Origin of the sequence: Bacillus sp. LLTC93, assembly GCF_002993125.1 — a bacterium.
In the GTDB taxonomy this organism is placed as follows: Bacteria; Bacillota; Bacilli; order Bacillales; family Bacillaceae; genus Bacillus; species Bacillus zhangzhouensis.
The window spans coordinates 1-57671 of sequence record NZ_PVME01000010.1; the positions used below are offsets into that span (position 1 = coordinate 1).

Sequence of the window (57671 nt, forward strand, 5' to 3'; positions counted from 1 at the left end):
CGTATCAAAATAGTGAAATCTACAAGGCGAAAAGCGATATTGAGAAGCAAACTTCTGAATATCTTAACATTAAAAAAGAACAAGAAGAAGCCCGCGAGATTGCGAAGGAACAAGAAGCACTCGCCAACCGCTCTTGGTATGAAAAAGCACTCGATTATGGCGGAAATATTGTCAATGAACTGACAGGTGTGAACGATGCAAAACGCGCCGCAACGGGCATTGATCCGATCACAGGCGAAGAGCTCACCGCAGGCCAGCGAGTCGCCGCAGGCGGTATGGCCGCAGCAGGCTACATCCCAATTGTCGGCTGGGCAGGTCGCATTTTCAAAGGCGGAAAAGCCGTCTATAAAACCACCCAAGCGACATCAGCCGCAGTCAGGGCAGTCGACATTTACAAGACGTCGCAAAAGTCCTTTGATGCCTTAAAAACATCGCAAAAAGGCTTATATGGTCTCACCGCCACCAACGGCTTCAGCGAAGCGATTACGGGTCGTGACATGTTTGGAAACAAAGTCTCGAAAGAACAGCAGGAAGCGAGTATGAACGCGGCGCTGGGAATGCTTTTGCCGTTTGGGGCGAAAGGGTTTCATGGGAAGATGGGAATTAAAAAAACAAGTGGTTTAAGTAAAATACCTGAAAATAGCATTAAACATTCTAATAAAGGAGATTTCACAACAAACCCTAAAACAGGGGATATTTCAAAAATGAAGGGTGGAGGACACGGACAACACAATATAAAATTCTTACAAGAAAATAATATAGAATATAATATAAATAAAGTATATGAGAACGGTGTTAGGATAGGGAATGTGCCTGGTCATAAGGTGAAAGCAAAACGAACAGGTTCTAACCAATCATGGTTCCCAGAAAACTGGACAGAATCTGATATTGCGGCAGCAGGTGCCAAAATTGTTGAGTCACCTGATTTTTCTAAAGTGGAAAATGGAGTGACTATCTTTGGTGAATATAAAGGAGTAAGGGTTGGAGTTATTAAAACCAATGGAGAAGTAGGAACTATTTTTCCGGATGCTACAAAACAACCTTAATGTGGAGGATCAAGATGGACATTGAAAATACATTAAATAGAGTATTAGATAAAAGAAAAAAATTAGATTTAAATGATGATTACGGTATACAGAAGAGTTGGGATGAAATAATAGAAATTCTCGGAGAAAACGAAGAGAGAACGTTGGAATATTTAGATCGTTGCAGTAAAGAAGATTTATATTGGATAAGTGAAGTGTTTGAAGACATATCAGAAGTTTTACAAAGTAAGGAATTAATTAAATGTTTGCGTAGGTTGGATAAAAAATATCCTGAATTAGAGATGAAACAAGATATTGATCTAGCAGAAAGCTATATTGAAGATTAAATTTTATGATCTATTTAACTAATAATAATATGTTAATCTAATCCAATCACCACAAAAAAGGAGAATCAGCCATGCTATGGATTTTCACACAAAACCAGCAAAGTCTGGTCCACGTCAATGAAGTCACAGTACAGGGTAAAAAAATTGAAGGGATCATGGGAAATGATTCTTGGACAAAAACTCTCGGCAAGTACGACTCAAGCGATCGAGCAGCAGAGATTCTGCAAGACATTGTGAAGACGGTTGAAGAAAATCAAGGTGCATCTATTACATACCGAATGCCTCATCAATAAAAAAGAAACCACCTTTTCCTAATGGAAAGGTGGTTTTTGTTTATGATGGTGTTTTTGTAAAGGCCAAGAATAAAGGAATGCCTGTGCCGACAAGTGTTGTGGCAAAAAGGAACATACCGCAAATGAATAGAAAATGACTGGCTGAAAAGACGAGTGCCAGAATCAGAAAAACGATGCTGAGTCCGACCATGCTATATGATGGGACAAAACGGCGTTTGTATGTGGCTTTCTTTGTTAAAAATGAGAAGAAAATGCCAAATAATAATGGGACAATCCATAAGTAAAATAAAATAATAAGAGACATACATCATACCTCGATTTTTCCTTCTATTTTATCAGATGCCGATCACAACGGATACCATAAAACTTCACTTTGTAAAATAATTCATGTAATTGACACAATTAAGTGGACTGATTGATCGAATGCGTTTTTTGTGTCATATATTCAGGCTGTAAAAGTGCGTACACACAATGATCGGTAAAGCGGTCGCCCAGCCATTCACATTGTCTTAAAATGCCTTCAAGAGAAAAGGATAATCGCTCTGCGATGCGTCTGCTTTTCTGGTTATCGACAGCGGCCCTGATTTCAATGCGGTGCAGTCCGCACTCTTCAAATAAATATTGAATGACGGCTTTACACGCTTTTGTCATGATGCCTTTTCCTTGGTAGCCTTCTCCGAGCCAATAGCCAATTGAAACGGTTCGGTTGATCCAATGAATCTGGTGGGTGCCAATGATGCCGACGAGTTCTCCATGTGACCATATGCCCGCTTGAAAGCCGTTGTTCTGCAAGGCTTGCTGCATTGCGCCTTGAATGAACGCCATGCTGTCTTCTTCTGTTTGCGTTGTATCCACCCAAAGCATCCATTCACGTAAGTGCTCTCTTGACCGCTGGATGAGCAGGTACAGACTTCGTGCGTCTCTTGGCTCAAGCAGTCGCATGGATAGATCTTGATCCTGATAAAAAAACATGTGACCACATCCTCTCAGGGAAAATTCTACCATAACCAAATGAAAAGAAAAAGACAGCATCATGACTGTCTTTTACATAAACGTATTCACAATTAAAAAGAGATTAAGTGCTACAACAAGAGCTGCTATCACCCAAGATATTCCTGTCACCCAGCGAGCATTCGTCAATTCGCCCATAATTCGTTTTTTACTTGTAAACAAAATGAGCGGAATTAAAGCAAAGGCTATACCAAAAGATAATACCACCTGACTCATCACAAGCGCAGATGTTGGATTCACCCCAGATGCGATAATCACAATAGGGGGAATGATGGTAATCAGCCGGCGTACATACAGCGGGATCCGGTATTGAATAAATCCCTGCATAATAATATCGCCTGACAGTGTACCGACAGAAGAGCTGGAAAGCCCGGCTACAAGCAGACCTACACCAAATAAGATGGCTGACACAGGACCTGCGAGTGTACCAAAATGCTGAAACGCGACATCCAGATCCTCAACAAAGAGACCATTTTTATAAAATAAAGCGGCTGCTACAATCAACATGCTGGCATTGATGGCCCCAGCGACTAGCATGGCAATAAGGATGTCTAAAAATTCAAAGCGAAAAATCAGTTTTTTCTCTTTTTCCGTTCGGCCGACGACTCTTCTTTGCGTTAAAGCTGAATGTAAATAAATCGCGTGTGGCATCACAGTGGCACCTAAAATTCCAGCTGCAAGCAGCACACTATCTGTTCCATCAAACCTCGGAATGAAAAGTCCGCCTGCAACACTTGCGATATCTGGCTTTGCGACAAAGGTTTGCACTGCAAAAGCGATCACTACAACGAACAGCATACCAGTGATGCCTGCTTCTAATGCTCGATATCCCCGTCTTTGCAGCTCTAAAATCGCAAATGATCCGATGGCTGCAATAATTGATGCTTCAAGCAGCGGGATACGAAAGAGCAAGTATAAACCAAGTGCAGCCCCGATAAACTCGGCTAAATCTGTGGCAATTATCACGAGCTCGCCCTGAATCCATAAGCCGATGGAGACGGGCTTTGGAAACTCTTCACGTGCGATTTCGGGTAAATTTTTACCCGTCGCTATTCCAAGCTTTGCAGACAGAGACTGGATGAGTAAAGCCATCAGATTCGATATGAGAATGACCCATAAGAGAAGATACCCGTATTTTGAGCCAGCGGCAATGTTGGTGGCAAAATTCCCTGGATCAATATAAGCAATGGCTGCGATAAAAGCAGGGCCGAGAAAAGGAAGGAGCCTTCTAAACCCTTTGACCTTTCCTTCAAGTGCACGCTCAGCAGCTGCTGACATGTGTGCCTGTGCCTCGATGTATTTGTTTGTCATATGTCATCACCTAGATTCTACAAAGTTTTGCTTGGGCACAAAAAGTTTCCTCGATGCAATTTTTAATCATCATATGCCCATCTTCATGAAAAGTCAACTATCTGAACTAATAGGTTTGTTTATCATATGTAAGTGAAAAAATTAGATGCGATGTCAATCAACACATAAAAAAACACCGCCTCTTAGGCGGTGCCCCTCTGCTTCCTCTGTTTTCAATTTTTAAGAAACCCTTGATCCAACACTACGGAAGATCAGGCTTAAAATAATAACAAAAATAGCTGCCCCTAGGATCGCTGGAATGATCGCAAAGCCTGCAAGACTAGGACCCCACGTTCCAAGTAATCCATGACCAATCCAAGCGCCTGCAAGCCCTGCAATCATTGAACCGATCCATCCTCCTGGTACACTACCTCCAGCGAGTGCACTGCCGATAAGGCCAATGACAATCGCAACAACTAATGAAATCAGAAATCCTAACATGTTGATCACTCCTCTTTTGATTGTTTATTAAGCAATAACCGTTTTGAAAGAGTTTAAAACCTCTCGGAACCGCTTCGATGTTTGAAACGTAGGATGGACAAGGATTGTGTATAATAACAGACAAATACTTCAACGGCATCTAAGGAGGAAATGGCATGGAGGAAAGAGAGTGGCTAAAAGCACAATTAAAAGAGATTGAAAAATGGGAGAAAGAACAGCAAAAGGTGTGGTTTTGGGAGAAACTCAGCCGTCTGCCATTTCAAATGCTGGACAAGCTGACTCCAGCTTTTATTCAGAAAAAAATCGGTTTGCTACTAGATGAAATGGGGAATTATATTCAATCAGGCGGTGTCTATTTGACATCAGAAAAAGGCATCATTCATCAATTTCAAAAGAAATGTGCCGACGAATCCATTCAGCGCATAGAGGATATTGAAAACGCCCCTATTGAAGTCATGGATGCCATTAGTGAACACATGGGGAAAAACAGAACGAATCTTGCCACGGTGCAAGGTGCGACAACAGGTGTCGGCGGCATGTTTACACTAGCGGCAGATATTCCTGCGGTGCTGGGTCTTTCTTTAAAAACATTACAGGATATTGCTGTCACCTATGGCTATGATCCTAAAAACAAGGAAGAACGGGTGTTTATCATTAAATGTTTGCAGCTAAACTCTGCTGATGTCGTTGGGAAAAAGTCGATACTAAAAGAGCTGAAGAGCTACCATGCATCCGAAGGAAAGCACGAAAACATGATCTCCCAAATTCAAGGATGGCGTGAAGTGGTCTATAATTACCGAGATTCGTTTGGCTGGAAGAAGCTATTTCAGCTTGTCCCAATTGCAGGGATTTTGTTTGGAGCAGTCTCCAATCGCTCGCAGTTAAAAGGAATTGCCGAGACTGGCATGATGCAATATCGTAAGCGCAGAATTTTAACAAGATTAGAAGAGCTCACGCAGCAAGAACAGAGTGAGTCTGGTGCATAAAGAAAGGGCTAAAATGATCATTATTCCCTTTGTCTGCTTTTTTCAGCGTGATAGAAAACGGAAGGACGAGTATCGGCGCGGAGCGAATTTGAGATTCGTGAGCACCGGCACGCAGGACTGACACCGAATGCGAGGGTTTGTCTACACGCTGAAATCCCTTTTCACAAAGGGATTTTTTATTTGGTCTCATCATCTTCTTGAAAAGCATGAATAGGAGAATGTTCATAACGTGCCCGCAGCTCGCGGATCTGTTTGATCAGGGTGTAACCGATTGTTTTTTCGGCTTGATCGTACAAAGGATCAAGGGCTTTCACCCATTTTAGCCTCTCTTCTGGCGTCAATTCATGAATCGCAATCGGAGATTCCCGTTTAATGTCCTCCAGCTGATCTTTATTCATCTGTTCTGCATGTTTTTCATTCCAAGCCGTTGTTTCTTCCATTGCTTCAAGCAAAATTCGCTTCGTTTCAGGTGTCTGGCGATCAAAGAAGGCTTGATCTGTTAAGACAACATACCCTAAATACCCGTGATTACTGATCGTCATATAGTCTTGTATATGATAGAATTTTTTTGAATAAATATTTGAAATTGTATTTTCTTCACCGTCTACTTTTTTTGTTTCTAACAGCTGAAACGTCGAATTAAACGATTCCTGATAGGGCTTTGCACCAAGAAGTTTGAATTGTTTTTCAATCATGTCGCTTTGCATAATACGGAGAGATTGATTGTTTAAATCACCAGGCTGTTTGATTGGTCCTTTATTAGAGGTAATTTGCTTAAAGCCATTTGTCCAGTAGGCCATTCCTTTTAGACCATCTTTTTGCAGCGTGCCGAACAATCTCTGTCCAATCGCACCGTGTAAGCCTTCTTGAACAGCATCATAATTCGAAAAGGCAAAGGGAAGATCAAGTGCCAGCCATTCAGGGGACAGCATGCCGAGCTTAGAGGTAGATGGGGCAATAAATTGAACTTGATTCTCTTTGAGTGCATTAATCTCTTCAATATCAGAATAAAGGCTCCCGTTTGAGAAAATTTGAATGTTGATTTTCCCATCGGATTTCTCATGCACGAGCTCAGCAAATTTCTTTGCAGCAAGTCCTTTTGGTGTATTGTCTGCCACGACATGGCTAAATTTGAACACAAGCTGGTCCTTCAGTCCTGTCTGTTCATCATCGAATATAGACGCTGATTTTGGCATCATATGATAAAAACCAAAGTATAAAGCGGTTACAAAACCGATTATGAGCAATAACGTATAAGCGAGTAAATTCTTCATGCGTTAGATCCCCCTTATGTCAAGCATACTTGACAGAGGAAGAATTCGTAAAGATACAGGTGAAAAAATGATGAGAAATCGATTGAAATTACAACAATTATCTATTAGGTGGAAGCTCACCATCCTCACATATTTCGTTGTCATTTTCGCCCTTTTAATCGGAGGAATTGTCCTTGTCGGGGGAATCCAGCAAACGGAGGAACGCGAGCTTCGAAAAAGACTCATGAATACAGCGAGAACAGTGGCAGAAATGAATGAGGTGAAGCAGGCGTTAGCTGGTCAGACAAAAGAACGTTCTCGATTACAGCATGCGATTGAAGAGATTCGGATTATTCAAGACGCTGACTACATTGTCGTCATGGATATGGATCATGTGAGATTAACGCATCCAGTGAAAACAAGAATTGGCCAGCGCTCAGAGGGGACAGATGAAGAGCCGGCTTTTGCAGAGCATATTTATTTTTCAGAAGCAGAAGGAGAGCTGGGGACAGCCATTAGAGCTTTTTATCCAGTGAAGGATGAAAAGTTTAACCAGACAGGAGTTGTCCTTGTAGGAAGAACGCTACCAAGTATGGCGGATATATTAGGAGAAATGAAGCAGGATATCCTCATGATCCTGCTGCTGACGCTCAGCTTTGGGCTTGTGGGTTCTTTTTTGCTCGCCCGTCATATAAAACAGCAAATGTTTAAGCTGGAGCCGCATGAGATTGTCAGAATGCTAGAGGAACGCACCGCCACCTTCCACTCCATCAATGAAGGGGTCATTGCCATCGACAATCAGCATATGATCACCATTTTTAATGAGAAGGCGAAGCAAATTTTTGGAGTGACTGGTGATGTAGTAGGCCGGAATATTTGGGGTGTGCTGGCCGACACAAGACTTCCTGAGATCATTGATCGCGCAGAACCAGTCTACAATGAAGAGATTCATATGAGCGGAAAGCGGATTATGAGCAGCCGTATTCCGATTGTGATGAAAAAGAAGATCATCGGAGCAGTCGCCATTTTTCAGGACCGGACAGAGGCGGCTAAATTGGCAGAGGAACTAACTGGGGTCAAGAACTTCGTTGACGGCCTTCGGGTGCAGAATCACGAGCATATGAATAAGCTTCATACGATTGCGGGATTGATTCAGCTTGGCAAAGCTGAACAGGCGCTCGACCTTGCGTTTCAAACGACAGAAGAACAGGAACATGTGACGGACTTTCTTCACCGCGTCATTCAGCACGATGCCGTCGCAGGTTTATTGATGAGCAAGATCAGAAGGGGCAAGGAGCTTGGCATAAAAGTCGAAGTGGATGAAAATAGCTGTCTGCGCGATTTTCCAGAGCGGCTAGATCAGCATGATATCACGAAGCTGCTTGGCAATCTCATCGAGAATGCCTTTGCCTCGTATGATTCTATAGAAAGAGAAACAAAACTCATTTCGATTAGTATTGATCAAACGGAGGATGTTCTCGCGATTTTGATTGAAGACAATGGCTCCGGGATAGAAGAGAAAATGATTCCTTATATTTTCGATAAAGGCTTCACATACGGCAAAGAAGGCGGAACAGGCTATGGCCTGTATATTGTAAAAACGATTATCGACAAAGGGATGGGGAACGTAGAAGTCACATCAAGCATCGGCATTGGTACCACCTTCTCAATCGAATTCCCAATGACAATAGAGGAGAGAGACAGATGACTCAGATTAAGGTGCTATTAATTGAAGATGACCCGATGGTGCAAGAAGTGAATAAAGAGTTCATTATGAGTGTTCCAGGCTTTCAAGTGGCGGCTGTAGCAGGAAATGGGGAGCAGGGCATTCAGCTGATCAAAGAGATTCGTCCAGATCTCGTGGTACTTGATGTCTATATGCCGAAGAAAGATGGCGTCAAAACGCTGCAAGACATCAGAAAGCAAAAGATACAGGTGGATGTGATTGTGATTTCTGCAGCGAAGGACAAAGAGACAATTGGCGTCATGCTTCAAAATGGTGCGCGGGATTATATTATTAAACCGTTCAAATTTGAACGAATGAAAGAATCGCTTGAAAGCTATAAAGCATTTAAATCGAAAATTCGCACCGCAGCAGAATTTTCTCAGGAGATGCTGGATGATATCATACGAAAGCCTGCCGTGAAGCAGGAAAATACATGGCTCCCTAAGGGGCTGAATGTGCATACGATGAACGAAATTAAAGCCTATATGCGTTTGCAAGAAGGCGCGCTATCCGCTGAGGAAGTCGCTAATGCGCTTGGCATTGCCCGTGTCACGGCACGCCGGTATTTAGACTTCCTTGTCAAAGAAGGTGAGCTGAAATTAGATATGCAATATGGCGGGATAGGTCGGCCTGTGAACAAATATATCGTACATTCCGACTAAGAGACCAAAAAGACCAAAATGTACGATATGTCCATAAGCTTCACAGCCTTTGATGAAATCGCTATCATTTACCTACAGATAACAGTTAAGCGTTTACATCAAAGGGTGAGGGAGTTGATTTTTTATGAAAAGGCTTTTTAAGAACCTGACATTTCAGGTCATTGCAGCTGTCATTATCGGGATCATTGTCGGAATGGTTTGGCCAAACGTCGGGAAAGAAATGAAGCCGCTTGGTGACACATTTATCAATGCAGTCAAAATGGTGATCGCACCAATTATTTTCTTAACCATCGTTCTTGGTATTGCCAAGATGGGGGATATGAAAAAGGTTGGAAAAGTTGGGGGAAAAGCATTTATTTATTTTGAAGTCGTGACAACGCTTGCTCTGGTCATCGGTCTTTTTGTTGTTAATATCATGAAGCCGGGAGCAGGTCTTGACTATAGTAAGCTTGAAAAAGGGGATGTTTCGCAGTATACCCAAAATGGGGGACAGGGTATCGACTGGATGGAATTTGTGACACACATTGTGCCATCTAACATGGTAGATGCCTTTGCGAAGGGAGATATTTTACAGGTCTTATTCTTCTCTATTTTATTCGGTGTTGCTCTTGCGGCACTCGGCGAGAAGGGGAAAGGAATCATCGAATGGCTTGATAAGCTGTCACTCGTCTTCTTCAAAATCATTGGATATATCATGCGTGCAGCGCCACTCGGTGCATTTGGGGCAATGGCCTATACGATCGGACACTTTGGTTTGGCTTCGATTAAACCGCTGGCGAGTCTGATGCTCTCCGTTTATATGACCATGTTCCTGTTCATCTTCGTTGTGCTGAACATCATTTGTAAAATGTATGGTTTCAGCCTGTTCGGTTATCTACGATTTATCAAGGATGAAATTTTAATTGTCCTTGGCACAAGTTCTTCAGAATCAGTGCTGCCAAGAATGATGGATAAAATGGAACGCTATGGCTGTTCTAAGTCGGTTGTTGGACTTGTCATTCCAACAGGTTATTCTTTTAACTTAGACGGAACTTCAATATACTTATCGATGGCCGTAGTCTTCTTAGCACAAGTTTTTGGTGTGGATCTGTCTATCGGTCAGCAGATCACCATTATCCTTGTTCTCATGCTCACATCAAAGGGAGCGGCAGGGGTCACAGGAAGTGGATTTATCGTGCTGGCATCTACACTTGCTGCACTTCAGGTCATTCCGCTTGAGGGCCTTGCACTGCTGCTTGGGGTTGACCGATTCATGAGTGAAGGAAGAGCCATTACAAACCTGATTGGAAATGGAATCGCAACCATTGTTGTAGCTAAAAGTGAAGGTGAATTTGACGAAGCGAAGAGTAAAACAGCGCTTCAAGAAATGCGGAATATCAAGCAAGCCGTTTAGTATAAAAACAACCAAAAACCGAAACCTTATGTTCTACATGGGGTTCGGTTTTTTTGTGATGAAAAGAAAAAACATAAAAGCTTGATAAAATTAGGGCGAATCGTAAGACCTCTTTGACCTTTTGTTATATAATTTACAGAAAGGTCCGATATAATATATATCAGATCCGATGAAAAATAGACTTTAGTCCTGGCAGGTGTGGAACGTAATGGCGGCATTTTTAAAATTGTTCGAAAAACCCGGTGTTAAACGGTTTTCAGTATTTGTAGTATTAGCCACAGTATTATATCTATTAAGAGGAATGATGAATTTAATTCTCCTGACCTTCATATTCACCTTTTTGATGAATCGGTTAGAAGAGGTCATTAGAGGCTTTTTAAATCACTTCCTAAAAATAGGACAGAAATCGGTCATTACCCTTTTGTATATTCTCCTGGCTGGTGGATTGACGTTTGGCGGCTTCGTTTTTGTGCCAATCATCGCCAAACAGGTAGAGCAGTTATTTCATTTAGGAAAGAAAATTGCAGATCATCCACAAGATTTACCCTTCTTTGACGTCATCACCAACGTATTCGGAGATATCAAAATATCATCTTATTTTGAGAAAGGGTTTAATTTCCTCTATACATACTTAACAGATTTCAGCACGTTCAGTATCCAGGTCATTATGTCCTTAATATTAAGCATGTTCTTCCTGTTCGAAAAGGAACGTCTCATCCAATTCATGAACAAGTTCAAAACGAGTAAAATCTCCGTGTTCTATCATGAAATTGCTTTCTTTGGACGTAAATTCTCCAGAACGTTTGGGAAGGTACTTGAAGCACAGTTTATCATTGCCACCGTTAACTGTGTCTTAACGACAATTGCGCTTGGCATTATGGGCTTTCCGCAGTTGTTTGGATTAGCGGTCATGGTCTTTTTGCTAGGCTTAATTCCTGTAGCGGGTGTGGTCATCTCTCTCATTCCATTGAGCATCATTGCATATACACTTGGAGGCGGAATGTATGTCCTTTATATTGTGCTGGTCATCGTTATCATCCATGCAATTGAAGCCTATTTCTTAAATCCAAAGCTCATGTCAGCTAAAACAGAACTCCCTATTTTCTTCACATTTATTGTGCTGATTTTCTCTGAACACTATATTGGCATTTGGGGACTCATTATCGGTATCCCAATCTTTGTGTTTATTTTAGACATTTTGGAGGTCACAAATAAGGAAGAAAGTAATTAAAAAGTTCATATGAACCTGTTTACAATTTTCTAAAAATAAGGTATAAATGGTATGAAAATATCATATTACCACACGCTTAATCCTTCTAAAGGAATGGGGGACCCATTATTTTGGGGTGAATTTTTCTTTGATGAGAAAAAAGGACATCTCTTCGTCCTAACCCGTCAGCTAACCTCATCAGCGTGAAGAGAGTGAACGGTGGTACATGTATGGACACGCAGGCCCACGAGAAAACTCTCTTGTGGGCCTTTTTGACGAGGAAGGGGAGATTTTATTGAAGCTAGCGACGAAAATTATCATTGCCCTAATTATTGGTGCAATCACAGGACTTCTGCTCAACATTTTTGCTCCAAATGTATTCAAAGTGTTAGATCCCTATCTATTCACACCTCTAGGTCAAATCTTCTTAAACCTGATTAAAATGTTAGTTGTGCCGATTGTATTCTTTTCCATCACACTTGGAGTGGCAGGCCTGGGTGATCCGAAAAAGCTTGGCAGAATCGGAGCAAAAACCATTACTTACTTTCTACTCACTACCACATTTGCCCTTGTCATTGGCATTTCACTGGCCTTACTCATCAAGCCGGGATCATTCGGCAATTTTGATACGAAATCGGCTGATTATACCGCAGAGGAAGCGCCATCAATGGCAGAGACACTTCTCAACATTATTCCAACCAATCCAGTCCAATCTTTAGTCGAAGGTAACATGCTTCAAATTATTGTTTTCTGTATATTTTTGGGTCTTGGTATTGCCATGCTCGGTAAAAAAACGGAAGGCTTGCTGAAGCTGTTTGAACAAGGAAATGAATTAATGATGTATCTTGTCGGTGTTGTGATGAAGTTCGCACCGTACGGGACATTCGGTTTGATCGCAACGGCCATTGGCAGTCAGGGGCTAGATGCTATGAAAGCCATGGGGCTCTATTTCTCGGTCGTTTTCATTGCGCTCGTGCTGCATTTCTTCCTGACCTATGGATCAACTGTCGCCATTTTAGCTAAACGAAATCCGATGGCATTTTTCAAAGGATTTTCTCCAGCGATGGTTGTTGCATTTAGTACATCAAGCAGTAACGCAGTCCTGCCGGTGTCAATGGAAACAGCGCAGAAACGTTTGAAGGTGCCAGAGCCGATTTCAAGTTTTGTTCAGCCTCTTGGTGCAACCATTAATATGGATGGTACGGCGATTATGCAAGGGGTCGCGACCATTTTTATCGCTCAAGTATATGGGGTGGAGCTGACGCTTGTTCAATTGATTACCGTTGTCTTAACAGCCGTTTTGGCCAGTATCGGCACAGCGGGTGTTCCAGGAGTAGGTCTCATCATGCTGGCCATGGTATTGAATTCTGTGGGGCTACCTGTTGAAGGCATTGCGCTCATCCTTGGTATTGACCGCTTATTAGATATGGCAAGAACCGTAGTTAATATTACAGGTGACGCAGCATGTGCGGTGATTGTGACAGAAACTGAGAAAAAACATGAGCAAGACTCATCACCTAACTTATCGATGTAATATGAATGAAGGGCTGACTGGATCAGCCCTCAGCGTGAAGACAAACCCTCGCATTCGGTGTCAGTTCTGCGTGCTGGTGCTCACGAATATCAAATTCGCTCCGCTCCAGTACTCGGCCTTCCTAGACTTCAAGGGTTTTCATATCACGCTGAAAAAAAAGACAAAGAGCTAAAATAAAGATCATTTTAGCCCTTTGTCATCAATCTGAGGGCTGACTGGATCAGCCCTTTTTTTCATGGAGCTTCTTGTTTTGCGTGATATACTTTTAACAGAATGAGCGGTCTAACATGCCGCCATAGGCTTTACATCAGAAGGAGGAACCACTTTGCAGTCTGCTGTTCTAAAAGTAGAGAAAGTCGATAAACAAATTGGCCGACATATGATTTTGCAAGATATTTCTATGGAGATTGGGCAGGGAGAGATTGTCGGTTTACTTGGACCAAATGGGTCTGGAAAAACGACCTTGATTAGGCTGATCGTGGGCTTGATGAAAAAAAACAATGGCCGAATCATGATCAATGGATATTCTCAGGATCATGAATTTCTAAAGGCGATGTCATCTGTTGGTGCCATCATAGAAAATCCTGAGTTTTATTCGTATTTAACAGGCTTTGAAAACCTTGAACTGTATGCGGCGATGTACGATGGAGTTTCCGAGGACCGCATTCATGAAGTGGTGAAAAGAGTTCGTCTGGAGCACGCCATTCATCAGAAGGTCAAGACGTATTCATTGGGGATGAAACAAAGGCTTGGAATTGCACAAGCCATATTGCATCAGCCCAATTTGCTGATTTTAGACGAACCGACAAATGGGCTTGATCCCGCAGGAATGAAGGAATTTCGCGAGCACTTGCAAACGCTCGTACAAGAAGAAGGAACCTCCGTGTTATTTGCCACGCATTTATTGCATGAGGTAGAAGAGTTATGTGACCGTATGATCATCATTCAAAAAGGACAGATCAGAGCGAGTGCAAATCTCCGGGACATGGAAGGCAAAGAGCAGGTGCTGATGAATATTCAGCCAGTAGAAAAGGCCGCTTCATGGCTCGACAGAAATGGATATACATATGAACGAAATGGAGACCAGGTACTGCTTCAACTGAACAAAGAGCGTGTGTCAGAGCTTAACAGACAACTCGTGTTGGCAGGGTTTGATGTACTAGAAATGACGCCTCAAAAACAATCCATTGAAGAGGCCTTTATGAAATGGACGGAAGGCGGGACAGCAGATGCTTCAACTGATCAAAAATGAGCATAAAAAAATCATGAGGCAAAAGATCACATTCATTGCACTCGGATTGATCGTTGTCTTTCAGATGGCGATGGCTTTAACCTTGAAACGAGTCATATCCAGCATTGGTGGACAAGACACGGCCGCGAACTATTTTGCCTATTCCACAAACGTCGTGTTTATTTTACAAGTGCTCGCTGTCGTCATTGGCGCGACACTGATCTCAACAGAGTTTCAAAAAAGGACGATCAAGTTCTTATTCATCCGTCCAAAGACAAGGCTGCATATTTTTCTGTCAAAATATATGACACTTGTGCTAGCGGTCATCTACCTGTTTGTTTTTTATTACGTGCTAGCTTTTCTATTTGGCCTTATTTTCTTTGGTACTGGATTTGATGAAAGTACGGGACGGTTATTTCAGCATACGTTTGCAGTCATCGGATCACAGTGGGTGGAAGTGGTCATGATGGCAAGCTTTGCTTTTATGTGTTCCAGTTTATTTAGGAACAGCCTGATTGCGCTTGTCACCTCATTCTTTGTTTTATATGCGGCAAAATCACTTGTGCCCATCATGTCTCTCTTTGAAAATCAGTGGGGGAAAATCCTGCTTTTTGCCAATACGGACTTTACCCAATACAGCTTTCAAGGACCGCCGCCTTTTGATGGAATGAGTCCTTTGTTTTCTTTATTCATTGTAGGGGCGCATTTTGTTTTCTTTGTTGGAACGGCTTGGTTCCTTTTTTGGAAGCGTGATGTAAATGTGTAAAAATTGTGTCAAATAACAAGAAAAATTCGTGACATCTTTGTGAAAACGAGTCTGTATTTCACGATAACCGACTGATTTTGTCTTATAATAAAGAGGAGTCATGGAGGTGGCACTATCGTGAAAAATTTCATTACGGCTTTACCCATTTTGTTGCTGCTGTCGTTTTCGTTTGTGTCTTTTGCCTTCCAGTTTGATCATCTTGTTTATTTCAGACTAGCGCTAGGGATCTTTTCATTAGCCGGTCTTTTCTTTCTGTATACACTTAAAAGAAACATGAAGTGGTTCATGGTTTATTTATATGCGAGCTGGATCATTCTTGCTGCCGTCACGACATTTGAGGAACCTGTATTTTCTCAATTCTTTTTCGGTGGTTTAACGATGACAATGGGCTATCTCACGTATATGCTCATTTACTTAGGAATGAAGCAGGACCGTGTAGTGAAATCACATTAAAACAAAAGCCGATAAAATCTGTTATTCGATTTTATCGGCTTTTTTATTTCTATTGAGGCAAACAAAAGAGCAGCCAGCTTTTGACTGCTCATTTTGTATTCATGATTCACGTCCAGCAGCTGCAAGCTGCTTCTGATGCTTTTTGTCGATGGTTTCGTATATACTTTCCATCATCTTAGGATCGCGCATGATCGCTTTCTTGTTCTCTTCAATCAATTGCTGGTATGTTTTGATCTTTTTCTTAGACATGTGACTCATCGCTCCTTTATAAGAATGGGTATTTATAAGATTTCACATAGATGAAATTGATAATCATTTTCAATTAGCTAGCAATTTCATTATACAAAGTCAAATGTCAGAAGTAAAGATTCAATTCAGAAAATTCACGTAACCGACATATTCCCAGCCCTATCGACTTTGAATTCTTTCCCAGGAAATAATTCGCTGTCAATTCTTGTCGTGGCATCATAGAAAACATTCTTTTCTTCGTTGAAACGTTTTGGCCATACTTCTCGTCTTATGTAGGGATTTGATAAAAGAGGATAGAGAAGAAATGAAAAAGACACCAGCAAGAGTTTGCTGATGTCTTTCATTATTATCAATTATGAAACGTGTTCTTGAAGAAACTCTGTCACTTCTTCGGGTGATTTTGCGTTTGCACTGTGTAAATGACCTGTTTTTTCACCATTTTTGAAAATTAACAGGCTGGGAATACCCATGACCTGATAGGTTTCCGCTAATTCAGGGAAGTCATCTTTGTTTATTTCAAACCATTCATGGTGAGCATAAGCCTCTAAAATGTCTGGAATGAACATGTCCATTCTTGTGCAATCAGGACACCATGTCGCAAAGAATTTAACGATGACTTCTTTGTCTGATTGAATGATTTCATTGAATTGTTCAGTACTTGTGATTTTTTTCAATTTGTCACAACTCCTTTTCAATGTCATTTTAATATAAAATAAAGGCGAATGACATACAAATGCTTGGGGGGCGCTTACAACCTTTACAAATCATTTCAATTCCGTAACAAGAAAAATAAATTAGAGCATTTTCGCTTGAAAGTGATAAGATAGTAAAGATGAATTTTAGTGGGGGGAGTATCCATTGAAAATAAGTTTAGGATTGGTTTACGGCGGAAAGTCAGCCGAACATAATGTATCACTGCAAACAGCCCTTGCAGTAACAAAAGCACTTAACACTGAGAAGTTCGATATACATCCAATTTATATTACAGAAGAGGGCGAATGGCTAAGAGGAGAAAAACTCACTGAACCAGTATCAAACGTCAAAATGCTTCAATTTGAACAAAACGCAAAGACGTTTTTACCAACTTCTTTAAATGAGAGCATGTTTCCACAGCCTACATCAGCTGATGAGAAGATTGATGTCGTCTTCCCATTGCTGCACGGACCAAATGGTGAAGATGGAACGATGCAAGGTTTACTTGAACTGTTAAATATCCCGTATGTCGGTAACGGCGTTCTCGCTTCTGCTGCGGGTATGGATAAAGTCATGATGAAAGATGTTTTTGCGCAAGCAGGACTTGCACAAGCAAAGCACCTTTCCTTCAATAAAAAAGACTATGAGAAAACAACATCAGACAGCTTAGAACAGGTGGAGCAAGTACTAGGCTATCCATGCTTTGTGAAACCTGCCAACATGGGATCAAGTGTTGGAATTAGTAAATGTCGCAGCAAAGAAGAGCTTCAAGCAGCATTTGATTTGGCTTTCCAATATGATCGTCGTGTTGTCGTAGAAGAAGGCGTCATTGGAAGAGAAATCGAAATTGGTGTATTAGGAAATGACGAGCCGAAATGTTCTGTTGTTGGTGAAATTGCACCTAAAACAGATTTTTATGACTACAAAGCAAAATATGAAGATGGCGATACAGACTTGATCATTCCTGCTAGTGTTTCAGAGGATGAATACAAGACGATTCACGATATGGCGATTAATGCATTTAAAGCCATTGATGGAGCTGGCCTCGTGCGTGCAGACTTCTTCCTAACAGAGGAAGGCAAAGTGCTGATCAATGAAGTGAATACAATGCCTGGATTCACACCATTCAGTATGTTCCCGCTGCTTTGGAAACATACTGGTGTAGAGTATCCTGAGTTGATTGAAAAGCTGGTGTCACTTGCAATTGAACGCCATCAAGAAAAACAAACCATTAAAACAACTTTTTAATGTGGGCAACAAGCAGACACTATCCTATAGGTAGTGTCTCTTTTCCTTCAAACGTGAAATGAGAAAGAGAGGCGAAAAAACATGATCAAACGTACAGTGAAACAAGTCGCCCAAATGGCTGGTGGAACACTATCTAATCAATCTTTTGGCGAAGAGCAGATTCACGGAGTGACAACAGATACACGAAAAGTATCGAAAGGTGCACTGTTTATCCCGCTTATTGGAGAACATTTTAACGGTCACACATTTGCTTCAAAAGCAGTGGAGCTTGGAGCTGCAGCTGTTCTTTGGGATCAAAAAGAAGCCAATCCGCCAGAAGGCGTTCCAGTCATTCTTGTAGAGGATACACTGGCTGCACTGCAACAGCTGGCGAAAGCATACTTGAAAGAAGAAAACCCTCGTGTTGTCGGTATTACTGGAAGTAATGGAAAAACAACAACGAAAGACATGATTCATTCAGTATTACAAACGGCGTATCAAGTCCATAAAACAGATGGCAACTTTAATAATCATATCGGCCTTCCGCTCACCATTCTTGCGATGCCAAAAGGAACAGAGATCGCTGTTTTGGAGATGGGCATGAGTGCAAAAGGTGAAATTGAGTTTTTGTCAAGCCTTGCTGAGCCTGATGCAGCAGTCATCACCAATGTCGGAGAATCTCATATGCAAGATTTAGGATCAAGAGAAGCAATTGCCGATGCAAAATGTGAGATCACAAAAGGGTTAAAAGAGGATGGCGTTTTTTATTACTTAGGAGATGAGCCCTTGCTTCGCGAAAGAGCGAATGCACTAACTCACAACGTGAAAACCTTTGGAGAAGCAGAGGACTGTGATATCAGAGTGAATCACATCAATCAGCTTGCAGAAGGAACTGAATTTCAAGTCGAAGGGTACGCTCAGGCGTTTCTCATTCCTGTATTAGGGAAACATAATGTGAAGAATGCGCTTGCTGCTATTGCCATTGGCCAGCATTTTGGGCTGAATGAAAGACAAATAACCCAAGGGTTGATGCAAACGAAATTGACAGGGATGCGTCTTGAGCTGTTTACAACAGAGAAAGGAATCACGGTCATAAACGATGCGTATAATGCGAGTCCTACTTCCATGAAAGCGGCGATTGATCTTGTAGGAGATATGGACGGTTTCGCCAATCGCATTCTAGTACTTGGTGATATGCTTGAGATGGGAAGCGAAGAAGAAACGTATCATTATGAACTAGGTCGATACATCAAGCCTGAGTTTATTGATCATGTCATGACGTATGGACGTCTTGGTGCATTCATTGCTGAAGGAGCGAAGAAAGCATTTGGAGACGCGCGCGTGTTCTCATGTATGGACAAAGAGGAACTGAAGAAAAAACTAGCTGAAGTGGCAGGACCTGACGATGTTGTTCTTGTCAAAGCCTCACGCGGCATGAGATTGGAAGAAGTCATTACTGCACTATAAAAGTTAGCGGCAAAGAAGGTGACAGAATGATTGGCTGTCTATGTATACACGGTTTTACTGGAGCCCCTTATGAGGTAGAACCGCTGGCACAGTATTTAAAGCAGACGACAGATTGGAACGTGCAGTCTGTCACGCTTCCGGGTCATGGGAAGGAACTTCAGTTAAAAGGCATTCTTTATCAAGAGTGGATTGCGACAGCTGAACTAGAACTTTTATCCCTCTACCGAACTTGTGACACCATTTATTTGGTCGGCTTTTCAATGGGCGGGATGATTGCTTCTTACTTAGCTGCGAAGTATCCGGTTGCCCGCCTTGTCCTTTTAAGTGCTGCGGCAAAATATGTGAACCCAAAACAGATGATCCAAGACACAAGGCAGATGGTGAAGGAATCTTTGTCTGGGTTGATTGATACGAACCCCTTGTATGATCGGTATCGTCATAAGCTAACGAGCACGCCGCTATCAGCTGCTGTAGAATTTATGAAGCTGGTCAAACAAACGAAGAGCTCCCTGGAGAAACTTCATCTGCCCGTCTTAATTGTTCAAGGGGAAAGCGACGGGATTGTTCCCGCTTCTAGCGCAGAATTTATTTATCATAAAATCCCATCTCGCCAGAAAGAAATGTTTTATTTACCTGACTGTAAACATCATGTTTGTCACGAGCCATGTGCACAGCAATTGTTTGAGAAAGTAGAACAATTTCTAAAAAAAGCAATTTAATATATAGAAAAGCGAAAATGTGGCTAAACTAATATAAATTGAATCCCACTTGTTAAAATCTGCAACATTTTTGTCGAATCAGTGACAGGCCTATGTTACAATAGGAAAGAAAAGGTGGTCGATTCGGTTGCTTCAATATGACGGAAAAACCTTTATCCCGCAGTCTAATTCGAGTAATGGGGAAGTATCAGAAGGAACCATATTTCAATATCGTCAGGACGGGAATATATTAACGGGGACATATCAGGGCGGCAGTATTGTATCTGGCGTACTTGTAGGAACAGTGAAAGAGGATGGAACACTTCATTTTAGATACCACCATGTGGGCAAGGACGGTAGCATGAGGAGCGGGTCCTGTCATTCCACACCTAAGCAGCTGGATAACGGAAAAATTCAACTGTTAGAAAGGTGGAAATGGATGGACGGAGATCAAAGTGAAGGTGAATCTGTCATTGTGGAGCAGTAGATATATCCATTTCTGTCTTGTTGAAAAACAAATAGTGTAATGGTAAGATATAATGTAGGGTAATTCGGGCTTTGTATATAATGGACCTGTCCTTTCAGAAAAGGGCAGTTTTTAATGATCATTCACGAGATTACTGAAACAGCAATTAGAAGGAGTTTGAATAATTTGACTATAACGTTTCAAGATTTTCAATTAAGCGAAAGTCTCATGAAAGCTATTAACCGCATGGGATTTGAAGAAGCAACACCAATTCAAGCAGAAACGATTCCTCTCGGTCTTCAGAATAAAGATGTCATCGGACAAGCACAAACAGGAACAGGAAAAACAGCAGCATTTGGTATTCCTCTGGTTGAAAAAATCGACCCAGCGTCTCCTAATATCCAAGCGATTATTATTGCGCCAACAAGAGAATTAGCGATTCAAGTATCTGAAGAGCTATACAAAATCGGCCAAGACAAGCGTGCACGCGTTCTTCCGATTTACGGTGGACAAGATATCAGCCGCCAAATCCGTTCGCTCAAGAAGAATCCTCATATCATCGTAGGGACTCCAGGACGTTTACTCGATCACATTAACCGTCGTACAATGCGTCTTCAAAATGTTGAAACAGTTGTGCTTGATGAAGCAGATGAAATGCTAAACATGGGTTTCATTGAAGACATTGAATCGATCCTTTCAAATGTACCAAGTGAACACCAAACACTTTTATTCTCTGCGACAATGCCTGCACCAATTAAGCGCATTGCAGAACGTTTCATGACAAACCCAGAGCATGTAAAAGTAAAAGCAAAAGAAATGACAGTATCTAACATCCAACAGTTCTACTTGGATATTCACGAACGTAAGAAGTTTGATACATTGACACGTCTTCTTGACATTCAATCGCCTGAGCTTTCAATTGTCTTCGGTCGTACGAAACGCCGTGTTGACGAATTGACAGAAGCGCTTAACCTTAGAGGTTATACAGCTGAAGGAATTCATGGTGACCTAACTCAAGCGAAACGTATGGTTGCGCTTCGTAAATTCAAAGAAGGTTCAATCGATGTGCTTGTGGCAACAGACGTTGCAGCACGTGGACTTGATATCTCTGGCGTGACACACGTGTATAACTTCGACGTGCCACAAGATCCAGAAAGCTATGTACACCGTATTGGACGTACAGGCCGTGCTGGACGTACAGGTATGGCTGTGACATTTATCACACCACGTGAAAAAGATATGCTTCGTGCGATTGAGCAAACGACAAATCGTAAAATGGATCGTATGAAAGAGCCAACTCTAGATGAAGCAATTGAAGGACAACAGCAAGTAACAGTTGACCGTCTACGCACGATCATCAGTGAAAACAACTTAAACTTCTACATGACAGCTGCTGCTGAATTGCTAGAAGATCATGATTCTGTCACAGTGGTTGCGGCTGCCATCAAAATGATGACAAAAGAGCCAGATGCAACGCCAGTTCGTTTGACAGATGAAGCACCAATGATTTCAAAACGCAATCGTAACAACCGCAGCTCTTCTAAACGTAGAGACGGTGGCGGCGGTGGCGGCTATCGCGGGAAAAGCCGTTCATCTTACGGTGATAAAAAACGTTCATCAAATGATCGCAATCGTTCTTCTAGCGATCGTCGTCAAAAGAAATCTTATAACAATTAACATACAAGAGCGAATCCTTTGCAGGGTTCGCTTTTTTTAACAGGCTTATTGAAACTTTTTAGGTTCTGTTTCGTAATATATTGATAGAAAAGTAAGAGAATGGGGGAAGAATGTGAGAAAACAGCCGCAACGTCAAATTAGTTTAAATGGATTAAAAGTATGGCGTCTTCAAAATGGAATTATCTCATTGATTTTCTTACTCATCATCATTGGGGTATTTATTGCTAGTTATTATTTTCAATGGCCATATTGGATTGGGGCCATCCTCATCGGATTGTGGATCTTACAGGTCATTTTCGGAATTTGGCTCATACCGAAAATCCGTCATCACATTTGGCGCTACGAAGTATTTGAAAATGAAATTGAAATACAGCATGGGCTGATTCGCGTTACACGCGTGATTGTGCCGATGGTGCGTGTCCAGCATGTCGATACATCCCAGGGACCGCTTTTAAGGCGCTATCGCTTGGCATCTGTTCAAATTTCGACTGCTGCCACGGTTCATGATATTCCAGCGTTAGAATTAGAAGAGGCAGATGAGCTTCGTGATTACATATCTCGTTTAGCAAGGGTGACGGAAGATGATGTCTGAACCAAAACGTGTACATCCAATCTCGATGTTCATTGATTTTATATCAGATGCCGTATCCATGATCAAAAACTTCATTATCCCTTTTTTCGTGCTTATTTTTGTGAACTCGAATTCAAGTATTCGCTTTTATGCGTTTATCATTCTTGGTGTGCTTCTTTTATGGAAAGCTGTTTCAACCGTTTTAGAATGGAGACGATTCACTTACCGGATGGAAGACGATGAATTTCGTGTGGAATCAGGTGTAATTACGAAAAAGAAAAAATATATATCGTTAGAACGAATTCAAACGGTCAATACAAGTGAAGGCATCTTCCAGCGGATTTTCGGTTTGGTGCGAGTTCAAATCGAAACGGCAGGCGGGACGGATGGCCCAGAAGTGAGCCTGACGGCGATTACGAAAGCAGAAGCAGAACAATTGAAACAGTCGATTTTCAACCGGAAGAAAAGCTTGCAACAAGATGAAATGGCGGGTGAAACAGGGGATGGACCGCATGATCATCTAACTGCGCAAAAACCTGTGGAGAAAGAAATCAACGTCTCCTATCGTATGGGTGTACCAGAGCTACTTTTGGCGGCTACGACTTCAAGCGGGATCGGTGTGATTATATCTGGTTGCCTAGCCATTTACACACAAATAGATGAAATTCTTCCTTTAGACGGGTTCGTCAAGCAGTTCTCCTTCTTAAGTCATGCGAGTGTTGAAATCTACGCGATTCTAATTTTTCTAGCCGTATTGATTGCTTGGATACTCAGTGTTGGGGTGACAGCACTCCAATATGCTAATTTTGCTGCCAAACGAAAAGGGAACGACATCATCATTACAAGAGGACTCATTGAGAGACATCAAATGACCATTCCGCTTGCGAGAATTCAAGCAGTGAAAATCAAAGAAAACATTCTCCGTGAGCCATTTGGATTTGCTACGGTGATGCTCGTTAGTGCAGGAGGTTCTATTACAGAAAAAGAAACCTCTTCTGTCTTATTTCCACTAATCCGGAAGAAAAAAATCAATGAATTGTTGTCTCGATTTACAGATCAATATCACCTGACACCAGAAGCTGAGCTGAAAAAGGTACCAAAGCGTTCACTCAAACGCTACCTGATCTCTTTCGGATTTGTTCCATTGCTCGTTGGTATGATCCTTTCAGTCCGTTTTCCGCCGTGGGGGTATTTGGCACTGATTCCATTACCAATTGCTTTATTCTTTGGCTATTTAGCCTATAAGCAATCAGGTTATACGATCAAAGATCCATTGATTCAGTTGACAACAAGAGGTATCGGCAAAACCACCGGAATTGTTTTGAGAAAACGAATGCAAAACTATACGGTGACTCAATCTTATTTCCAAAAGAAAGGCCGAGTGGCGAGTATTCACACCTTTGTGAAATCCTCTGCACTGCTTGATTCCTTTGGTGTGCATCACCTTGAAGAGAAAGATGCTGCACGTGTATTTGATTGGTATTCCTATGAAAAAAAACAATCATCTTAAACTAAAAAATGTCGATCAGCTCCTTGTCAAAAGGGATGATCGACATTTTTTATGAGATTAATAGCGTCTTTTTTTGGAGTGGAAGAATAGGGTGATAGGTGCTATAATCATGCCGCCTATCAATCCAAATAAGTGAGCCATAATATTGATATTCGAGTTGACGAACGTCATGACGACAGAGACACCAAGAATCGTTAAGATTACCTGAGAATTCCCGCGGTCCATCATGTGCGGTTTAAATAGGACAAGGTAGAGATAAACGCCAAACAAACCGAAGATGGCACCAGAAGCGCCGACATGTACATACTCTAAAGGCTCCACCCAATAGGTTCCGATATTGCCAATGAACCCTGCACCAAGATAAATGATGAGAAACCGAACCTTACCAAGCAAAGACTCAAGCGCTGGAGCGAATAGGAACAAAGACATAGAATTGAACAAAATGTGTGTCAGACTTCCGTGGAGAAAAATAGGGGTAACGAGCCGCCACCATTCTCCTGCTGCTACACCATAATTGAAACCGACGAGATGGTCCTGCCCAAGCTGTATAATAGGGATAGGAATAGCAAATAAAAGCCACAGACCTATTTGCAATGCAAGGATCGCTGTTACGATTGGATACGATCTAATAAATTGTTGAAAGCTCTCCGTTCGAATAAACATAACAAACCCCTTTTGACTAGATAATGGTAAGTTTATAGTAACACGTTTATGAAGCGAACATCCAAATTAGTACGAGTATCATAGGAGGTACCCCATGATCAAAGGAATTGGCATTGATATTGTAGAAATCGACCGGCTGTCACGGGTGCTCAGCAGACAGCCCCGTTTACCAGAACGAATTTTGACTTTAAATGAACAGGACATCTTTTACGCGCTACGTGAAAAGAGACAGCTGGAGTTTTTGGCAGGACGCTTCGCGGCAAAGGAAGCTTTTGCTAAAGCATATGGTACGGGAATCGGTCAGCATTTAAGCTTTCATGACATCGAGATACAAAAAGACGATAATGGAAAACCTTTCATCAAAAGCGCGAAAACGAAGGGAGACCAGGTTCATGTGTCTATTACACACACAAAAGAATATGCTGCTGCGCAAGTTTTAATCGAAAGGTTGTCAAGCTAGTCTGCATATTGTTTGTCCCCCCTTCATATATTGGGTAGTGCGATAAGGAAGGGCGAGTTGCTAACAGGCTTTGATGGTTCGCGGTACGCAGTTAACTCTTTAGGCGTACTGTTAAAGTCAAACAAGCGGTTTCTTCCTTTTAACACAATTAACGAAGGGGTTGAAAAGGGTGAGAAAAAGCTTTGTTTTGCTTGTAACGGGGATCCTTTTTGTACTGATTCTCTCCGCATGCGGTCAAAAATCTCAGCAGGATATTGTTGGAGATTTAAACAAAAAGGCAGAGGAAATGACATCATACAAAGCCAAAGCAAAAATGACCATCGAGACAGGAAATGATCCGCAGGAGTATCAGGTGGAAATTTGGTACAAGAAGCCGGAGCTTTACCGTGTCTATTTAGAAAATCCGAAAAAGGATCAGAGTCAAGTCATTTTAAGAAATGGCAATGGTGTGTTTGTGCTGACACCTTCACTGAACAAAAGCTTCCGTTTCCATAGTGATTGGCCGAATAATAGCAGTCAGGTCTATTTATTTGAATCACTCGTGAAAGACATTAAAAATGACAGTGCAGCTCAGTTCAAAGCGAAAGAGTCAAAGTATATTTTCGAAACAAAAACCAATTATCAGCACAACCAAATGCTGCCTACCCAAGAGATTACCTTTCATAAAAAAACAATGGCGCCTGCCAGTGTGAAAGTGCTGGATAGCGACAAAAAGCCAATGGTGAAAGTAGAATTCTCTCACTTTGAATTCAATAAATCCTTTGACAAAGATGCATTTGATGAGAAGAAAAATATGACACTCTCCCAAATGGATGTCGCCACAAGTGCAGACCCATCTGACAGCTTCGCAGTGAAAACACCAGTTGATATGCCAGAGGGCGTGAAGAAGATGGAAGAGAAAGAAATGACAACAGATGCTGGGAAACGTTATGTGATTACGTATGGCGGGAAGAAATCCTTCACACTCATTCAGGAAAAAGCGAGAGTGGCAGAAGCGTCTACGCCTGTCACGATGAACGGCGAGCCAGTCGATCTTGGCATGACAGTGGGCGTTCTAACGGATCAATCTCTTTCTTGGACATCAGACGGAGTCGACTACTTAATTTCCTCAAGTGATTTATCGAAGGAAGAGCTCTTAATGGTCGCAAAAAGTGTAGAAGGCCAGTCAGCCAAATAAATGAATATCTCAGGTGAGAGCCTTGAAAATGATACATCAGCCCTGGTCAAGGGCTGATTTTCTTTGATTTGTTTCACATTATTCTTGATTTTTAGTATCATAATGAAGTATTGAATCATTCAATAGGGAAGTGTGACTGATGGACACAAATGCCTTTTATAGAGACACATGGGCAGAAATTGATTTAACAGCAATCAAACATAATGTTTCACATATGAAAGATCATATTGGTCAAAACGTTCAATTAATGGCTGTTGTCAAAGCCAATGCATATGGACATGGAGATATAGAAGTGGCAAGAGCTGCACTCAAAGCAGGAGCAGACTTGTTAGCGGTAGCCTTTTTAGATGAGGCCATTTCTTTAAGAAATAAAGGCATCAAAGCACCAATTCTTGTACTCGGCGCAGTACCGCCAGAGTATGTCAAAGTCGCCGTTAGATACAATGTTATCATGACCGCTTACTCAATCGAGTGGCTGAGAGATGTAGTCAAAGTAGTGAAAGGACAGATTGGACAACCCATTCGTTTTCATTTGAAAATTGACAGCGGAATGAATCGTTTAGGTGTTAAAACATTAGCGCAAGTGAACGAAGTAAAAGAGCTTGCCCGCGATCATTCCTATTTACATCTTGAAGGAGTATTTACTCACTTTGCGACAGCTGATGAAAAGGACGAGGACTACTTTGATATGCAGGTGGACACCTTTCAAACATTGCTTCAACCACTTCATACGGACAAACTGCTCGTTCATTGCGCCAACAGTGCAGCAGGTTTAAGGTTTAAAGAAGTTTTGTTTAATATGGTTCGCTTAGGTATCAGTATGTATGGGCTGTCACCGTCAGAGGAAATCAAAGATGAATTGCCTTTCAAGCTGGAAGAAGCAATGTCTCTTCATACAAAGCTTGCACATGTGAAGCTCATTCGAAAGGGCGAGAGTGTCAGCTACGGAGCGACCTATACAGCCAATCAAGATACATGGATTGGCACAGTTCCAGTTGGCTATGCAGATGGCTGGATCAGGAAGCTGGCAGGAACGGAAGTGATCGTTGGCGGAAAACGCAGAAAAATTGCTGGAAGGGTATGTATGGATCAATTCATGGTCGAATTGAAAGAGGACATTCCAGCAGGCGAACCAGTCGTTTTGATTGGTTCACAAGGCGAAGAAAAGGTATCAGTCGATGAAATTGCAAAAAGGCTTGAAACCATTAACTATGAAGTCACTTGCTCGATTGGCCACCGGGTCCCAAGAGTATATAAAGAGGACGGCAAAAGGGTTTATGTGCGTAATCCGCTGCTTCAAGGTGGGCCAAGCTTTTTATAAGCAGCTTTTACGGGAACGATGTCCAAACCGACATCGTTCTCTTTTATTCTACAGAGAAGGAATAAATATTCTCCCTTTTTTAGAGATTTTGGAAATACCGTATGATTTTCGGAAAAAAGCGTATAATGGGAAAGAGGAACTCCATTATCATCATGATTTACGGGTGGCCGACTGCTTCATGATCTAATAAGAAACATGAAAAACAGCTTTGCTTGTGCATTGAATAATGGTATGATTAGTCTTGGAATGGATCGATACGGTATCCGTAAGTTTTGTGGAGGTGTATGTTTTTTGTCTGAATCCAGCGCAACAAACGAAATGAAGATTCGACTGCCCGAGGCTTTGATGTCTGAAATCGAACGAGTAGCAGAGCAGGATAAGGTAACAAGAAATGAATTGATCTACCGAGCGACAAAAACGTATATTCGTGAACGTAATATTCGACAAAATCGTGAATCGATGAGACGCGGCTACATGGAGATGGCGAAAATTAATCTGAATATCTCTTCAGAGGCACAATACGCAGAGTTTGAGGCTGAGAATACAGTTGAGCGATTAGTCAGCGGGGGTTAAACATTTGATTGTTAAACGCGGTGATGTTTACTTTGCTGATTTATCTCCTGTTGTTGGCTCCGAGCAGGGCGGGGTTCGCCCGGTATTGGTCATCCAAAATGACATTGGAAATCGCTTCAGCCCGACTGCTATCGTTGCAGCCATAACAGCCCAAATACAAAAAGCGAAATTACCGACTCACGTCGAAATCAATGCAAAGCGCTACGGCTTTGAACGAGATTCTGTCATTCTTTTAGAGCAGATTCGTACGATCGATAAACAAAGATTGACAGATAAAATCACACATCTTGATGATGAGATGATGGAGAAGGTTGATGAAGCCTTACAAGTTAGTTTGGCTCTTATTGATTTTTAATATGGTGATATTTGGTTGCTCTCCTGTGAGCAACTTTTTTTTGTGTTCATTTTTTATTAAGGCTATAATGGAGAGAGAATGAAAGTTATTGTTTTTTATGTACGTAGGGGGTAAATTATGTCGAATCATATCGTGTTAGCTTTTGCGAGAGCGCACCAAAAGGAATTAGAAAAAGAATGGACTGACATCTTCAAACGACTCGGAGAAGAAGAAACGGACATGATGCTAAACGACAAAATGTATGAAACGATTTGTTCCGAATATGTTCAGCTTATTCTGGCATCCCTTTCAGAGGCGAATGCTGAGGATTTTGAAGAAAAAGTGCAATCTTTTGCTTTAAAAATTGTACAAATGGGTATATCACTTAAGTTACTGGCAAAAGGGCTAACGGAAATTCGTTCACACTTATATCAAAAAATGAACAGTGACAAAAACACTGAACAAGGAAGTAATGAGCTCATATGGGAAATTGATCGGTTCATCTCACCAGTTCATAACGAAATATTGAATCACTATTCTATCTCATGGGAGAAAACCGTCAACCTTCAAAAGATTGCGTTACAGGAACTATCTGCTCCACTGATTCCAGTGTTTGAGCACATCACTGTCATGCCTCTTGTAGGAACAATTGATACAGATCGTGCGAAGAAGATCATGGAGAATCTGTTAAATGGCGTCGTGAAGCATCGATCACAGGTGGTCTTAATCGACATTACCGGTGTACCTGTCGTCGATACAATGGTGGCACACCATATCATTCAAGCGTCAGAGGCTGTGAGATTAGTAGGTGCAAAGTGCTTATTGGTCGGTATTCGTCCAGAAATCGCCCAAACCATCGTCACCCTTGGAATTGATTTATCGCAAGTTACAACAAAGAATACCCTTCAAAAAGGAATTCAAACTGCTTTAGAAATGACAAATCGAAAAATTGTTTCATTGGAGGGATAACCCAGTGAGAAATCACCCGAAGATTCCAATCTTAAAATTATATAATTGTCTTCTTATTTCTATACAATGGGAGCTTGATGACCAAACGGCTCTTCATTTTCAAGAAGATTTACTCAATAAGATTCATGAAACAGGAGCGAACGGTGTTGTCATTGACCTAACATCTGTTGATATGATTGATTCATTTATTGCAAAAGTATTAGGCGATGTCATCACGATGTCAAAGCTCATGGGGGCAAAAGTTGTATTAACAGGAATACAGCCGGCAGTCGCTGTGACACTCATTGAACTTGGTATATCACTGGAAGAAATTCAGACAGCATTAGATCTTGAACAAGGGCTTGAGACACTGAAGCGGGAATTGGGGGAATAGATATGAAAGACCAATCCTGTGTGAAAATTTTGACGGAATGGGACATAGTCGCGGCAAGACAACTGGGACGAAATGTTGCAAAAGAACTGGGCTTTGGAACAGTTGACCAAGCAAGAATTACGACGGCCATTTCAGAATTAGCTCGAAACATCTATTTATACGCTGGTAAAGGTCAGATTTGTATAGAAGAAGTGATGGAGCGCGGAAAGCGTGGACTCAAAGTCATCGCAGCCGATGAGGGGCCTGGTATCATGGATATACGCAAAGTGATGGAAGACGGATTTTCTACATCAGGCGGACTCGGAGCAGGTCTTCCGGGCGTGAGAAGACTGATGGATGATTTTAAATTAGATTCTACACCAGAAGAAGGAACGGAGATACAAGCTGTCAAGTGGCTTCGCTAGGAGGGAAACCATGGATTTTAAGGAGGTAATGGAGCAGCGGTATCATCAGCTGCTCAGTCGTTATATCAGTGATTTAACTGAAACATCGCTTTATCAAGCTCAAAAATTTAGCCGAAAAACCATTGAGCACCAAATACCTCCTGAAGAAATAGTGAGTGTTCACCGAAAAGTAATTCAGGAGCTATACCCTGATTTGCCGGAAGATGTCTTTCATTCACTAGACTTCTTAATTGAAGTCATGATTGGGTACGGACTTGCCTACCAGGAACATTTAACACTCAGAGGCATCCAGCAAGAAATTAAATCAGAAATCGAAATTGCGGCAAATGTCCAACAAACCCTGCTGGAAACGAAAATTCCAGAGGGTGACACCTTTGATATTGGTGCCATTAGTGTGCCGGCAAAACAGATGAGTGGAGATTATTACCATTTTGTCACTGATCACGATACAATCAATATCGCGATCGCAGATGTCATTGGGAAAGGCATCCCAGCTGCGCTCTGTATGTCTATGATTAAATATGCGATGGATTCCCTGCCAGAGTCAGGAAGCGGTCCAACAAAGGTGTTAAAAACCCTTAATCGTGTTGTCGAACAGAACGTAGACCCAAGCATGTTTATCACCATGTTCTATGGCAGCTATAATAAAGAAACGCATGAATTTAAATATGCATCGGCTGGTCATGAGCCGGGCTTTTTCTATTGCAATAAAGAGAATCAATTTTACGATTTAGATGCGAGAGGACTTGTCCTTGGCATCGCACCAGACTTTGACTACAGACAGTATGAGAAGCACTTGGACGTAGGAGATATGGTGATCTTATTCTCTGATGGTGTAACAGAATCCAAGTCAGAGGACGGTTTCTTAGAGCGGGAGGATATCAAAGCGCTTATAGCAGAGCACCTATCCTACTCAGCTCAGGAAATGGTCGATGCCATCTATGCCAGCTTACTCAAGCTGCAAGATTTTCAGCTTCACGATGACTTCACTTTACTTGTGCTCAAAAGAAAGGTTTAGAAAGTGAATATGCGGGTATATAAAATTCTATGAAACAAGAATTTCGAGGTGAATGCATAATGAATATGACAGTGAAAGAGCATCAAATAGATCATAAAACGAAAATTAGTGTCGGTGGAGAAATCGATGTGTACTCCGCACCTGAGCTAAGAGAAACGCTTATGCCTAAAGCGGAGCAAGGGGAGCATCTTGAAATCTGCTTGAAGGATGTTTCTTATATGGATAGTACTGGTTTAGGTGTATTTGTTGGGCTGTTCAAAGCGGCTCAAAAAGCAGGTGGAACATTAAAGCTTGAGAACTTGTCGGATCGGCTTGTAAGGTTGTTTGAAATTACTGGACTAAAGGACATCATTGACATTTCTGCAAAGACAGAGGGTGGGGTACAATGAACGAATCAGTAGATCTAATCGAGATGAAAATCCCGGCGAAACCAGAATATGTAGGCATCATTCGTCTAACTCTTTCAGGCGTAGCAAGTCGAATGGGTTATGCCTATGAAGAGATTGAGGACTTGAAAATTGCCGTTAGTGAGGCGTGTACAAATGCAGTTCAGCATGCCTACAAAGGTGAACATGGCGAAGATGGAGAGGTAGCAGTTCGCTTTCTTGTCTATGAGGATCGTCTAGAAATCATTGTCGCTGACAAAGGCGGTAGCTTTGACTTTAAGCAAAAGCAGGAAGGATTAGGGCCTTACACATCTGCTCATACGGTAGATCAATTGGCAGAAGGAGGTCTTGGTTTATATTTGATGCAAACATTGATGGATGAAGTCGAGGTGCAAGCAAACTCCGGAGTTACCGTGGCGATGACAAAGTTTTTAAACAGGGAGCGAGTTGACCATGACACAACCATCCAAAACTATGAAACTAACTAAAGATGAAGTGGATCGCCTTGTCCAAAGCTATCAAACCAATCAAGACGAGCAGGCGCAGCTCACGCTTGTTGAATGCTATACAAACTTGGTCGATATGCTGGCGAAAAAATATTCCAAAGGCAAAAGCTTTCATGAGGATCTAAGACAGGTTGGAATGATTGGTTTACTTGGTGCAATAAAGCGTTATGACCCACTTGTCGGTAAATCATTTGAAGCCTTTGCGATTCCAACCATTATCGGGGAAATCAAACGCTTTTTACGTGATAAGACATGGAGTGTCCATGTACCAAGGCGGATTAAAGAGCTTGGCCCAAGAATCAAGATGGCGGTTGATCATCTGACAACGGAGACGCAAAAGTCACCTAAAGTCCAAGAAATTGCAGAATATCTAGATGTGACAGAAGAAGAAGTACTTGAAACAATGGAGATGGGCAAAAGCTATCAAGCGCTGTCTGTAGACCAAGGCGTAGAGGCTGATTCTGAAGGAAGCACTGTCACCATTTTAGACGTCGTCGGCTCTCAGGAAGAAGGCTACGAACGCGTGAACCAAAAAATGATGCTTGAGAGTGTGCTTCATGTTCTGACTGAAAGAGAAAAAGAGATTATCAATCTCACTTACTTGCAAAATAAGAGTCAGAAAGAAACAGGCGATTTACTCGGCATATCCCAAATGCATGTATCTAGACTGCAGCGGAAGGCAGTTAAAAAGCTACGAGATGCATTATCAGAAGATGCGTCTATGGAGCTAGGGTAATGAAGCAGATCGAACAGCATGACCATGTGAACGCCATTATCTATCAATCGAATAAAGAAGGAAAATCATGCTGTGGGGACAGTTTTTTTATTAAAGCAGATGATGAAGAACTAATCTGTTCTGTAGCAGACGGATTAGGCAGCGGCCAGTTCGCCAATGAATCATCTTCTTTAGTTAGTGAAATTGTCGAAGAATATGGACATGAGGATGTGACGACCCTCATAGACAGATGCAATCAGGCCATGAAAAATAAACGCGGGGCCACGGTTGGCATATTAAAGGTGAATTTTTCCCAGCAGCAATTTACCTATTGTTCGGTTGGTAATATCCGATTTATTTTGAATGCACCTTCTGGCGACTATATTTATCCACTTCCGACATCAGGATACTTATCAGGGAAACCTAGAAAATATAAAACATACACCTATTCCTACGAAAAAGGATCGACATTCATTATGTATTCAGATGGGCTGAATGTGCCAAACATGCGAATGTGTTTAAAGCATAGCCATTCAGTTGCAGATATTGCAAAACAACTTGAAACATACACACAAGACAAAAAGGACGATCTCACCTATGTACTTGGTCAGCTCATGTGAAAATAGCTGACCTTTTTTCTGTTTTGCCGGTTTTTTTGATACACTAAAAGAGAAGACACAGTGAGAGGATGCAAAGTATGAAGACATCTGACGTTTTATTGAAACAAATTGCAACAGAATTAAAGCTTTCAACGAAACAAATTGAAAGTGTGATCCAGCTATTAGAGGATGGCAACACCGTCCCGTTTATTGCTCGTTACCGGAAAGAGCAGACAGGCTCACTGGACGAGGTGCAAATTCAAACCATTTCCGAGCGCTATACATATATTCAAAATGTCACGAACCGAAAAGAAGAAGTCATTCGTTTAATTGCTGAACAAGACAAACTGACCGATGAATTAAAACAGAAGATCGAACAGGCTCATAAGCTGCAAGAGGTCGAAGATTTATATAGACCATTCAAACAAAAGCGTAAAACAAAGGCAAGTGTGGCAAAGGCAAAAGGGCTGGAACCGCTAGCAGAATATTTGCTCAAGCTACCGCATGATGATATCCAAAAGCAGGCTTCTGCCTTTATGAGCGAAGAAAAAGAAGTGACAAGTGTAGAAGAAGCACTTGAGGGCGCGCAACATATTATTGCTGAACAGCTGGCAGATGACCCTGATATGCGCAAATGGATTCGCAGTGAAACCTACCAAAAGGGAAGTCTTGTCACATCAGGAAAAGACGTTGAAAGCGATGAGAAAAACGTCTATGAAATGTATTACGATTATCAAGAGCCGATCAAAAAGATTGTGCCCCATCGTGTACTTGCGGTCAATCGAGGAGAAAAAGAAGGCATCTTGAAAGCAGCCATCGAACCACCTGCTGAAAATATTCGTTTCTATCTCGACAAACAAGTCATAAAGAGCAAGCAAACGACAGCGAGACCTTATATTGAAGCGGCTATTGACGATGCTTACAAACGCCTCATTCAGCCTTCGATTGAACGCGAAATACGAAAAGAGCTGACAGAAAAAGCAGAAGAGCAAGCCATCCATATTTTCGCTGAAAACTTAAGAAATCTGCTGCTTCAGCCGCCGATGAAAGGGAAACGTGTACTAGGAGTGGACCCCGCATTTCGTACAGGCTGTAAATTAGCGGTCGTTGATGATACGGGCAAAGTTCATCATATTGGGGTCATTTACCCGCATCCACCCGTCCAGAAAAATGCGGAAGCCAAACAAAAAGTAAAAGAGATCATTCAATCATCAAACATTGAAGTCATTGCGATTGGAAACGGAACAGCATCAAGAGAAACAGAACAATTCATCGCAGACTTGATTCAAGAGCTGGATCAGCCAGTGTCATATTTGATCGTGAATGAAGCAGGGGCAAGTGTTTACTCCGCGTCCGCTCTCGCGAGAGAAGAGTTTCCAGACCTGCAAGTGGAAGAAAGAAGTGCCATTTCAATCGCGAGAAGATTACAGGACCCTTTAGCAGAGCTCGTGAAAATTGATCCAAAATCTGTCGGGGTGGGCCAATACCAGCACGATGTTAGTCAAAAGCAATTAAACAGCTCGCTAACTTTCGTTGTAGAGACGGTCGTAAACCAAGTCGGTGTAAACGTCAATACAGCCTCACAGGCGCTGCTGCAATATGTGTCAGGCCTTTCAAAAGCCGTCGCTGGGAATATCGTCAAGCGTCGCGAAGAGATTGGGAGATTCACTAGCAGAAAAGAACTGAAGGATATCCCAAGACTTGGTGCCAAGACATATGAGCAGTGTATCGGCTTCCTGCGCATTGCAGACGGACAAGATCCACTTGATCGTACAGGCATTCACCCTGAAAGCTATAAAGAAACAAAACAATTCTTACGCATGATCAAGATGACGCCAGATGATCTTGGAACAGAGCAATTAAAAGAGAAAATCGCTGAGGTGAAGCTGGACGAAGCAGCGGAGCAGCTTGAAATTGGTCCAATTACACTTCAGGATATCATCGATCAGCTGACAAGACCTGAGCGTGATCCGCGGGATGAAGTACCAAAACCACTATTAAAAACAGATGTATTGAAATTGGAGGACTTGAAGCAAGGTATGGAGCTTCAAGGAACGGTGAGAAATGTCGTGGACTTCGGCGCATTTGTCGATATTGGTGTGAAGCAGGATGGGCTTGTCCATATTTCAAAGCTAAGCAACCGTTTTGTGAAGCATCCGCTTGACGTTGTGTCCGTCGGTGACATTGTGACCGTGTGGGTAGACTCCGTTGACCAGGCAAAAGGCCGCGTTGCCCTCTCCATGCTGAAACCAGAATAAACAAAAAACGAGGCGCACCTTAGGATGGGGTGTGCCTTGATGTGACTGAATGTTTTTTTCTATAGAAGTACCAGCATTGATTCAGCAATTTGATTTGGTAATGATTTTTTTCATAAAATGCCTTCTGCATCTGATTTTTCAGCCAGTTGGGCATCGCCCATTCCTCCTTTGATCGAAACAGTGGATGTACCTTCAATGTATGCAAAGGGGAAATTGTCCTGTTCGAGATTTTTATAGAAAGGAACGATCTTGTTTGAACCAGCCGCAATTACAACAGTTAACAGAGCAAATTTCTCAGCAGTTCTTTGGTAAGGAATTTCGTCACAAGGCTGTTTTTAATGACCGCTTAAAAACAACAGGCGGGAGATATTTACTTGGTACACATGATATCGAATTGAATCGTCGATATTTAGAGGAGCATGGAAGAGATGAATTGATCGGTATCATCAAGCATGAGTTATGTCACTATCACCTCCATCTCGAAGGGAAGGGCTATCAGCATCGTGATCGTGAGTTTAAAGAGTTATTGAAACAGGTAGGAGCCCCGCGCTTTTGTACACCGTTAAGGGCTGTGCAAAACAGGCGAGGTCCACAGAAACGCCATGACTACGTTTGTACAGGATGCGGCAAGCATTTTATAAGAAAGAGACGGTTTGATACCTCTCGCTATGTCTGCGGCGTCTGCAAAGGAAAATTGACTTGGCACCGTACGATAGATTCAGTATGAAAAGCATTCCTAGAGGGATGCTTTTTTATGTCCAATTCTTATATGCAAGAGAAAAAGTAGACATATTGAGACAAATAGAGATACAAGTCTCATTTTGTCTCTTTTTTTAGGCGGCTTGAATTGTCTAAAGCCTATGTTTCAACATGTCATGATGTTGGCACGCTTTTTGCTTGTATATAAGTGCAAGTAAAAAAGATAGGAGGTTTTACAACATGGAAGTCGCACTGACAAAAGAAAAAGCGGTATGGATGTATCAAAAAATGCTGGAGATCCGCCAGTTTGAAGATCGAGTACACACACTTTTTACAAAAGGAATCCTGCCAGGCTTTGTCCACCTTTATGCTGGGGAAGAAGCTGTCGCTGTAGGAGCCTGTGCCCACCTGAATGAAAAAGACAGCATCACAAGTACACATCGTGGACATGGACATTGTATAGCTAAAGGCTGCGATCTAAAAGGAATGATGGCGGAAATTTATGGGAAAGCCACAGGTCTGTGTAAAGGAAAGGGAGGGTCAATGCACATCGCAGATTTTGATAAAGGAATGCTTGGTGCCAATGGAATTGTTGGAGGCGGATTTCCGCTGGCGTGTGGAGCAGCCCTAACAGCTAAATATAAGAAGACAAAAAATGTAAGCGTTTGCTTTTTTGGGGATGGTGCAAACAATCAAGGAACATTTCACGAAGGAATTAATCTCGCAGCTATCTGGAAATTGCCTGTCATTTTCATTGCAGAAAACAATGGCTATGGGGAAGCGACACCGTTTTCCTATGCTTCAAGCTGCAAATCAATCGTGGATCGAGCCGCTGGTTATGACATTCCTGGGATTCAAGTAGACGGAAAAGATGTGATGGCGGTTTATCAAGCCGTAGAACAAGCAATTGAACGAGCAAAAAATGGAGAAGGTCCGACATTGATTGAATGCATGACATATCGGAATTATGGTCATTTTGAAGGAGATGCCCAGCGTTACAAAACAAATCAAGAAAGAACAGAACATCAAGAAGAGAGAGATGCCATTGCTCTTTTTAAAAATGAATTGATCAAAAAGCAGCTGCTTACGGATAAAGAGATATCAAATATCGAAGCGGCTGTAACAGAAACGATAGATGAAGCCGTTAGGTTCAGTGAAGAAAGTAAATATCCAGATCATACTGAATTATTGACCGATGTGTATGTTTCGTATCAATAAATCAGAAAGGGGAAAGGAAAATGACAAGAGAAATCAGCATGTCTAGTGCATTGAACGAAGCGATTAAACTTGTGATGAGAAGAGACGAGGATGTCATTTTAATGGGGGAAGATGTTGCAGGAGGCGCTCATGTGGATCACTTGCAGGATGATGAAGCATGGGGCGGTGTTCTTGGTGTCACAAAAGGAATCGTTCAGGAGTTTGGGCGTGAGCGAGTCCTTGACACGCCGATCAGTGAAGCTGGCTATGTCGGTGCTGCCATGGCAGCTGCGTCAACAGGGCTAAGACCCATTGCGGAACTCATGTTTAATGATTTTATCGGCACCTGTCTGGACCAAGTGCTGAATCAAGGGGCAAAATTTCGATATATGTTTGGCGGAAAAGCGGAGGTGCCCGTCACAATTAGAACAACACATGGGGCGGGTTTTAGAGCAGCCGCTCAGCATTCTCAAAGTTTATATGCGCTATTTACGAGCATTCCTGGATTGAAAGTGGTTGTGCCTTCCACGCCATACGATGCCAAAGGTTTACTACTGGCATCAATTGAGGACCAGGACCCTGTCATCTTTTTTGAAGACAAGACGCTGTACAATATCACAGGAGACGTTCCAAAGAGATATTACACTCTGCCGCTTGGCAAAGCAGATGTGAAGAGAGAAGGCTCAGATGTGACCATCTTCGCAGTAGGTAAACAAGTTCATACAGCACTCGAAGCGGCAGAACAGTTAGCTGCTCAAGGAATTGAGGCTGAGGTCATTGATCCAAGAAGCCTGTCGCCACTTGATGAAGAGGCGATTCTGGCTTCGGTAGAAAAAACAAATCGGCTTGTTATTGTGGATGAAGCAAATCCAAGATGCGGAATTGCCGCAGATATCGCTTCTTTGGTTGCTGATAAAGGATTCGATTTACTTGACGCCCCAATCAAAAAAGTGACGGCTCCTCATACACCGGTTCCGTTTTCACCACCTCTTGAAGATATCTATTTGCCGACACCTGATAAGGTTGTGAGCACCGTATTAGAAATGATTGGTGAGAATCAAGACAAGATATTGAACTAAAGAAAGGAGAGAGAAAGATGGCTGTCGAGGTTGTGATGCCAAAATTGGGCATGTCGATGAAAGAAGGCACTGTATCTGTCTGGAACAAGCAAGTCGGAGAGACCGTAAATAAAGGGGAAAGCATTGCAAGCATCAATTCTGAAAAAATTGAGATGGAGATCGAATCACCTGCTGAAGGCACCGTATTGGAAATCAAAGTCCCTGAGGGGGAAGGTGTCCCGCCTGGCACGGTCATTTGCTATATCGGTGCAGGAAATGAACAGGGTGAAGAAAAGAAAGAAGGAAGAGGTTTGCCGACAAAACCAAAGAAAGAGAGAAAGAAAATCTCCCCTGTTGCTCGTAAAATGGCTAACAATGCAAATCTGGACATTGACACGCTGGTGGGAACCGGACCAGACGGGAGAATTACAAAAGCGGATGTGCTTCAGGCACTTCCTGATCAGAAAGAGAAACAAACACAAACACAATTACAAAACAATAAGACAGACCATCAACCTGTCAACATGATGCGGAAAACAATTGCCTCACGGATGATGAAAAGTCTGCAAACAAGTGCACAACTCACAATTACGATGAAAGCGGACGTGACAAAACTGACAAAATTACAGCCCCAATTGAACGAAACAGCCATAGCACGTCACGATACAAAATTGACCATGACCGATTTTGTAGCCAAAGCAGCGATCCTTTCATTACTAGAACATCCTGCGATGAACAGTCAATATCAAAATGAAAGAGTGGAAACTTTTGAATATGTTCATCTTGGGATAGCTGCTGCTTTAGAAAACGGCTTAGCTGTGCCGGTTATTCGACATGCGGAGCGACTATCGCTCATTGAGCTAGCGAAGACCATCAAATTGTATGGCAAAAAAGCACGTGAAGGCAAACTTCTTCACGATGAAATCGAAGGCTCTACCTTTACGATCACCAACCTTGGTGCCTATGGTGTAGAGCATTTCACTCCGATTTTGAATCCGCCGGAAGCCGGTATCCTTGGCGTCGGAAAAATGTATGAAACCCCTGTTTATCAAGGTGGTGAATTGTGCAAAGGCCATATCCTTCCACTCAGTCTGACGTTTGACCACCGCGTGCTGGACGGGGCGCCAGCTTCCGCATTTTTATCAACTGTTAAAGCATATTTAGAAAAGCCAGTATCCATTCTTTTATAGGAAGAAGGAAAATACGATGACACTAGTTATTATAGGAGGCGGACCTGCAGGGTATGTGGCGGCGATCACAGCCGCTCGTTTTGGAAGGGAGGTTGTGTTAATTGATCAAGGCCAGTTGGGAGGAACCTGTCTCAATGAAGGCTGTATTCCAACCAAATCGCTTTTGCAAAGTGCTGATATGTACGAGCGTGTGAAGTCAGCTGCACATTTTGGAATTGAACTTCCAGGGGAAAAGCCCATCATCCAATGGGATGTCGTTCAAAAACGGAAACAGTCAGTCGTCAAGCAACTAACTGATGGCGTTCGCTACTTGATGAATAAAAATAAAATCAAGGTGATAAATGGGAAGGCATCATTTCTTGCTGCACATGAGATGTTGATTGAAAGTGAAGGGGCGTGTGAAATCATTCAAGCAACACAAATCATCATTGCATCAGGGGCAGCACCCGCTGCTTTACCTTTTGCACCATTTGATGGGAAATGGGTGATTGACAGCAAGGATGCAATGTCGCTCTCTTCGATACCAGATTCGCTTTGTATCATTGGTGGTGGGGTGATCGGGTGTGAGTTCGCAAGTATCTTTAGCAGAATGGGGACAAAGGTTGTTATGATTGAACAGTCAGTACGCATTTTACCAGAAGAAGATGACGATATTGCACAATGCCTTCACGATCAACTTGAAGAAGCAGGTGTGGACATTTTGACATCGGCTGCAGTCAACCAGCTTGATTCAACCTCAAAGAAAGTGGTGATTGAGAGAAAGCATGGTGAGCGGTGTGAAATCCAGTCTGATCTTTGTTTAGTGGCAATTGGCAGAAAGCCGCGGCTTGATGAGTTGAATCTTGACCAGATTGGCATTGAATATGACTGGAACGGGATCAATGTCAATGAGCATATGCAAACCAATCTCTCCCATATATATGCGTGCGGGGATGTCACAGGAGGAGTACAGCTTGCTCACGTTGCTTTTCATGAAGGCACGATTGCGGCCTCACATGCATCAGGCGAACATGTAAAGGTCAATGAACAAGTAATTCCAAGGTGTATCTATACATCCCCAGAAATCGCCAGTGTTGGCTTAAATGAAGAGAAAGCTAGAAATCAATATAAAGATATTCGGATAGGGAAATTTTCATTTTGTGCAAATGGAAAAGCACTGATTCTAAATCAACCGGTCGGTCAGGTGAAAATCATTGTAGAACCGCAATACCAAGAGATTTTAGGCGTATCAATCATCGGGCCAAATGCAACAGAGCTGATTGGACAAGCAGCAGTCATGATGCATTCAGAGTTGACCGTTGATACATTAGAGCAATATATTGCGGCACATCCGACTCTTTCAGAGGCGATTCACGAAGCCTTGCTGCAAACAAGTGGACGAGCGGTGCACTGCTGAAAGAGAAACAAACTTCTCGACATCTATCTTGATGTGTTCTTGGGGTAGCTAATGTAATTGAAAGCGCTTTTATAATTATCTATAATGAATAAAAAGCCCCTAGAGGAGAGGATGGAATGAATCCGACACCTTGTTATTTAAATACGTGGAAACGTTTTGTTCGTGAAGGTTTGTTTGATAAGTCTCGTCTGGATAAAAGAGTGATGGAGTCATGGCACAGATGTAAACAAGCAAATGTTAATCCGTATTTAGATAAAGGACAGTCGTTGTTAGAAAAGGAATTATTCAGTGCTCAAAAAAAGAAATACTCATTATTCCTCAATACCGCTCTTCCTTACTTAAATAAAATCAGTCAGCAATTAAAAGAATCTGACATGTTGGCCTTACTCATCGATGCAGACGGGTATGTGCTAAGTCTGACAGGAAGCCAAAGGACGATGGTGGAAGCAAGAAAAATTAATTTTATGGAGGGGGCGCGCTGGACCGAAACAGATGTAGGGACAAACGCGATCGGAACGGCACTCGTCATCGGAGAAGCTGTGATGATTAACGGAACTGAGCATTTTTCTATCGCCTCTCATCATTGGAGCTGTTCAGCCGCCCCTATTCGTGATGTAGACGGTACGATCTTAGGGGTGATCGATATCTCCTGTATGGCGGATAACAAGCACCCTTTTATGCTTGGAATGGCTTCAACGGTTGCTTATGCCATAGAGAGAGAAATTCAAGTCCAGCAAAAAAGGAGAGAGATGGAGCTCATCACTCATTGTCTCCAGCAGGTGGAAGCGGACGAACCGTATGTTGTCTGTAATGAAAAAAAGCAAATTGTTTCTGCAAGCAGGTTGATTAGAGAACGATTTTCAGACTGGTACGGAATGGATGTCGAGCGGCTTATGGCTCATCCATTTGTTATCCGGGGAAAGCAAATCATTCAATCAGAGCAAGATGGAAAGATGCTAGGCATGTCCCTTTCTCTTGAAGAAGCAACGAAAAGCAACATAACCGTTTCTTTTCCTCAATTTCCCGGGGAATCCGGAACAAGTAAGGTGTTTCAACAGACGCTCAGCGAGATGAAGAGAGCGGCACAAACAAATGCTCATGCATATATTTGGGGAGAAACAGGTACAGGGAAGGAACTGGCCGCTAGGGCCATTCACTCAGCCAGTGAAAGGCATAGAGGACCGTTTATTGCTGTTAATTGCGGAGCCATTCCTGAAAGCCTGTTAGAAAGCGAATTATTTGGCTATGCTGAAGGGGCTTTTACAGGGGCAAAACGTCATGGAGCTAAAGGGAAATTTGAACAAGCTCATAAAGGAACACTCTTTTTAGACGAAATTGGCGAAATCCCATATGCGATGCAAGTAGCGCTCCTTAGGGTGATAGAAGAAAGAAAAGTCGTACCGCTCGGCGGGACACACGAAATCCCTTTGGATATTAGAATTATTACAGCGACGCACCGGAACATGAATGAACTGGTGAAGGAAGGAAAAATACGAGAAGACTTGTATTACCGTCTTCATGTCTATCCAATCAACATCCCGCCACTCAGGGACAGAAAGGAAGACATCCCTGATTTATACCGTTATTATCAAAAGAAACACCAATGGAATGCGAAGTTTCCTGAATCTTTTTTTCAGAGATTGCAGGAGTATCATTGGCCGGGAAACATACGCGAGCTTTTTAATCTGTTTGAACATATAAGGGTGTTGTTTCCTGAAGGAGGAAGGATTGGGCCGTCTCAATATGATGAGGTATTAGAGGCAATTGACCAGAAAAAAAAGAAGTTGTATCCAGCAGAGGGTCACGATATTTCAAAAGAACTAACATATAGGGAACATATTCGAAAGCAAATGGTGATAGAGGCACTGCACAAAACGAAAGGTCATGTGTCAGAAGCAGCAAGGTTAGCGGGGGTGCCAAGAAGCACTTTTTACAAGTGGATGCGAAAGTTTAAGCTGTCGTAAATCTTAGGTATGGCAGCATCAAGGAGGCTCTGGTCTCCCTTTGAGAGGTCGGGGTCTTTCTGCGATGGATCAACAGAAAACAAAAAGGAAGGGAAAAAGGCTTGACTGTTATATTAGTATATGTTAAATTGTAAAAGCCGTCGCAAATGAGACAGGGATGAAACGCTTAAAAATTCTTGACACATTTTTCTGGCATAGATATAATGAAACATGTCTTATTATTCCGCAGTAGCTCAGTGGTAGAGCTATCGGCTGTTAACCGATCGGTCGTAGGTTCGAGTCCTACCTGCGGAGCCAAAATGGAGAAGTACTCAAGTGGCTGAAGAGGCGCCCCTGCTAAGGGTGTAGGTCGCGCAAGCGGCGCGAGGGTTCAAATCCCTCCTTCTCCGCCATTTATCTGGCCCGTTGGTCAAGCGGTTAAGACACCGCCCTTTCACGGCGGTAACACGGGTTCGAATCCCGTACGGGTCATGTTTTGTTTAATTGATTGATTCGTTGGGCTATAGCCAAGCGGTAAGGCAACGGACTTTGACTCCGTCATGCGTTGGTTCGAATCCAGCTAGCCCAGCCATTTTTATATATGTTTTTCTGCATAGCAGATGAGCCATTAGCTCAGTCGGTAGAGCATCTGACTTTTAATCAGAGGGTCGAAGGTTCGAGTCCTTCATGGCTCACCATTGTCACGCGGGTGTGGCGGAATTGGCAGACGCGCTAGACTTAGGATCTAGTGTCTTTATGACGTGGGGGTTCAAGTCCCTTCACCCGCATTGTTTTTTCAAACAGTGCACTTATTGATATATGAGCACATCATACACGCGGTCGTGGCGGAATGGCAGACGCGCTAGGTTGAGGGCCTAGTGGGTGAATAACCCGTGGAGGTTCAAGTCCTCTCGGCCGCATCAATGATACCAAGGGTTGTAGACCTTTGGTTTTTTTATTTTTTACAACTTCTAAATGAATTCTGCCCACCTATTTTATATAAGTGGGTTTTTTGTTGTATTTTTATTTCAAATAAAGAAAATATAGTTCAAAAACACTCACTGATTAGGTGAGTGTTTTAAATATAAATACATCAGGCTACAATAGCTAGTTTAATTCAAGTGCTCTTTTTTATATTTTTCATTATCTAAAATTTTATAACCGATAAAGTTAGTGTAATCTTCATTCTCAAAAAGAAATTCAATTCCTAAAAATATGGATGAGCTTTTTACAGGTTTATCAACCAATAAAAAATAATATGAACCATCTATTTGTTTATACATTTGAGAAATTTCATTATTTTTAATATAAATAGCTTCTTCCCCAAAAACTTCTAAACCGACTATCTTATTTTCTCTATCAATATCTAAAGCTATTAACTCATTAGCTTCTAACTCTTCTGTTTCCTTAATTTGATATTTATATTTTTTATTAAAGACATATATATATCCAAAGTTAGCTGCTTTATCAAAAGTTATCCTATTCTTCATTTTCTTCATTATTTCCACCTCTTTTTAACTCCACTTTTATATGTTGTAGTCAAAGTATCGCCCTGTTTAGCTACAGCTACACCCTTATGATGATATACTGTAGATTTATACTTTGGAACATAATACTTTTTACCGTATTTCACTGCATCAAAGACTTGTTTAGGAGTAACACCACGTTGAATCATGCTTAAACCTACATGCCAACTGACAGTTAAAACCCTAATGCCTTCTTTTCTTAATAAGAATACTGTTGCTGATATAGCACCTTTAATAAGTAAAATTTAATCATGATAAATCAGATTGCTGATAATCCTTTTCTTCTTAACTATATTTGTGAGGGGAGAGAAGAACAAAATCATGGACTTTTAAATCCTAAATTGCAATTATTTCCGCTTCATGCTATAATAAGATTAATTATTTTTGTTCCGCGTAAAGGATAGTATGAAGATTGATTTTTCGTCTTGAGGATACTTTGGGCAAGGATAGTATAATACATTGTGTGATAACGCACTAGGAGGCAACAAACATGGAACAAGGTACAGTAAAATGGTTTAACGCAGAAAAAGGTTTTGGATTTATCGAACGTGAAGAAGGAGACGATGTATTCGTACATTTCTCTGCTATCCAAGGTGACGGATTCAAATCCCTAGACGAAGGTCAAAAAGTAACATTTGACGTTGAGCAAGGTTCTCGTGGAGCTCAAGCTGCTAACGTTCAAAAAGCTTAATCTTCATTTTCTAAAAACAGGTCCTCTCTAGAGGGCCTGTTTTTTTATGCTTTCTCTTATTTCTTCAATAAAAAACCCTACTCAGCGTGCAAGTAGGGAGATGTTACAAGGTAATCGTAAAAAAATTCATGCTTCAAAGGTTTATCAACAGTATAGCATAATAGATTGACAAAATGCGGAATTTGCCTAAATAATTTCTTTTTCTTTACTGAGTTCAAAGAGAGGGGATTTGTTCGTAGAGAAAATGTATTTGAAAAGGGGGAAGAAGGTAGAGAATCTTAACAGAAACTGTTTATTTGTTTTTCAGTAATTCCTTCGATGACTTCAAGCTCACTAAGCAAATACCCATAAGCATCGTCGAGCATTTTCTTTTCGCTTGCATTCAGTTTTTTTTCTTTTTTCATTCGCATGAGGTCACGTACAACTTCAACGCCTTCTTGTATGTCGCCCGTTTTTATTTTGTTCGTGTTGATTTTATATCTTTCTTTCCACGGCAATAATTTATCGGATGTACCATTCTGAAAAATGTGTATAATGTTCTTTAATGCAAGTATATCTGTAACCGGTCTTATACTTGAACCCGACATTTTCCTCGTTGGAATCATCACTTTCATATGGCTAACGGACATCTTAATGACATAATACTGTTGTTTTTCATCAGAGAATTCCTTTTCTTCTATGGCTTCAATTATACCTGCTCCATGCATTGGATACACAATGTTATCACCAATTTGAAACATATCATCCACCTCCATATTAAGTACCTACTATAAGGGTACCACAAATCGAGACAAAATAATCAAATTTTTAATAATAACACGATTATTTATTTCATGTCAACATTTTCGGGTTGGATTTTGAGAGAATTATTTATTTATTTCGCCACTTCTTATGTGTGGCTTTTTAACGTGACCATGATCAGATAACAGATACAGCTTAAACCCATCACTACGTTTTTGATATAAGTCCGTTTGACACGACTTCTTTTTTATATCTCGTATGAAAAGCAAACCGTAACATCACGAAAACGGAGATAATCAATAAACGTTTAAACAGGATATCGTATCTTCATCTCTAACATTTCATTTATCCATCTTCCATTCCATCACATGTCAATAGCTGTGTCATGAGGACATCGTGATTAATGGTTGAAACATCAAAAGACTAGCCAATGAGGCTAGTCTTTTAAAATGAATATGATCATAAGGTTGAAATATCAATGACAAAGCGGTAGCGGACATCACTTTTGAGTACGCGTTCGTAGGCTTCATCGACTTGGTTTGCGTTGATCACTTCGATTTGTGGCGCGATGTTGTGAGCAGCTGCGAAATCAAGCATTTCTTGAGTCTCCTGAATGCCGCCAACGAGTGATCCGGCAATGCTGCGACGGCCAGTGATTAATGAAAAGACGTGGAATTGATCTGGCTTAGGTGGTGCACCGACGTTCACCAAGGTTCCATCCACACGAAGTAAGGACAAATAGGCGTCCACGTTGATATTGGCAGAGACTGTATTCAGAATAACATCATATTGACCGGCTAGTGTTTTAAATGTATCGGGATCACTTGTGGCAAAATAGTCCTTTGCGCCAAACGACAGTGCCTCTTCTTTTTTATTCAAAGAGCGGCTTAAAACAGTCACCTCAGCGCCAAGTGCGCGTGCGAATTGAATCGCCACATGACCTAGTCCGCCCATCCCTACAATTGCGACCTTTTTGCCAGGTCCTACATTCCAGTGCTTTAATGGCGAATATGTTGTGATTCCAGCACAGAGAAGAGGACTTGCCACATCAAGAGATAGTTGGTCAGGAATGCTGACGACAAATCGTTCTGTCACGACAATCTTTTGACTGTAGCCGCCATAAGTCGGTTCTCCATCATAATCAAGGTTATTATAGGTTTGAACGACCCCTTTCATGCAATATTGCTCATCTCCATTCTGGCAATATTCACATGAGCCGCAGGAATCTACAAAACAACCGACTCCTACACGATCTCCAATCTTAAACCTCGTGACAGCATCACCTACAGCTTCAATGATCCCAGTGATCTCATGACCTGGAACCATTGGGAAAATGCCGCCGCCCCATTCATCGAATGCACTGTGGATATCTGAATGACATATCCCGCTAAATTGAATATCAATTAAAATATCATGTGGACGAAGGGCTCTTCGTTCAATGGTTGTCCGTTCAAAGTTCGCTTTTGCATGTGAAACACTTAAAACGTGTGATTGGTGCGTCTGACACAATTTTGATCATCCTTTCAAAAGTGAAATTCGTTTCTTCCCCTATACTGTACGTCTTAAAGTGAACTCTAAGTCAAGATGGAATCCTCCGGTGTAACGAATTCATCCTTCATAAGAATTGAGCCAAAAGTATCTTGTTTTCTCAAGCAAAATGGAGATGATGAGGAAAGTGAGATCGCTATCGAAAAGATTGACTTTATATTCAATTGAGGGGTGAAAACAATGAAAATAGCACAAGCCGCAAAACAGCTTGAATTGTCCACTGCGACGCTCAGGTACTATGAGAACATTGGTTTAATCAGACCAATCAGACGTGATGAGAACGGTATTCGTGATTATACGGAGGATGATATTCAATGGATTGAATTTATCAAATGTATGAGAAATGCAGGTCTCTCAATCGATGCGCTCAGAGAATATACGGCTTTATTTATTGAGGGAGATGATCATACATTATCTTCACGGAAAAGCATTTTGGTTAATGAACGAGAAAGACTCATAGAAAAACATAAAGAAATGGAAGAGACGATTAAACGATTAGATTTCAAGATAGAAAGTTATGAAGATATTATCCACAGTTATGAAAAAAAGCTGGTTAAATGACAGAAGGTTTTTGGGGGTCACAAGGCAGTATCATCTTTATTCCATTCACCTCTGAAGACTTGAGAGATGAAGAAAAACCTGTGACTTGTCACAGGTTTTATGATGAGGTTATTTTTTTGTGTAACGCACCCAGTTATAATGTGCGTGGAGCGGTGTAACGCCATTGTAGGAGCCGAGCCATTCATCGACACCTGCACCATTCCACAAGTTCATCATAATTTTTCCTGGTGTTTGAGGAATTTGAGTGGTGGCGGTATGTTTTAATTGTCCATCGACATACCATTTAATTGAGTTTGGCTGCCAGTCGAATGCATAGGTGTGATAAGCATTTGCTGCATCAAAACCAAGATTGACGATTTTTTCATGATTTCCTACACCATTGGTATAGTAGTTGAATTGTACCTTTGTGGTATCTTTTCCTAGAAATTCGATGTCGATCTCATCCCAAGGCGTACCATCAGTTGGACCTGTATAAGTAAAGAACGAAGAAACGATCCCTACATTTTTTGCTGGTTTCATGCTGACTTCATAAAGCCCGTAGCCGTATGTTTGAACGGAGCGGTTTTCCCCGCAGTCAAACTTGTTATAGGAGGGACTTGTGAGCGATAAACGCATTTCACCTAATGACGTCATGGACACATTATTTGCACGCCATGTACAGTTAAACATATTTCCATTCGAGTACCCATCGGCTTTTTGCCATAACCCTGTATTATAGTTGTTAAAAGGTTCATAAAACGATCCACCAGTTTGTGCTGAGGCAGCAGCAGTAAATGTGGACAAGCTCATGAATAATCCAGTGACAAGAAGCAGCAACATTCGTTTCGCGCGGTAAGACATGTAGGCATTCCCCTCTCCATTTTTGAAAGCGTTTTCTTAATTGATGATACATGATTCTCTTAAAATGGAAAATCGGTCTAAATAATGATAAACAACAATTTTCATTCAATAGAATAGAGAGAAGATCATGAGTGAAAAATAATGATTGACAAAGCGGACAGTTGTCCGTAAGATAATACCGGGACAATTGTCCTAACAACCTAAAGAGTCTTAATTTGAAATAAAGAGATGTGTGCAATGTGGATGAAGGTAAAGAAGGTGAGGCATCATGGAAAAGGATATTGGGAAGGAAATTGAAGAGGTCGCTTTCTCCTTGTTTCAAGAGTTTGGCGTAGAAAACGTCAGCATGCATAAAATTGCGAAAACCGCTTGTGTTGGACAAGGGACACTTTACCGCCGCTATGCAAATAAAAGTGATTTGTGTCTTTCTATACTTGGAGAGAGGTTTGAACGACTGATCCCTGCTTTGCATCTTTACTTGAGCAAAATAAGTGATCAACCGGTTCGTGATCGTTTACGTTATGTTCTCGAGGAGATTCATCTCATTGTCGGACACCATTTAGACTGGATTCGGATGCTCACGATTTCTGGAAATTTAGAGCAGACAAGTAAAGTGTATGATAGTCATTACAGTCAATCGCTCAAACAAATCATTCGTGATTTGCTGAAGGAAGCGAAAGAAAAAGAGGAAACGAACATAGAGGATATTGAACTGACGGCATTATGTATGTCCTCTCCAATGACGCCTGAACTTATGTTTTATATTCATGAATCTGGCTATTCAATTGAAGAAATTGCTCGATTTGCTGCAGAAAGACAAGTTTTATCCGTCTTTCATTAGACATTGAAGTGGCTCATTTCAGACCAGCCTGACTTCTTATGGTTCATCTAAACTGAAAAAGAAAAGGAGCCAACTTAATATGAACAAACAGAAAGCAGCAGCTTCTGATATTAGAACGCTGCCCATTATTATCTCATTTATTACAGCTGGATTTATTGGTCTGTTCAGTGAAACGGCACTAAACATGGCACTGAGAAGTTTAACGTTAGACTTTGGAATTGAAGCGACGACTGCTCAGTGGCTGACAACAGGATATTTATTAACACTTGGTATTCTCGTACCGATTTCAGGACTGATTCTACAATGGTTTACAACAAGACAGCTTTTCATTACTTCGTTGATATTTTCAATCATCGGAACATTCATTGCTGCGGTTGCGCCAGTCTTTAGTATTTTAATGGTTGCACGTGTGGTGCAGGCGGTTGGAACTGCATTGCTTCTTCCATTGATGTTTAATACGATATTGGTGATCATTCCCCCCCATAAACGAGGCAGATCCATGGGGATTATTGGCCTTGTGATCATGTTTGCACCAGCAGTCGGTCCAACGGTCTCCGGTCTTATTCTTAAATCGTTGACATGGCATTGGATTTTTTGGATTTCGCTTCCGTTATTGATTGCTGCACTGGTATTTGGTTATATCTTTATGCAAAATATTACGGAACCAACTAGACCGAAAATCGACATCCTATCGATTGTGCTTTCAACTATTGGTTTCGGTGGAATTGTGTATGGCTTTAGTAGTGCCGGTGAAGGCGGTGGCTGGAGCAGCATGCATGTCATCGTTGCGATTGTTGTAGGTGTGATGAGTATTCTTGTGTTCTCCCTAAGACAGCTGAATATGAAAGAGCCGATGCTGAATTTAAGCCCATTTAAATATCCGATGTTTGTCATTGGGTTACTTCTGATCTTAGTGTGTATGATGGTGATGCTTTCTGCTATGATGATCCTGCCATTATATCTGCAAACGTCATTGGCGCTTTCTACATTTACAGCAGGTTTAATGCTGTTACCAGGTGGAATTATTAACGGGTTGCTGTCTCCAATTATGGGTGGTCTATTTGATAAGTTTGGACCGAAATGGCTTGTGATCCCAGGTCTTGTCATTGTTGTAGCGACGATGTTTGGCTTCACGAATTTAAGTATGAATACATCGATTGGATATATTGTGACCCTTCATATTACGTTAATGGTAGGGATCGCTATGATCATGATGCCTGCACAAACAAACGGATTAAATGAGCTTCCACCAGAGCTATATCCGCATGGCACAGCGATTATGAATACCCTGCAGCAGGTGTCAGGAGCAATTGGTACTGCGGTCGGTATCTCTATCCTTTCATCAGGTGCCCGCAGTTTTATGAAAAATGTCGCTGATCCCGCAAATCCGGTGAATCAGCTGCTAGCCTTTACAAATGGTGTACAACATGCATTTATCTTTGCTGTCATCATGACCGTCATTGGCTTAGTCATCGCTTTCTTCATTAAACGAGTAAAGGTAGAACAACAAGTATCATAATGACATAGGAAAGCACTGAGGACTTAGCGCCGCAGTGCTTTTTTTATTTGGTGTATACTTGTTTCAAAGAGGATGAAAATGGGGAGATAGATAAAAAGTGAACTGAATAAAATTTGTCTCTGATCAAGTTGAAGGAAAAAAAGAAAAGGTAACGAATGAATAGGAAGAATTGAATAAGATAGGAGATTGAGATCATGAACTTAGAGGAACAAATCAAAATCGCTGCGTCTTTACGTCAACCAACTGAAGGTTCATTACCGGGTCAATCGGAGCTAAAACCAGCCCATCCTCCTGAAGTGAACAAAATGGAATATGACATCCCAACATGTGCTGGCGAAACAAAGGTGTGGGTATTCAAACCTGTGAACACATCGAAACAGCCGCTTCCTGTTTTTGTGAACTTACATGGCGGGGGATTTATTCTAGGCAGTGCTGAAATGGATAACCACTGGTGTCCTGTCATAGCAGACCGAGCACAATGTATTGTCGTCAATGTTGAGTATCAGCTTGCACCAGAAAATCCTTTCCCAGCAGCTCTTCATGAATGCTATGATGTCGTGAAATGGCTGTATGAACATCCTGAGGAGCTTCAAATAGATCCTAATACATTAGCCATTGGCGGACATAGTGCAGGAGGAAACCTGGCAACAGCTGTTTGTCTGCTGAATATCCAAAAAGGGAACAAACTCCCGATTGTCTATCAAGTGCTTGATTATCCGCCGCTTGATTTAGCCACTGATCCAGAGCGAAAGCCAGCATTTGAAGAGGCGATTCCAGCTGAAATGGCGAAGCTCTTTAATGCATTCTATGTACAAGAAGAAGATGCGCGCAATCCGCTCATTTCTCCGGTCTTTGCAGATAGGTCATCCTTAGCACAAATGCCGCCGGCTCTTGTCATCACAGCTGAGAAGGATTCGTTAGCTGAAGAAGCCAAACAATATGCTGACATGTTACAAGAAGCAGGGGTAGAAGTCACGTATCAGCAATTTAAAGGAGTCCCTCACGCCTTCACGCATGCAGGGGATTTAGACATTGCTGAACAGGCTTGGCATCTCATGAGTGATCAATTAAAAAAGGCGTTTGAATAAGAAATGAAGGTTGTAGCCTTTCCTATCTGATATAGGACAAAGCACAGGGCCGCTCCCTCCTGTGCTTTTGTTGTTTCAGTCGATCTTTTGCTGAAATCCTGAGAAAGAGATGGATGTAAAAAGAATCAGAAATCTATCCCCGTTTTCGATATAATATAAAGAAATGGCGATGTCTTAAAAAAGGAGCTAATTCAATGGAAAAAGAGAAACTACAGGCATTTTGTCTTTCTTTAAATGGCGCAACCCATGATTATCAGCCGGAGTGGCAGGCAGATCGTTATCATATAGGTGGAAAGATGTTCGCCATGATGGGGGGAGATGTCAACCGAAAGCCAGTCATCACTTTAAAATGTGATCCTCATCGTGCTGAAGAACTAAGAGAAATGCATGAAGGAATTATTCCTGGCTATTATATGAATAAGACTCATTGGAATTCCATTTACCTTGATGCGGACATTCCGTCTTCATTTGTAGAAGAGTTAATCGAACATTCCTACCAATTGGTTTTTCACAAATTAACAAAAAAATCTCAACAGGACATTCTCCAAAATGATGCAAAAGGAAACGACTGAAAAGCAGCAACTAAATGAAGTAAGACAAGTATCTCACCCTTTGATTCCATTCAAAATTGACTGGAGAGAAACGCTGTCGTTATAATTTAACCAGTTAGAAGACGATCATAGGGGGATATAAAATGGGCTATACAGTCATTACAGGGGCAAGTTCAGGTATTGGATATGAGACGGCTTTGGCTTTTGCAGCACGAGGAAAACATCTTATTTTAGCTGCACGTCGGCTCGATAAGCTCCAAGAACTGAAGCAAACCATTCTTGATCAATACCCGCATCTAAAAGTAGTCGTACAGTCTGTCGATTTAACAAAAGCACAGGACGTGTCCTCATTTTATGAGTCATTAGCTGCTTATGAGCTGGACACATTCATTAATAATGCAGGCTTTGGCCATTTCGGTTCAATAGGAGAACAGGATTTACGTAAAATTGGGGACATGCTTCATCTGAATATTGAAGCATTAACGATTTTATCCACTTTATTTGTTCGTGATTATGAGCAAGTAGAGGGAGCGCAGCTGATCAATATTTCCTCAAGAGCGGGCTATACAGTCGTTGGCAATGCCGTCACCTATTCAGCGACCAAATTTTACGTGAGCGCCTTTACAGAAGGGCTGGCTCTAGAATTGAAAGAAAAAGGAGCCAAATTACAGGCAAAAGTATTAGCGCCTGCTGCTACAGAATCAGAATTTGCTCAACATTCATTAGGTGTAGACCAATTCGAATATGAAGGCAATATCAAGAGATATCATACATCTAAAGAAATGGCAGCGTGTATGCTTGAGCTTTACGACAGTTCAAAAACAGTTGGTATCGTTGACGGGAAGACGTTTGAATTTGAATTGAAAGACCCCATTTTTTCACACGCCGGCACAAGCATGAAATAAAGACTCCACATCACTGAGGATAGTTTTCCTCAGTGATTTTTTTATGTCATGATAAAAGCATGTATTGACTGTGTGGTAACCACATGGTTTATAGTAGTGCGTATATAAGGAGGGAATTCAATGACGTATGTAACAAGTGGAGAAGTATGCAAGCTATTAAATATCACAAAATATACCCTTCGTCACTATATAGATCAGGATCTGGTACGCCCTGCGAAGGTCACTCAAAATGGGTACCAATTATTTGATGAGAAAGAGATCTACACCCTTTATCAAATTCTTTTCTTAAAAACAGCGGGCTTTTCTTTAAAAGATATAAATGAAACCTTTTCGAAAAAATCAGGTGTCACGCTGTCCTATCAAGACATGCTGGATAAGGTAGAGAAGCAATTGCAGGAACTAGTCCAGGTGAAACAGCGTTTGGAACATATGCTATCCATTCAAAATAATCTACAGCTCAATCGCACGACGATACAAGATCGACCGACTCGTTATTTAAAACCAATCCCACATCATCTTCTGAAAGATGAAACAGAGCTAGACTTTAAACAAATCGTTCACCAGAAGGAGCTGGATATGTCTCTTTTTGATGAAAGGTATTATGTGATCCATCTTCAAGATGAAACAACGATTTCTTATTACGTATCGAATGAACAAGATTATGATGTGATGCTGGATGCGGGCTCTTATGCGGTCAAAAGCTTTCTAGCTGAACATGAAGAGAAGGTCATCGAAGAAATCGATACTTTCCTACATGAAGTACCGGTTGAAAAAGAGATCGAACAACCTTCATATATCATCTTATATGAAAATGTACCAGTCTCTGTCACGTACCAAGATTCTATGGTTTATACAGTTGAACAGAAAGCGAGAAATAGCAGATGAAAAAAAGAGTTTGGCTGATACTCGCTGTAGCGGCACTCATTTTCATCGTAACGTTTGTGTTTTATGAAAACAACTTTGACATGAATGAAAAGGAAGTGGTCATCGAGACAGTGGATGGGACATTATCAGGTATCGTGACAACGCCTAAGAAGGAGCCGATCAAAGGAATTGTGCTCTTTGTACACGGGGATGGCGCGCAAAATGCACAGTATGATGGAGGGTATAGACCCTTAATGGAACGTTTCGCAAAGCAAGGGTATGCATCTATATCATGGGATAAGCCTGGGGTTGGTCAATCAGATGGAAATTGGCTTCATCAATCCATGGAGGATCGCGCAAATGAAGTAGACCATGTGATCGAATGGGCGAAAAAAGAGCCTGACCTCTATTCAAAACAAATCATTTTATGGGGAGCAAGCCAAGCAGGCTGGGTGATCCCTAAAGTGATGACAGCTCGAACAGATATCACAGCCTCCATCCTTGTCGGGCCTGCGGTCAATTGGATGAGACAGGGCAGATACTACACGCTTCAAACATTAAAAGAAGCGGACGCATCAGACGAACAAATTCAAAAAACGATCAAAAAAGAAGATGAACAAAACACATTATTATTAGAAGGCGCAACATTTCGCATGTATCAAAAGAAAACAGGCGATCAAGACATGACAAAAGATCGATTTGAATTCATTCAAAAGAACATGAAGGCCGATGCCACATCAGATATCAAGAACATCCAATCACCCATCTATTTGGTTTTGGCACAAAATGACCGAAACGTAGACTCCGCTGAAACTAAAAGGATATACGAGAAAGAAGTAGCACCAAAATGGTTACATGTTCAAACGATTGATGGCGTAGAGCATTCGATGATGAATCCTCGCATCCATCATTCAAATATCCTTATCACATTAGCAGCGATCGCCGCACCAAAAGACTTCTTAATTAGCCAAGCGTATTTGGATCACTGTGAACACATACTAGAGCAACTGAAAACACCTTCGCGTTAGGTGTTTTTTTCATGCATTCTTTGATAAAACAAAGAATCACATACCCAGTAGATGAGACTACTCACGATGATAAGAGGAACGGCTGCCGGACTCTTGATTCCATCAATAATAAAGAACATCACAATGGTTGCAATAAGGAAATAAGCTGCTAAGTAAAGAGGATGAAATACCTTTGGCTTCAAAGAAAACAACAACTGCAAAGGAACCGCAAAGACAAAATAACAAACAAAAAAGATGGGAATGTAAAGCATTAGAAACGCAGGTTCACCCTGAATTGGTGGATATAAGCATACGAACAAACTGAGTAAAATGGAGCTGATGAATAGTGTTATTAGGATTTTGTGAAATGGTTGAAGTGAGCGCAATGTAAAGACTCCCTTTTTAGAAAATTTACTATATTTTATCATAAATGGGTTAATGAGCGTCCGTTATTTCTATTGAATGAACAACCCTCAGTATTCCCTTTGTTTATAGCGAAGTTAGGTATTAAGATGTAAAGAAATCTTTATCATCATGCCCTTTTTACCTTTAATTGGTTCTATAACTTTTGCCTCATGCTGATGAATGAAGGAATGTTATAAAGTAAACCCTATAGAAAGAGATATAGCCATGAATCCATCAAATGAAGAAAAGAGATGATCCGATGAACATGACAAAATGGTTAGGTGCTGTCCTTCTTTCTGTTTTATTACTAGCGACAGCAGCTTGTGCGAACACGAGCACTCAAGAGAATAATCAAAGCAAACAAGAAAGCAAAACCAATGAAACAAAAGAAAAAACAACGGCTGTTGAGACAGGGAACAAGTCGTTATCTAATATTAAGGTACTGGCGACAGGTGGGACCATTGCAGGTGCTTCAGATAGTGACACTGATACAACGGGATATAAATCTGGTTCACTTGGTATCGATAAAGTTATTGCCTCCGTTCCTCAGCTGAAGGATATTGCAAACGTCACGGGTGAGCAGGTAGCGAATGTTGGCAGTGAAAATGTTGATAACGCTCTGCTTTTAAAATTAGCCAAAAGAGTCAATCAACTCTTAAATGATGATCAAGTAGACGGCATTGTGGTGACACATGGAACAGATACACTTGAAGAGACCGCTTATTTTTTACATTTGGTTGTGAAAAGTGATAAGCCTGTTGTGGTCGTTGGCTCAATGAGACCAGCATCTGCTATTAGTGCGGATGGTCCGCTTAACTTGTATCATGCTGTCAAAATTGCATCCACAAAAGAAGCGAAGGGCAAAGGCGTCATGGTCACATTAAATGACCGAATTGCTTCAGCTCGATTTATTACAAAGACGAACACGACCACTACAGATTCCTTCAAGTCACTTGAGCAAGGCTACATTGGAGAAATTGCTGGTGAAGTGGTTTCCTTTTATAATGAACCAACAAGAAAACATACGACTGAAAGTGAATTTGATGTATCGAAAATAAAAGAACTTCCACAAGTTGATATCTTATACGGCTATCAAAATGATCAAA

The 57671-nt window shown here is 41.6% G+C and carries 63 protein-coding genes, 7 tRNA genes and 1 riboswitch (1 of these 71 running past the window's edge); of the genes, 56 read left to right on the forward strand and 14 right to left on the reverse strand.

The genetic code is table 11. From position 1 onward, the window contains the following. The 3 genes from C6W18_RS18230 to C6W18_RS18240 all read left to right on the forward strand — a co-directional run. Positions 1-1046 (forward strand): pre-toxin TG domain-containing protein (locus C6W18_RS18230; RefSeq protein ID WP_223251745.1); only part of this gene is annotated, 1046 nt, incomplete at its 5' end. Positions 1047-1060: 14 nt separating this feature from the next. Then, on the forward strand, positions 1061-1372 hold the full coding sequence (locus tag C6W18_RS18235) for a hypothetical protein (RefSeq protein ID WP_017358411.1): 312 nt from the start codon (positions 1061-1063) through the stop codon (positions 1370-1372). A gap of 71 nt (positions 1373-1443) precedes the next feature. Further along, on the forward strand, positions 1444-1665 hold the full coding sequence (locus C6W18_RS18240; protein WP_017358410.1) for a hypothetical protein: 222 nt from the start codon (positions 1444-1446) through the stop codon (positions 1663-1665). Between the two features lie 40 nt (positions 1666-1705). Here C6W18_RS18240 and C6W18_RS18245 read toward each other — a convergent pair whose 3' ends face one another. The 4 genes from C6W18_RS18245 to C6W18_RS18260 all read right to left on the reverse strand — a co-directional run bounded on the left by C6W18_RS18245 (position 1706) and on the right by C6W18_RS18260 (position 4467). Beyond that, on the reverse strand, positions 1706-1969 hold the full coding sequence (locus C6W18_RS18245) for a response regulator (RefSeq protein ID WP_105928492.1): 264 nt from the start codon (positions 1967-1969) through the stop codon (positions 1706-1708). A 98-nt stretch (positions 1970-2067) separates the two neighbouring features. Further along, a complete protein-coding gene (locus C6W18_RS18250; RefSeq protein ID WP_034323942.1) occupies positions 2068-2637 on the reverse strand; it encodes a GNAT family N-acetyltransferase in 570 nt (189 codons plus the stop codon). A gap of 72 nt (positions 2638-2709) precedes the next feature. After that, entirely contained in the window at positions 2710-3987 is a 1278-nt protein-coding gene (locus C6W18_RS18255) for an Nramp family divalent metal transporter (protein WP_034323945.1), read from the reverse strand. Between the two features lie 219 nt (positions 3988-4206). After that, a complete protein-coding gene (locus tag C6W18_RS18260; RefSeq protein WP_003214275.1) occupies positions 4207-4467 on the reverse strand; it encodes a GlsB/YeaQ/YmgE family stress response membrane protein in 261 nt (86 codons plus the stop codon). A gap of 155 nt (positions 4468-4622) precedes the next feature. Between C6W18_RS18260 and C6W18_RS18265 the strand changes: the two genes are divergently transcribed. Beyond that, the gene (locus tag C6W18_RS18265) at positions 4623-5453 is read left to right on the forward strand and encodes an EcsC family protein (protein ID WP_105928493.1); all 831 of its coding nucleotides are present in this window, start codon (positions 4623-4625) and stop codon (positions 5451-5453) included. 176 nt (positions 5454-5629) lie between these two features. On the opposite strand, the gene C6W18_RS18275 is transcribed toward C6W18_RS18265, so the two are convergent. After that, on the reverse strand, positions 5630-6727 hold the full coding sequence (locus C6W18_RS18275) for a DctP family TRAP transporter solute-binding subunit (RefSeq protein WP_105928495.1): 1098 nt from the start codon (positions 6725-6727) through the stop codon (positions 5630-5632). Positions 6728-6794: 67 nt separating this feature from the next. On the opposite strand from C6W18_RS18275, the gene C6W18_RS18280 reads away from it, so the two are divergent. From C6W18_RS18280 to C6W18_RS18315, 8 genes are all read left to right on the forward strand, one after another. Next, on the forward strand, positions 6795-8414 hold the full coding sequence (locus tag C6W18_RS18280; protein ID WP_034323953.1) for an ATP-binding protein: 1620 nt from the start codon (positions 6795-6797) through the stop codon (positions 8412-8414). Then, the gene (locus C6W18_RS18285; RefSeq protein WP_034323956.1) at positions 8411-9094 is read left to right on the forward strand and encodes a response regulator; all 684 of its coding nucleotides are present in this window, start codon (positions 8411-8413) and stop codon (positions 9092-9094) included. The genes C6W18_RS18280 and C6W18_RS18285 overlap by 4 nt, the downstream gene beginning before the upstream one ends. 124 nt (positions 9095-9218) lie before the next feature. Continuing rightward, a complete protein-coding gene (dctP, locus tag C6W18_RS18290) occupies positions 9219-10487 on the forward strand; it encodes a C4-dicarboxylate transporter DctP (protein ID WP_034323959.1) in 1269 nt (422 codons plus the stop codon). A gap of 208 nt (positions 10488-10695) precedes the next feature. Beyond that, a complete protein-coding gene (locus tag C6W18_RS18295; RefSeq protein WP_034323962.1) occupies positions 10696-11718 on the forward strand; it encodes an AI-2E family transporter in 1023 nt (340 codons plus the stop codon). Positions 11719-11781: 63 nt separating this feature from the next. Next, a riboswitch (cyclic di-AMP (ydaO/yuaA leader) is annotated at positions 11782-11917 on the forward strand. 75 nt (positions 11918-11992) lie between these two features. After that, positions 11993-13231: a dicarboxylate/amino acid:cation symporter gene (locus tag C6W18_RS18300; protein ID WP_189318120.1), complete on the forward strand. Its 1239-nt coding sequence runs from the start codon at positions 11993-11995 to the stop codon at positions 13229-13231. A gap of 325 nt (positions 13232-13556) precedes the next feature. Then, a complete protein-coding gene (locus C6W18_RS18305; protein WP_105928496.1) occupies positions 13557-14483 on the forward strand; it encodes an ABC transporter ATP-binding protein in 927 nt (308 codons plus the stop codon). Continuing rightward, entirely contained in the window at positions 14461-15228 is a 768-nt protein-coding gene (locus C6W18_RS18310; RefSeq protein ID WP_034323964.1) for an ABC transporter permease, read from the forward strand. Before C6W18_RS18305 ends, C6W18_RS18310 begins: the two co-directional genes overlap by 23 nt. 117 nt (positions 15229-15345) lie before the next feature. After that, the gene (locus tag C6W18_RS18315) at positions 15346-15681 is read left to right on the forward strand and encodes a hypothetical protein (protein WP_034323969.1); all 336 of its coding nucleotides are present in this window, start codon (positions 15346-15348) and stop codon (positions 15679-15681) included. A gap of 99 nt (positions 15682-15780) precedes the next feature. Here the strand turns inward: C6W18_RS18315 and fbpB are convergent, their stop codons facing one another. Both fbpB and C6W18_RS18325 read right to left on the reverse strand, forming a co-directional pair. Next, entirely contained in the window at positions 15781-15930 is a 150-nt protein-coding gene (fbpB, locus tag C6W18_RS18320) for a Fur-regulated basic protein FbpB (RefSeq protein ID WP_003214266.1), read from the reverse strand. A 353-nt stretch (positions 15931-16283) separates the two neighbouring features. After that, a complete protein-coding gene (locus tag C6W18_RS18325) occupies positions 16284-16604 on the reverse strand; it encodes a thioredoxin family protein (RefSeq protein ID WP_012008983.1) in 321 nt (106 codons plus the stop codon). A 184-nt stretch (positions 16605-16788) separates the two neighbouring features. Here C6W18_RS18325 and C6W18_RS18330 point away from each other — a divergent pair, with 184 nt between their 5' ends. From C6W18_RS18330 to C6W18_RS18360, 7 genes are all read left to right on the forward strand, one after another. Continuing rightward, complete coding sequence (locus C6W18_RS18330) at positions 16789-17871, forward strand: D-alanine--D-alanine ligase (RefSeq protein ID WP_105928497.1); 1083 nt, start codon at positions 16789-16791, stop codon at positions 17869-17871. An 81-nt stretch (positions 17872-17952) separates the two neighbouring features. Then, positions 17953-19317, forward strand: coding sequence for a UDP-N-acetylmuramoyl-tripeptide--D-alanyl-D-alanine ligase (locus tag C6W18_RS18335; protein WP_105928498.1), 1365 nt, complete (start codon positions 17953-17955; stop codon positions 19315-19317). Between the two features lie 26 nt (positions 19318-19343). Then, the gene (locus C6W18_RS18340; protein WP_105928499.1) at positions 19344-20036 is read left to right on the forward strand and encodes an alpha/beta hydrolase; all 693 of its coding nucleotides are present in this window, start codon (positions 19344-19346) and stop codon (positions 20034-20036) included. 127 nt (positions 20037-20163) lie between these two features. Continuing rightward, positions 20164-20502, forward strand: a complete 339-nt coding sequence (locus C6W18_RS18345; protein WP_034323985.1) for an avidin-fold protein — start codon at positions 20164-20166, stop codon at positions 20500-20502. 165 nt (positions 20503-20667) lie between these two features. After that, complete coding sequence (cshA, locus tag C6W18_RS18350; protein WP_034323988.1) at positions 20668-22158, forward strand: degradosome RNA helicase CshA; 1491 nt, start codon at positions 20668-20670, stop codon at positions 22156-22158. Between the two features lie 112 nt (positions 22159-22270). After that, the gene (locus tag C6W18_RS18355) at positions 22271-22750 is read left to right on the forward strand and encodes a PH domain-containing protein (RefSeq protein ID WP_034323990.1); all 480 of its coding nucleotides are present in this window, start codon (positions 22271-22273) and stop codon (positions 22748-22750) included. Next, positions 22740-24239: a PH domain-containing protein gene (locus C6W18_RS18360; RefSeq protein WP_105928501.1), complete on the forward strand. Its 1500-nt coding sequence runs from the start codon at positions 22740-22742 to the stop codon at positions 24237-24239. Before C6W18_RS18355 ends, C6W18_RS18360 begins: the two co-directional genes overlap by 11 nt. A 57-nt stretch (positions 24240-24296) precedes the next feature. On the opposite strand, the gene C6W18_RS18365 is transcribed toward C6W18_RS18360, so the two are convergent. Beyond that, complete coding sequence (locus tag C6W18_RS18365; RefSeq protein ID WP_105928502.1) at positions 24297-24902, reverse strand: rhomboid family intramembrane serine protease; 606 nt, start codon at positions 24900-24902, stop codon at positions 24297-24299. Between the two features lie 94 nt (positions 24903-24996). Between C6W18_RS18365 and acpS the strand changes: the two genes are divergently transcribed. The 14 genes from acpS (at position 24997) to C6W18_RS18435 (ending at position 35995) form a co-directional block, all read left to right on the forward strand. Further along, on the forward strand, positions 24997-25362 hold the full coding sequence (gene acpS / locus C6W18_RS18370; protein WP_105928503.1) for a holo-ACP synthase: 366 nt from the start codon (positions 24997-24999) through the stop codon (positions 25360-25362). 160 nt (positions 25363-25522) lie between these two features. Next, on the forward strand, positions 25523-26539 hold the full coding sequence (locus C6W18_RS18375) for an outer membrane lipoprotein-sorting protein (RefSeq protein ID WP_105928504.1): 1017 nt from the start codon (positions 25523-25525) through the stop codon (positions 26537-26539). A 139-nt stretch (positions 26540-26678) separates the two neighbouring features. Beyond that, positions 26679-27860, forward strand: a complete 1182-nt coding sequence (gene alr / locus C6W18_RS18380) for an alanine racemase (RefSeq protein ID WP_105928505.1) — start codon at positions 26679-26681, stop codon at positions 27858-27860. Between the two features lie 291 nt (positions 27861-28151). Next, on the forward strand, positions 28152-28433 hold the full coding sequence (locus C6W18_RS18385; protein WP_003214273.1) for a hypothetical protein: 282 nt from the start codon (positions 28152-28154) through the stop codon (positions 28431-28433). A gap of 4 nt (positions 28434-28437) precedes the next feature. Further along, positions 28438-28788 carry a type II toxin-antitoxin system endoribonuclease NdoA gene (ndoA, locus tag C6W18_RS18390; protein WP_003214169.1) on the forward strand — a complete coding sequence of 117 codons (351 nt, stop codon included), beginning with the start codon at positions 28438-28440 and terminating at the stop codon, positions 28786-28788. Positions 28789-28905: 117 nt separating this feature from the next. Next, positions 28906-29736, forward strand: a complete 831-nt coding sequence (locus C6W18_RS18395; protein ID WP_034324005.1) for an RsbT co-antagonist protein RsbRA — start codon at positions 28906-28908, stop codon at positions 29734-29736. A gap of 4 nt (positions 29737-29740) precedes the next feature. Continuing rightward, positions 29741-30109: an RsbT antagonist protein RsbS gene (gene rsbS / locus C6W18_RS18400; RefSeq protein WP_003214235.1), complete on the forward strand. Its 369-nt coding sequence runs from the start codon at positions 29741-29743 to the stop codon at positions 30107-30109. Positions 30110-30111: 2 nt separating this feature from the next. Further along, positions 30112-30513, forward strand: coding sequence for an anti-sigma regulatory factor (locus C6W18_RS18405; protein WP_099728415.1), 402 nt, complete (start codon positions 30112-30114; stop codon positions 30511-30513). Between the two features lie 10 nt (positions 30514-30523). Continuing rightward, positions 30524-31531, forward strand: coding sequence for a PP2C family protein-serine/threonine phosphatase (locus tag C6W18_RS18410; protein ID WP_105928506.1), 1008 nt, complete (start codon positions 30524-30526; stop codon positions 31529-31531). A gap of 59 nt (positions 31532-31590) precedes the next feature. Further along, a complete protein-coding gene (locus tag C6W18_RS18415; RefSeq protein ID WP_105928507.1) occupies positions 31591-31920 on the forward strand; it encodes an anti-sigma factor antagonist in 330 nt (109 codons plus the stop codon). Further along, on the forward strand, positions 31917-32405 hold the full coding sequence (gene rsbW / locus C6W18_RS18420; RefSeq protein WP_034324014.1) for an anti-sigma B factor RsbW: 489 nt from the start codon (positions 31917-31919) through the stop codon (positions 32403-32405). Before C6W18_RS18415 ends, rsbW begins: the two co-directional genes overlap by 4 nt. Continuing rightward, the gene (sigB, locus tag C6W18_RS18425; protein WP_105928508.1) at positions 32371-33159 is read left to right on the forward strand and encodes an RNA polymerase sigma factor SigB; all 789 of its coding nucleotides are present in this window, start codon (positions 32371-32373) and stop codon (positions 33157-33159) included. The genes rsbW and sigB overlap by 35 nt, the downstream gene beginning before the upstream one ends. Then, on the forward strand, positions 33159-33758 hold the full coding sequence (locus tag C6W18_RS18430) for a PP2C family serine/threonine-protein phosphatase (protein WP_034324017.1): 600 nt from the start codon (positions 33159-33161) through the stop codon (positions 33756-33758). The genes sigB and C6W18_RS18430 overlap by 1 nt, the downstream gene beginning before the upstream one ends. Positions 33759-33835: 77 nt before the next feature. Next, positions 33836-35995 carry a Tex family protein gene (locus C6W18_RS18435; protein ID WP_105928509.1) on the forward strand — a complete coding sequence of 720 codons (2160 nt, stop codon included), beginning with the start codon at positions 33836-33838 and terminating at the stop codon, positions 35993-35995. 19 nt (positions 35996-36014) lie between these two features. Here C6W18_RS18435 and cmpA read toward each other — a convergent pair whose 3' ends face one another. Next, positions 36015-36149 (reverse strand): cortex morphogenetic protein CmpA, encoded by a 135-nt coding sequence (gene cmpA / locus C6W18_RS18440; protein ID WP_008346893.1) that lies wholly within the window; start codon positions 36147-36149, stop codon positions 36015-36017. Positions 36150-36248: 99 nt separating this feature from the next. Between cmpA and C6W18_RS18445 the strand changes: the two genes are divergently transcribed. From C6W18_RS18445 to C6W18_RS18505, 13 genes are all read left to right on the forward strand, one after another. Further along, positions 36249-36722 (forward strand): SprT family protein, encoded by a 474-nt coding sequence (locus C6W18_RS18445; protein WP_034324022.1) that lies wholly within the window; start codon positions 36249-36251, stop codon positions 36720-36722. 212 nt (positions 36723-36934) lie between these two features. Then, complete coding sequence (locus tag C6W18_RS18450) at positions 36935-37912, forward strand: thiamine pyrophosphate-dependent dehydrogenase E1 component subunit alpha (RefSeq protein WP_105928510.1); 978 nt, start codon at positions 36935-36937, stop codon at positions 37910-37912. Positions 37913-37932: 20 nt separating this feature from the next. Continuing rightward, positions 37933-38970: an alpha-ketoacid dehydrogenase subunit beta gene (locus C6W18_RS18455; RefSeq protein ID WP_105928511.1), complete on the forward strand. Its 1038-nt coding sequence runs from the start codon at positions 37933-37935 to the stop codon at positions 38968-38970. A 17-nt stretch (positions 38971-38987) separates the two neighbouring features. Next, on the forward strand, positions 38988-40139 hold the full coding sequence (locus C6W18_RS18460) for a dihydrolipoamide acetyltransferase family protein (protein ID WP_105928512.1): 1152 nt from the start codon (positions 38988-38990) through the stop codon (positions 40137-40139). Positions 40140-40155: 16 nt separating this feature from the next. Further along, the gene (lpdA, locus tag C6W18_RS18465; protein WP_105928513.1) at positions 40156-41535 is read left to right on the forward strand and encodes a dihydrolipoyl dehydrogenase; all 1380 of its coding nucleotides are present in this window, start codon (positions 40156-40158) and stop codon (positions 41533-41535) included. A 116-nt stretch (positions 41536-41651) separates the two neighbouring features. After that, positions 41652-43499 carry a sigma-54-dependent Fis family transcriptional regulator gene (locus C6W18_RS18470; RefSeq protein ID WP_105928514.1) on the forward strand — a complete coding sequence of 616 codons (1848 nt, stop codon included), beginning with the start codon at positions 41652-41654 and terminating at the stop codon, positions 43497-43499. Positions 43500-43721: 222 nt separating this feature from the next. Next, positions 43722-43796 (forward strand) — tRNA-Asn (locus C6W18_RS18475). A gap of 4 nt (positions 43797-43800) precedes the next feature. Next, positions 43801-43891, forward strand: a tRNA-Ser gene (locus tag C6W18_RS18480). A 7-nt stretch (positions 43892-43898) separates the two neighbouring features. After that, a tRNA-Glu gene (locus C6W18_RS18485) sits at positions 43899-43970 on the forward strand. Positions 43971-43995: 25 nt separating this feature from the next. Further along, positions 43996-44070, forward strand: a tRNA-Gln gene (locus C6W18_RS18490). A gap of 30 nt (positions 44071-44100) precedes the next feature. Next, a tRNA-Lys gene (locus tag C6W18_RS18495) sits at positions 44101-44176 on the forward strand. 7 nt (positions 44177-44183) lie between these two features. After that, positions 44184-44266 (forward strand) — tRNA-Leu (locus C6W18_RS18500). 48 nt (positions 44267-44314) lie between these two features. Continuing rightward, positions 44315-44398 (forward strand) — tRNA-Leu (locus C6W18_RS18505). 192 nt (positions 44399-44590) lie between these two features. On the opposite strand, the gene C6W18_RS18510 is transcribed toward C6W18_RS18505, so the two are convergent. Next, positions 44591-44977 carry a DUF2283 domain-containing protein gene (locus C6W18_RS18510; RefSeq protein ID WP_105928515.1) on the reverse strand — a complete coding sequence of 129 codons (387 nt, stop codon included), beginning with the start codon at positions 44975-44977 and terminating at the stop codon, positions 44591-44593. After that, the gene (locus C6W18_RS20135) at positions 44977-45153 is read right to left on the reverse strand and encodes a hypothetical protein (protein ID WP_160171276.1); all 177 of its coding nucleotides are present in this window, start codon (positions 45151-45153) and stop codon (positions 44977-44979) included. The genes C6W18_RS18510 and C6W18_RS20135 overlap by 1 nt, the downstream gene beginning before the upstream one ends. Positions 45154-45494: 341 nt before the next feature. Between C6W18_RS20135 and C6W18_RS18515 the strand changes: the two genes are divergently transcribed. Continuing rightward, on the forward strand, positions 45495-45695 hold the full coding sequence (locus C6W18_RS18515; protein ID WP_034324611.1) for a cold-shock protein: 201 nt from the start codon (positions 45495-45497) through the stop codon (positions 45693-45695). 278 nt (positions 45696-45973) lie between these two features. Here the strand turns inward: C6W18_RS18515 and C6W18_RS18520 are convergent, their stop codons facing one another. Further along, positions 45974-46435: a CarD family transcriptional regulator gene (locus tag C6W18_RS18520; protein WP_105928516.1), complete on the reverse strand. Its 462-nt coding sequence runs from the start codon at positions 46433-46435 to the stop codon at positions 45974-45976. Between the two features lie 460 nt (positions 46436-46895). Then, positions 46896-47945: an NAD(P)-dependent alcohol dehydrogenase gene (locus tag C6W18_RS18525; protein ID WP_034324606.1), complete on the reverse strand. Its 1050-nt coding sequence runs from the start codon at positions 47943-47945 to the stop codon at positions 46896-46898. Between the two features lie 219 nt (positions 47946-48164). Between C6W18_RS18525 and C6W18_RS18530 the strand changes: the two genes are divergently transcribed. Next, a complete protein-coding gene (locus C6W18_RS18530; RefSeq protein ID WP_034324604.1) occupies positions 48165-48545 on the forward strand; it encodes a MerR family transcriptional regulator in 381 nt (126 codons plus the stop codon). Between the two features lie 108 nt (positions 48546-48653). Here C6W18_RS18530 and bglS read toward each other — a convergent pair whose 3' ends face one another. Then, positions 48654-49385, reverse strand: a complete 732-nt coding sequence (gene bglS, locus C6W18_RS18535; RefSeq protein ID WP_034324602.1) for a beta-glucanase — start codon at positions 49383-49385, stop codon at positions 48654-48656. Positions 49386-49653: 268 nt separating this feature from the next. Here bglS and C6W18_RS18540 point away from each other — a divergent pair, with 268 nt between their 5' ends. From C6W18_RS18540 to C6W18_RS18580, 8 genes are all read left to right on the forward strand, one after another. Next, positions 49654-50226 carry a TetR/AcrR family transcriptional regulator gene (locus tag C6W18_RS18540; protein WP_105928517.1) on the forward strand — a complete coding sequence of 191 codons (573 nt, stop codon included), beginning with the start codon at positions 49654-49656 and terminating at the stop codon, positions 50224-50226. Positions 50227-50305: 79 nt separating this feature from the next. Continuing rightward, positions 50306-51745, forward strand: a complete 1440-nt coding sequence (locus C6W18_RS18545; protein WP_105928518.1) for a DHA2 family efflux MFS transporter permease subunit — start codon at positions 50306-50308, stop codon at positions 51743-51745. Between the two features lie 194 nt (positions 51746-51939). After that, on the forward strand, positions 51940-52833 hold the full coding sequence (locus C6W18_RS18550; protein ID WP_105928519.1) for an alpha/beta hydrolase: 894 nt from the start codon (positions 51940-51942) through the stop codon (positions 52831-52833). A gap of 194 nt (positions 52834-53027) precedes the next feature. Further along, complete coding sequence (locus tag C6W18_RS18555) at positions 53028-53405, forward strand: MmcQ/YjbR family DNA-binding protein (protein ID WP_105928520.1); 378 nt, start codon at positions 53028-53030, stop codon at positions 53403-53405. A 122-nt stretch (positions 53406-53527) separates the two neighbouring features. Then, on the forward strand, positions 53528-54289 hold the full coding sequence (locus C6W18_RS18560) for an SDR family NAD(P)-dependent oxidoreductase (protein WP_105928521.1): 762 nt from the start codon (positions 53528-53530) through the stop codon (positions 54287-54289). 120 nt (positions 54290-54409) lie between these two features. After that, positions 54410-55174, forward strand: a complete 765-nt coding sequence (locus C6W18_RS18565) for a MerR family transcriptional regulator (protein ID WP_105928522.1) — start codon at positions 54410-54412, stop codon at positions 55172-55174. Then, positions 55171-56181: an alpha/beta hydrolase gene (locus tag C6W18_RS18570; protein ID WP_105928523.1), complete on the forward strand. Its 1011-nt coding sequence runs from the start codon at positions 55171-55173 to the stop codon at positions 56179-56181. The genes C6W18_RS18565 and C6W18_RS18570 overlap by 4 nt, the downstream gene beginning before the upstream one ends. A gap of 643 nt (positions 56182-56824) precedes the next feature. Next, positions 56825-57671, forward strand: the 5' portion of a protein-coding gene (locus C6W18_RS18580) for a type II asparaginase (RefSeq protein ID WP_105928546.1). It continues 302 nt past the right edge of the window; the window shows 847 of its 1149 coding nt (coding positions 1-847); it begins with the start codon at positions 56825-56827; its stop codon lies off the right edge, out of view.

What these genes read in the sequence shown, in the direction of transcription:
- bglS (WP_034324602.1), bottom strand. Translation starts at nt 49,385, where the DNA reads ATGTCTTACCGCGCGAAACGAATGTTGCTGCTTCTTGTCACTGGATTA.
- sigB (WP_105928508.1), top strand. Translation starts at nt 32,371, where the DNA reads ATGACACAACCATCCAAAACTATGAAACTAACTAAAGATGAAGTGGAT.
- C6W18_RS18280 (WP_034323953.1), top strand. Translation starts at nt 6,795, where the DNA reads ATGATGAGAAATCGATTGAAATTACAACAATTATCTATTAGGTGGAAG.
- rsbW (WP_034324014.1), top strand. Translation starts at nt 31,917, where the DNA reads ATGAACGAATCAGTAGATCTAATCGAGATGAAAATCCCGGCGAAACCA.
- C6W18_RS18250 (WP_034323942.1), bottom strand. Translation starts at nt 2,637, where the DNA reads ATGTTTTTTTATCAGGATCAAGATCTATCCATGCGACTGCTTGAGCCA.
- lpdA (WP_105928513.1), top strand. Translation starts at nt 40,156, where the DNA reads ATGACACTAGTTATTATAGGAGGCGGACCTGCAGGGTATGTGGCGGCG.
- C6W18_RS18510 (WP_105928515.1), bottom strand. Translation starts at nt 44,977, where the DNA reads ATGAAGAAAATGAAGAATAGGATAACTTTTGATAAAGCAGCTAACTTT.
- alr (WP_105928505.1), top strand. Translation starts at nt 26,679, where the DNA reads ATGGACACAAATGCCTTTTATAGAGACACATGGGCAGAAATTGATTTA.
- C6W18_RS18555 (WP_105928520.1), top strand. Translation starts at nt 53,028, where the DNA reads ATGGAAAAAGAGAAACTACAGGCATTTTGTCTTTCTTTAAATGGCGCA.
- C6W18_RS18415 (WP_105928507.1), top strand. Translation starts at nt 31,591, where the DNA reads ATGAATATGACAGTGAAAGAGCATCAAATAGATCATAAAACGAAAATT.
- C6W18_RS18540 (WP_105928517.1), top strand. Translation starts at nt 49,654, where the DNA reads ATGGAAAAGGATATTGGGAAGGAAATTGAAGAGGTCGCTTTCTCCTTG.
- C6W18_RS18450 (WP_105928510.1), top strand. Translation starts at nt 36,935, where the DNA reads ATGGAAGTCGCACTGACAAAAGAAAAAGCGGTATGGATGTATCAAAAA.
- C6W18_RS18560 (WP_105928521.1), top strand. Translation starts at nt 53,528, where the DNA reads ATGGGCTATACAGTCATTACAGGGGCAAGTTCAGGTATTGGATATGAG.
- C6W18_RS18435 (WP_105928509.1), top strand. Translation starts at nt 33,836, where the DNA reads ATGAAGACATCTGACGTTTTATTGAAACAAATTGCAACAGAATTAAAG.
- C6W18_RS18520 (WP_105928516.1), bottom strand. Translation starts at nt 46,435, where the DNA reads ATGTTTCAAATTGGTGATAACATTGTGTATCCAATGCATGGAGCAGGT.
- C6W18_RS18515 (WP_034324611.1), top strand. Translation starts at nt 45,495, where the DNA reads ATGGAACAAGGTACAGTAAAATGGTTTAACGCAGAAAAAGGTTTTGGA.
- C6W18_RS18310 (WP_034323964.1), top strand. Translation starts at nt 14,461, where the DNA reads ATGCTTCAACTGATCAAAAATGAGCATAAAAAAATCATGAGGCAAAAG.
- C6W18_RS18260 (WP_003214275.1), bottom strand. Translation starts at nt 4,467, where the DNA reads ATGTTAGGATTTCTGATTTCATTAGTTGTTGCGATTGTCATTGGCCTT.
- C6W18_RS18285 (WP_034323956.1), top strand. Translation starts at nt 8,411, where the DNA reads ATGACTCAGATTAAGGTGCTATTAATTGAAGATGACCCGATGGTGCAA.
- C6W18_RS18570 (WP_105928523.1), top strand. Translation starts at nt 55,171, where the DNA reads ATGAAAAAAAGAGTTTGGCTGATACTCGCTGTAGCGGCACTCATTTTC.
- C6W18_RS18395 (WP_034324005.1), top strand. Translation starts at nt 28,906, where the DNA reads ATGTCGAATCATATCGTGTTAGCTTTTGCGAGAGCGCACCAAAAGGAA.
- C6W18_RS18405 (WP_099728415.1), top strand. Translation starts at nt 30,112, where the DNA reads ATGAAAGACCAATCCTGTGTGAAAATTTTGACGGAATGGGACATAGTC.
- C6W18_RS18545 (WP_105928518.1), top strand. Translation starts at nt 50,306, where the DNA reads ATGAACAAACAGAAAGCAGCAGCTTCTGATATTAGAACGCTGCCCATT.
- cmpA (WP_008346893.1), bottom strand. Translation starts at nt 36,149, where the DNA reads ATGCCCAACTGGCTGAAAAATCAGATGCAGAAGGCATTTTATGAAAAA.
- C6W18_RS18365 (WP_105928502.1), bottom strand. Translation starts at nt 24,902, where the DNA reads ATGTTTATTCGAACGGAGAGCTTTCAACAATTTATTAGATCGTATCCA.
- C6W18_RS18530 (WP_034324604.1), top strand. Translation starts at nt 48,165, where the DNA reads ATGAAAATAGCACAAGCCGCAAAACAGCTTGAATTGTCCACTGCGACG.
- C6W18_RS18565 (WP_105928522.1), top strand. Translation starts at nt 54,410, where the DNA reads ATGACGTATGTAACAAGTGGAGAAGTATGCAAGCTATTAAATATCACA.
- fbpB (WP_003214266.1), bottom strand. Translation starts at nt 15,930, where the DNA reads ATGTCTAAGAAAAAGATCAAAACATACCAGCAATTGATTGAAGAGAAC.
- dctP (WP_034323959.1), top strand. Translation starts at nt 9,219, where the DNA reads ATGAAAAGGCTTTTTAAGAACCTGACATTTCAGGTCATTGCAGCTGTC.
- C6W18_RS18460 (WP_105928512.1), top strand. Translation starts at nt 38,988, where the DNA reads ATGGCTGTCGAGGTTGTGATGCCAAAATTGGGCATGTCGATGAAAGAA.
- C6W18_RS18295 (WP_034323962.1), top strand. Translation starts at nt 10,696, where the DNA reads ATGGCGGCATTTTTAAAATTGTTCGAAAAACCCGGTGTTAAACGGTTT.
- C6W18_RS18550 (WP_105928519.1), top strand. Translation starts at nt 51,940, where the DNA reads ATGAACTTAGAGGAACAAATCAAAATCGCTGCGTCTTTACGTCAACCA.
- C6W18_RS18255 (WP_034323945.1), bottom strand. Translation starts at nt 3,987, where the DNA reads ATGACAAACAAATACATCGAGGCACAGGCACACATGTCAGCAGCTGCT.
- C6W18_RS18240 (WP_017358410.1), top strand. Translation starts at nt 1,444, where the DNA reads ATGCTATGGATTTTCACACAAAACCAGCAAAGTCTGGTCCACGTCAAT.
- C6W18_RS18335 (WP_105928498.1), top strand. Translation starts at nt 17,953, where the DNA reads ATGATCAAACGTACAGTGAAACAAGTCGCCCAAATGGCTGGTGGAACA.
- C6W18_RS18360 (WP_105928501.1), top strand. Translation starts at nt 22,740, where the DNA reads ATGATGTCTGAACCAAAACGTGTACATCCAATCTCGATGTTCATTGAT.
- C6W18_RS18410 (WP_105928506.1), top strand. Translation starts at nt 30,524, where the DNA reads ATGGATTTTAAGGAGGTAATGGAGCAGCGGTATCATCAGCTGCTCAGT.
- C6W18_RS20135 (WP_160171276.1), bottom strand. Translation starts at nt 45,153, where the DNA reads ATGATTCAACGTGGTGTTACTCCTAAACAAGTCTTTGATGCAGTGAAA.
- C6W18_RS18265 (WP_105928493.1), top strand. Translation starts at nt 4,623, where the DNA reads ATGGAGGAAAGAGAGTGGCTAAAAGCACAATTAAAAGAGATTGAAAAA.
- C6W18_RS18455 (WP_105928511.1), top strand. Translation starts at nt 37,933, where the DNA reads ATGACAAGAGAAATCAGCATGTCTAGTGCATTGAACGAAGCGATTAAA.
- C6W18_RS18245 (WP_105928492.1), bottom strand. Translation starts at nt 1,969, where the DNA reads ATGTCTCTTATTATTTTATTTTACTTATGGATTGTCCCATTATTATTT.
- acpS (WP_105928503.1), top strand. Translation starts at nt 24,997, where the DNA reads ATGATCAAAGGAATTGGCATTGATATTGTAGAAATCGACCGGCTGTCA.
- C6W18_RS18235 (WP_017358411.1), top strand. Translation starts at nt 1,061, where the DNA reads ATGGACATTGAAAATACATTAAATAGAGTATTAGATAAAAGAAAAAAA.
- C6W18_RS18470 (WP_105928514.1), top strand. Translation starts at nt 41,652, where the DNA reads ATGAATCCGACACCTTGTTATTTAAATACGTGGAAACGTTTTGTTCGT.
- C6W18_RS18340 (WP_105928499.1), top strand. Translation starts at nt 19,344, where the DNA reads ATGATTGGCTGTCTATGTATACACGGTTTTACTGGAGCCCCTTATGAG.
- C6W18_RS18430 (WP_034324017.1), top strand. Translation starts at nt 33,159, where the DNA reads ATGAAGCAGATCGAACAGCATGACCATGTGAACGCCATTATCTATCAA.
- C6W18_RS18275 (WP_105928495.1), bottom strand. Translation starts at nt 6,727, where the DNA reads ATGAAGAATTTACTCGCTTATACGTTATTGCTCATAATCGGTTTTGTA.